The 57,671-nt window shown below is 74.8% G+C and carries 49 protein-coding genes (2 of these 49 cut by a window edge); 31 read left to right on the top strand and 18 right to left on the bottom strand.

Annotated elements, in window-relative coordinates:
• The 14 genes from OP18_RS20100 to OP18_RS20035 form a co-directional block, all read left to right on the top strand.
• On the top strand, positions 1-795 hold the 3' portion of the coding sequence (locus tag OP18_RS20100) for an NADH:flavin oxidoreductase (protein WP_245635457.1). Its footprint begins 363 nt before the window's first position; only the last 795 of its 1,158 coding nucleotides appear in the window; its start codon lies off the left edge, out of view; it ends in the stop codon at positions 793-795.
• Positions 796-806: 11 nt separating this feature from the next.
• Positions 807-2,039: an acyltransferase family protein gene (locus tag OP18_RS20095; RefSeq protein ID WP_033360470.1), complete on the top strand. Its 1,233-nt coding sequence runs from the start codon at positions 807-809 to the stop codon at positions 2,037-2,039.
• Positions 2,036-2,713 (top strand): HAD family hydrolase, encoded by a 678-nt coding sequence (locus tag OP18_RS20090; RefSeq protein WP_033360469.1) that lies wholly within the window; start codon positions 2,036-2,038, stop codon positions 2,711-2,713. Before OP18_RS20095 ends, OP18_RS20090 begins: the two co-directional genes overlap by 4 nt.
• Positions 2,714-2,887: 174 nt before the next feature.
• A complete protein-coding gene (locus OP18_RS20085) occupies positions 2,888-3,799 on the top strand; it encodes a ParB N-terminal domain-containing protein (RefSeq protein WP_052387013.1) in 912 nt (303 codons plus the stop codon).
• A 160-nt stretch (positions 3,800-3,959) separates the two neighbouring features.
• Positions 3,960-4,730 (top strand): AAA family ATPase, encoded by a 771-nt coding sequence (locus OP18_RS20080; RefSeq protein WP_063745546.1) that lies wholly within the window; start codon positions 3,960-3,962, stop codon positions 4,728-4,730.
• 1 nt (position 4,731) lies between these two features.
• Positions 4,732-5,820: a pyruvate dehydrogenase (acetyl-transferring) E1 component subunit alpha gene (pdhA, locus tag OP18_RS20075; RefSeq protein WP_033360468.1), complete on the top strand. Its 1,089-nt coding sequence runs from the start codon at positions 4,732-4,734 to the stop codon at positions 5,818-5,820.
• On the top strand, positions 5,817-6,830 hold the full coding sequence (locus tag OP18_RS20070) for an alpha-ketoacid dehydrogenase subunit beta (RefSeq protein ID WP_052387012.1): 1,014 nt from the start codon (positions 5,817-5,819) through the stop codon (positions 6,828-6,830). The genes pdhA and OP18_RS20070 overlap by 4 nt, the downstream gene beginning before the upstream one ends.
• Before the next feature lie 19 nt (positions 6,831-6,849).
• Entirely contained in the window at positions 6,850-8,142 is a 1,293-nt protein-coding gene (locus tag OP18_RS20065; RefSeq protein ID WP_033360467.1) for a dihydrolipoamide acetyltransferase family protein, read from the top strand.
• Between the two features lie 13 nt (positions 8,143-8,155).
• A complete protein-coding gene (locus OP18_RS20060) occupies positions 8,156-9,925 on the top strand; it encodes an acetolactate synthase large subunit (protein WP_033360466.1) in 1,770 nt (589 codons plus the stop codon).
• 24 nt (positions 9,926-9,949) lie between these two features.
• A complete protein-coding gene (gene ilvN / locus OP18_RS20055; RefSeq protein WP_081970920.1) occupies positions 9,950-10,486 on the top strand; it encodes an acetolactate synthase small subunit in 537 nt (178 codons plus the stop codon).
• A 4-nt stretch (positions 10,487-10,490) separates the two neighbouring features.
• The gene (locus tag OP18_RS20050; RefSeq protein WP_033360465.1) at positions 10,491-11,522 is read left to right on the top strand and encodes an AvrD family protein; all 1,032 of its coding nucleotides are present in this window, start codon (positions 10,491-10,493) and stop codon (positions 11,520-11,522) included.
• Positions 11,519-12,511 carry a beta-ketoacyl-ACP synthase III gene (locus OP18_RS20045; RefSeq protein WP_033360464.1) on the top strand — a complete coding sequence of 331 codons (993 nt, stop codon included), beginning with the start codon at positions 11,519-11,521 and terminating at the stop codon, positions 12,509-12,511. Before OP18_RS20050 ends, OP18_RS20045 begins: the two co-directional genes overlap by 4 nt.
• A gap of 30 nt (positions 12,512-12,541) precedes the next feature.
• Positions 12,542-12,766, top strand: a complete 225-nt coding sequence (locus OP18_RS20040) for a phosphopantetheine-binding protein (protein WP_033360463.1) — start codon at positions 12,542-12,544, stop codon at positions 12,764-12,766.
• 68 nt (positions 12,767-12,834) lie between these two features.
• Entirely contained in the window at positions 12,835-13,533 is a 699-nt protein-coding gene (locus OP18_RS20035; RefSeq protein ID WP_033360462.1) for a hypothetical protein, read from the top strand.
• Positions 13,534-13,681: 148 nt separating this feature from the next.
• Here OP18_RS20035 and OP18_RS20030 read toward each other — a convergent pair whose 3' ends face one another.
• Positions 13,682-16,513, bottom strand: coding sequence for a hypothetical protein (locus tag OP18_RS20030; protein ID WP_033360461.1), 2,832 nt, complete (start codon positions 16,511-16,513; stop codon positions 13,682-13,684).
• Positions 16,510-19,395: an FtsX-like permease family protein gene (locus OP18_RS20025; RefSeq protein ID WP_033360460.1), complete on the bottom strand. Its 2,886-nt coding sequence runs from the start codon at positions 19,393-19,395 to the stop codon at positions 16,510-16,512. The genes OP18_RS20030 and OP18_RS20025 overlap by 4 nt, the downstream gene beginning before the upstream one ends.
• A 103-nt stretch (positions 19,396-19,498) precedes the next feature.
• Between OP18_RS20025 and OP18_RS20020 the strand changes: the two genes are divergently transcribed.
• The 3 genes from OP18_RS20020 (at position 19,499) to OP18_RS20010 (ending at position 21,660) form a co-directional block, all read left to right on the top strand.
• Positions 19,499-20,107: a YdeI/OmpD-associated family protein gene (locus tag OP18_RS20020; protein WP_033360524.1), complete on the top strand. Its 609-nt coding sequence runs from the start codon at positions 19,499-19,501 to the stop codon at positions 20,105-20,107.
• Between the two features lie 277 nt (positions 20,108-20,384).
• Positions 20,385-21,134: an SDR family NAD(P)-dependent oxidoreductase gene (locus tag OP18_RS20015; RefSeq protein WP_033360459.1), complete on the top strand. Its 750-nt coding sequence runs from the start codon at positions 20,385-20,387 to the stop codon at positions 21,132-21,134.
• Positions 21,135-21,171: 37 nt separating this feature from the next.
• Entirely contained in the window at positions 21,172-21,660 is a 489-nt protein-coding gene (locus tag OP18_RS20010) for a MarR family winged helix-turn-helix transcriptional regulator (protein ID WP_033360458.1), read from the top strand.
• Here OP18_RS20010 and OP18_RS59685 read toward each other — a convergent pair.
• From OP18_RS59685 to OP18_RS19995, 4 genes are all read right to left on the bottom strand, one after another.
• Positions 21,618-21,842 (bottom strand): hypothetical protein, encoded by a 225-nt coding sequence (locus tag OP18_RS59685; RefSeq protein ID WP_033360457.1) that lies wholly within the window; start codon positions 21,840-21,842, stop codon positions 21,618-21,620. The genes OP18_RS20010 and OP18_RS59685 overlap by 43 nt on opposite strands.
• 56 nt (positions 21,843-21,898) lie before the next feature.
• Positions 21,899-22,312 carry a universal stress protein gene (locus OP18_RS20000; protein ID WP_052387010.1) on the bottom strand — a complete coding sequence of 138 codons (414 nt, stop codon included), beginning with the start codon at positions 22,310-22,312 and terminating at the stop codon, positions 21,899-21,901.
• A 90-nt stretch (positions 22,313-22,402) separates the two neighbouring features.
• Positions 22,403-22,564, bottom strand: coding sequence for a hypothetical protein (locus OP18_RS59115; RefSeq protein WP_169788960.1), 162 nt, complete (start codon positions 22,562-22,564; stop codon positions 22,403-22,405).
• A gap of 115 nt (positions 22,565-22,679) precedes the next feature.
• Positions 22,680-23,222: a hypothetical protein gene (locus OP18_RS19995; protein WP_033360456.1), complete on the bottom strand. Its 543-nt coding sequence runs from the start codon at positions 23,220-23,222 to the stop codon at positions 22,680-22,682.
• 202 nt (positions 23,223-23,424) lie between these two features.
• Here OP18_RS19995 and OP18_RS19990 point away from each other — a divergent pair, with 202 nt between their 5' ends.
• Positions 23,425-25,140 carry an NAD-dependent malic enzyme gene (locus OP18_RS19990; RefSeq protein ID WP_033360455.1) on the top strand — a complete coding sequence of 572 codons (1,716 nt, stop codon included), beginning with the start codon at positions 23,425-23,427 and terminating at the stop codon, positions 25,138-25,140.
• A gap of 5 nt (positions 25,141-25,145) precedes the next feature.
• Positions 25,146-26,600, top strand: a complete 1,455-nt coding sequence (gene fumC, locus OP18_RS19985) for a class II fumarate hydratase (protein ID WP_033360522.1) — start codon at positions 25,146-25,148, stop codon at positions 26,598-26,600.
• Positions 26,601-26,618: 18 nt separating this feature from the next.
• Here fumC and OP18_RS19980 read toward each other — a convergent pair whose 3' ends face one another.
• Positions 26,619-27,956 carry a type I glutamate--ammonia ligase gene (locus OP18_RS19980; protein WP_033360454.1) on the bottom strand — a complete coding sequence of 446 codons (1,338 nt, stop codon included), beginning with the start codon at positions 27,954-27,956 and terminating at the stop codon, positions 26,619-26,621.
• A gap of 330 nt (positions 27,957-28,286) precedes the next feature.
• Here OP18_RS19980 and OP18_RS19975 point away from each other — a divergent pair, with 330 nt between their 5' ends.
• Entirely contained in the window at positions 28,287-29,264 is a 978-nt protein-coding gene (locus tag OP18_RS19975) for a glycoside hydrolase family 5 protein (RefSeq protein ID WP_245635456.1), read from the top strand.
• A gap of 180 nt (positions 29,265-29,444) precedes the next feature.
• Positions 29,445-30,869, top strand: coding sequence for a glycosyltransferase family 2 protein (locus OP18_RS19970; RefSeq protein ID WP_052387008.1), 1,425 nt, complete (start codon positions 29,445-29,447; stop codon positions 30,867-30,869).
• Here the strand turns inward: OP18_RS19970 and OP18_RS19965 are convergent.
• Positions 30,850-31,575: a GNAT family N-acetyltransferase gene (locus tag OP18_RS19965; protein ID WP_033360453.1), complete on the bottom strand. Its 726-nt coding sequence runs from the start codon at positions 31,573-31,575 to the stop codon at positions 30,850-30,852. The genes OP18_RS19970 and OP18_RS19965 overlap by 20 nt on opposite strands.
• Before the next feature lie 200 nt (positions 31,576-31,775).
• Here OP18_RS19965 and OP18_RS19960 point away from each other — a divergent pair, with 200 nt between their 5' ends.
• Positions 31,776-32,393, top strand: a complete 618-nt coding sequence (locus OP18_RS19960) for a ThuA domain-containing protein (protein WP_211273602.1) — start codon at positions 31,776-31,778, stop codon at positions 32,391-32,393.
• On the top strand, positions 32,378-33,463 hold the full coding sequence (locus OP18_RS61895; RefSeq protein WP_033360451.1) for a Gfo/Idh/MocA family protein: 1,086 nt from the start codon (positions 32,378-32,380) through the stop codon (positions 33,461-33,463). The genes OP18_RS19960 and OP18_RS61895 overlap by 16 nt, the downstream gene beginning before the upstream one ends.
• Before the next feature lie 45 nt (positions 33,464-33,508).
• Here the strand turns inward: OP18_RS61895 and OP18_RS19950 are convergent, their stop codons facing one another.
• The gene (locus tag OP18_RS19950; protein ID WP_033360450.1) at positions 33,509-34,252 is read right to left on the bottom strand and encodes an SGNH/GDSL hydrolase family protein; all 744 of its coding nucleotides are present in this window, start codon (positions 34,250-34,252) and stop codon (positions 33,509-33,511) included.
• Positions 34,253-34,338: 86 nt separating this feature from the next.
• On the opposite strand from OP18_RS19950, the gene OP18_RS19945 reads away from it, so the two are divergent.
• Positions 34,339-35,043 carry a hypothetical protein gene (locus tag OP18_RS19945; protein WP_033360449.1) on the top strand — a complete coding sequence of 235 codons (705 nt, stop codon included), beginning with the start codon at positions 34,339-34,341 and terminating at the stop codon, positions 35,041-35,043.
• A 123-nt stretch (positions 35,044-35,166) separates the two neighbouring features.
• Here OP18_RS19945 and OP18_RS19940 read toward each other — a convergent pair whose 3' ends face one another.
• A complete protein-coding gene (locus tag OP18_RS19940) occupies positions 35,167-36,405 on the bottom strand; it encodes an MFS transporter (protein WP_052387007.1) in 1,239 nt (412 codons plus the stop codon).
• 100 nt (positions 36,406-36,505) lie between these two features.
• Here OP18_RS19940 and OP18_RS19935 point away from each other — a divergent pair, with 100 nt between their 5' ends.
• The gene (locus tag OP18_RS19935; RefSeq protein ID WP_156089645.1) at positions 36,506-37,477 is read left to right on the top strand and encodes a hypothetical protein; all 972 of its coding nucleotides are present in this window, start codon (positions 36,506-36,508) and stop codon (positions 37,475-37,477) included.
• An 8-nt stretch (positions 37,478-37,485) separates the two neighbouring features.
• Here the strand turns inward: OP18_RS19935 and OP18_RS51300 are convergent, their stop codons facing one another.
• On the bottom strand, positions 37,486-41,181 hold the full coding sequence (locus OP18_RS51300) for a CHAT domain-containing protein (RefSeq protein ID WP_043787719.1): 3,696 nt from the start codon (positions 41,179-41,181) through the stop codon (positions 37,486-37,488).
• A gap of 44 nt (positions 41,182-41,225) precedes the next feature.
• On the opposite strand from OP18_RS51300, the gene OP18_RS52755 reads away from it, so the two are divergent.
• Positions 41,226-41,996, top strand: a complete 771-nt coding sequence (locus OP18_RS52755; RefSeq protein WP_162189810.1) for an alpha/beta fold hydrolase — start codon at positions 41,226-41,228, stop codon at positions 41,994-41,996.
• An 11-nt stretch (positions 41,997-42,007) separates the two neighbouring features.
• Here OP18_RS52755 and OP18_RS19920 read toward each other — a convergent pair whose 3' ends face one another.
• Genes OP18_RS19920 through OP18_RS19895 form a run of 6 tightly spaced genes read right to left on the bottom strand, consistent with a single transcriptional unit; the run spans position 42,008 to position 48,463 of the window.
• Entirely contained in the window at positions 42,008-43,735 is a 1,728-nt protein-coding gene (locus OP18_RS19920; protein WP_033360447.1) for a hypothetical protein, read from the bottom strand.
• On the bottom strand, positions 43,725-44,285 hold the full coding sequence (locus OP18_RS19915; RefSeq protein WP_156089644.1) for an SET domain-containing protein-lysine N-methyltransferase: 561 nt from the start codon (positions 44,283-44,285) through the stop codon (positions 43,725-43,727). The genes OP18_RS19920 and OP18_RS19915 overlap by 11 nt, the downstream gene beginning before the upstream one ends.
• On the bottom strand, positions 44,285-45,538 hold the full coding sequence (locus OP18_RS19910) for a preATP grasp domain-containing protein (protein WP_156089643.1): 1,254 nt from the start codon (positions 45,536-45,538) through the stop codon (positions 44,285-44,287). The genes OP18_RS19915 and OP18_RS19910 overlap by 1 nt, the downstream gene beginning before the upstream one ends.
• Before the next feature lie 5 nt (positions 45,539-45,543).
• Positions 45,544-46,272 (bottom strand): class I SAM-dependent methyltransferase, encoded by a 729-nt coding sequence (locus OP18_RS19905; RefSeq protein WP_033360444.1) that lies wholly within the window; start codon positions 46,270-46,272, stop codon positions 45,544-45,546.
• Positions 46,269-47,387, bottom strand: a complete 1,119-nt coding sequence (locus OP18_RS58655) for a hypothetical protein (RefSeq protein ID WP_033360443.1) — start codon at positions 47,385-47,387, stop codon at positions 46,269-46,271. Before OP18_RS58655 ends, OP18_RS19905 begins: the two co-directional genes overlap by 4 nt.
• Positions 47,384-48,463 (bottom strand): lysine-2,3-aminomutase-like protein, encoded by a 1,080-nt coding sequence (locus OP18_RS19895; RefSeq protein ID WP_052387005.1) that lies wholly within the window; start codon positions 48,461-48,463, stop codon positions 47,384-47,386. Before OP18_RS19895 ends, OP18_RS58655 begins: the two co-directional genes overlap by 4 nt.
• Before the next feature lie 244 nt (positions 48,464-48,707).
• Between OP18_RS19895 and OP18_RS19890 the strand changes: the two genes are divergently transcribed.
• The 3 genes from OP18_RS19890 to OP18_RS19880 are packed head-to-tail and all read left to right on the top strand — an operon-like array spanning position 48,708 to position 53,765.
• Positions 48,708-51,338: a tetratricopeptide repeat protein gene (locus OP18_RS19890; RefSeq protein WP_033360442.1), complete on the top strand. Its 2,631-nt coding sequence runs from the start codon at positions 48,708-48,710 to the stop codon at positions 51,336-51,338.
• Positions 51,335-52,930, top strand: coding sequence for a hypothetical protein (locus tag OP18_RS19885; RefSeq protein WP_052387004.1), 1,596 nt, complete (start codon positions 51,335-51,337; stop codon positions 52,928-52,930). Before OP18_RS19890 ends, OP18_RS19885 begins: the two co-directional genes overlap by 4 nt.
• Before the next feature lie 7 nt (positions 52,931-52,937).
• Complete coding sequence (locus OP18_RS19880) at positions 52,938-53,765, top strand: hypothetical protein (RefSeq protein WP_052387003.1); 828 nt, start codon at positions 52,938-52,940, stop codon at positions 53,763-53,765.
• A gap of 12 nt (positions 53,766-53,777) precedes the next feature.
• On the opposite strand, the gene OP18_RS19875 is transcribed toward OP18_RS19880, so the two are convergent.
• Positions 53,778-54,695, bottom strand: coding sequence for a macrolide 2'-phosphotransferase (locus OP18_RS19875; protein WP_052387002.1), 918 nt, complete (start codon positions 54,693-54,695; stop codon positions 53,778-53,780).
• A gap of 137 nt (positions 54,696-54,832) precedes the next feature.
• Here OP18_RS19875 and OP18_RS19870 point away from each other — a divergent pair, with 137 nt between their 5' ends.
• Both OP18_RS19870 and OP18_RS19865 read left to right on the top strand, forming a co-directional pair.
• Positions 54,833-55,669: a PHP domain-containing protein gene (locus OP18_RS19870; RefSeq protein WP_245635455.1), complete on the top strand. Its 837-nt coding sequence runs from the start codon at positions 54,833-54,835 to the stop codon at positions 55,667-55,669.
• 97 nt (positions 55,670-55,766) lie between these two features.
• Positions 55,767-57,671, top strand: the 5' portion of a protein-coding gene (locus OP18_RS19865) for a CHAT domain-containing protein (RefSeq protein ID WP_033360440.1). The gene runs 1,020 nt beyond the window's last position; 1,905 of the gene's 2,925 nt are visible here — the first part of the coding sequence; it begins with the start codon at positions 55,767-55,769; the stop codon falls past the right edge of the window.

Here is a 57,671-nt window from a genome sequence, read left to right as displayed (position 1 = left end):
CTGTGGCACGTCGGCATCTACCGGGAGCCCGGCTTCGTGCCCGAGCCCCCGCTCACCGCGGTCGGCCCCTCGGGGCTCGACCTGGCCGGCGAGCCGTTCACCGAGCCGATGACCGACGCGCAGCTCGCCGTGGCGGTCGACGCCTACGTACGGGCCGCCGTGGACGCCCAGCGGATCGGCTTCGACGGCGTCGAGCTGCACGCCGCGCACGGCTTCCTGATCGACCAGTTCCTGTGGCCGGCCACGAACCGGCGCACCGACGCCTACGGCGGCCCGCCGGCCGCCCGGGCCCGCTTCGGGGCCGAGGTGGTCGCCGCGATCCGGCGCGCCACCGGCCCGGACTTCCCGATCATCCTGCGCTTCTCGCAGTGGAAGGTGACCGACTTCCAGGCGCGGATCGCGCAGGACCCGGACGAGCTGGCCGACCTGCTGGCACCGCTGACCGCCGCGGGCGTCGACGCCTACCACGTGTCGACGCGGCGCTTCTGGCTGCCCGCCTTCGACGGCTCGCGGCTCAGCCTGCCGGCGTGGACCAGGCGGGTCACCGGCCGGCCGGTGATCGCGGTCGGCTCGGTGGGGCTGGCCGACAGCGACTTCCAGGAGGCCTTCGAGGGCGCGGCGACGCGGCCCGCCTCCCTGGAGCGCGCCGTCGCCGCCGTCGAGGCAGGCGAGTTCGACCTGCTGGCCGTGGGCCGCGCGGTCCTGTCCGACCCGTACTGGGCGGCGAAGATCCGCGACGGCCGCACGGACGAGCTGCGCCCGTTCGACCCCGCATCGCTGGAGACGCTGACGTGAGAGGACCCCAGATGCCTGACGCCGAACCGACCACCGGGGCCGCGGTCGCCGCGGCCGAGCGCCGACCGGACCTGCCCGCCCTCACCGGCATGCGGATCTTCGGCGCGCTGGGCGTGTTCCTGCTGCACTCGCTGATGCTGGCCGATCCGCTGAAGCCGGCCGTGCCCATGAGCTTCTTCGCCGACCGGGACATCGCGGTGCCCGTCGCGCACCTCGTCGGCAAGGCCGGCTTCATCGGGGTGTCGTTCTTCTTCGTGCTCAGCGGCTTCGTGCTCGCCTGGTCGGCCCGGCCGGTGCTGGACCGCAGGGCGTTCATCCGGCGGCGGCTGACGAAGATCTTCCCGAACCACGTGGTGCTCTGGATCGTGACCGTGGTGCTGGTCCCCGCCGCCGTGATCGGGTTCTGGCGGCCGACCGCCAACCTGCTGCTGCTGCACGCCTGGGTCGACGATCCGAAGACCTTCATCAGCGTCAACTCCCCGAGCTGGTCGCTCTGCTGTGAGCTGCTGTTCTACGTGTGCTTCCCGTTCCTGATCGGACCGGTGCGGCGCATCGGCGAGTCGCGGCTGTGGGCGTGGGCCGGTGCCATGCTCGCCGGCACGGTCGGCATCGCGCTGATCAACTTCTTCCTGGTGCCCGACCACCCGCGCTCGTCGCTGCTGCCGATGGCGGTGCCGCAGCAGTGGTTCGGCTACATCTTCCCGCTGCCGCGGCTGTTCGAGTTCGTGCTCGGCATGCTGCTGGCCCGGCTCGTCATCGCCGGGCGCTGGCCGGCGATCAGGCTCTGGCACGCCGTGGCGCTGTCCGTCGCCGGCTACGTCTGGACGCTGTACACCCCGTCGCCGTTCGACTTCATCGTCGCCATGATCGTGCCCATCGCGGTGCTCATCCCGACCGCGGCCACGGCCGACCTGGCCGGCGGCGCCCGGTTCCTGCGCAGCCGGCCGATGGTCTGGCTGGGCAAGATCTCCTTCGCCTTCTACCTGTGCCAGGGCGTGGTGCTGTTCCAGGGCCGGCTGTGGCTGGGCGGGGACCGCACCTACAGCGCCCCGGTCGCCCTGGGGTTGTGGCTCACCCTGTTCGCGGCGACGCTGCTGGTCGGCTGGCTGCTGTTCATGGTGGTCGAGGAGCCCATGATGCAGCGCTTCAGCCGCCGGCGGGCCCGCCCGGCGGCGGTCGAGACGCCGCCGGCAGCGGCACCGGCCGCGGCGCCGGCGGTCACCGAGACGGCGGTGGCCGGGTGACGGAGCCCACCCGGCTCGTGTTCAGCGACGTCGACGAGACGTTGATCCGGGCCAAGAGCATGTTCGAGTTCCTGGCCTTCTACCTGGTGGAGCGGCTCGGGCCGGCCGGGCGTGAGCTGGCCGCGTCGGTCCGCCGCGACCTGCTCGCCCAGGCCGCCGCCGGGGTACCCCGGGCGGAGACCAACCGGGCGTACTACCGGGCGTGGACGGGCGCCGAGGTGCGCGACGTCGTGCTGGCCGGCCGGCGCTGGTTCGACGCCGGCCGGCGCCGCCCCGCCTTCTTCCACGCCGACGTGCTCGCCGCGCTGCGCGCCCACCGCGCGGCCGGCGCGCACCTGGTGCTGGTCTCCGGGGCGTTCGCACCCATCGTCGAGCCGATCGCCAGGAGCATCGGGGCGCGGCACGTGGAGGTGACCCGGCTGGAGGTGCGCGACGGGCGGTACACCGGCGAGCTGCTGGGCCCGCCGGTGATCGGCGAGGTCAAGGGCGAGCGGGTGCGGGCCCTGCTGCACGCCTATCCGGCGGTGCCGGCCGAGGACTGCTACGCCTACGGCGACCACATCTCCGACCTGCCGATGCTGGCCGAGGTCGGGCACCCGGTGATCGTCGGCGACGACCCGGCGCTGCCCGCGCGGCTGCCCGGCGCTCCCGTGCTGGCGGGCGCCATGACATAGATGGTTATAAATTGGATGCGTCGGGTAACGACGGTGACGGCATGTGGAGCGTCCACACACTGACACACAGAGACGGGGGTAGGGACCTTGTGGGCCGAAGGCTCGAGGCAGCCGGCAACGGCGGCAACGGCGGTCAGGTCTTCGCGGGAGGAGCAGCCGTACGAGCTCTCGCCGGTGCAGGCCGTGCCGGTCGCGCAGCTGCGCCGCGGTGACTCGCCCCGCACCGCGGGCGAGGTGGACGAACACGTCAGGGTGCTGGCCGACATCGGCGCGGTGCACGAGCCGATCATCGTGCACCGCGCCTCGATGCGGGTCATCGACGGGATGCACCGGCTGCGGGCGGCGATCCTGCGCGGCGAGCAGACCATCGCCGCGCGGTTCTTCGACGGCTGCGAGCGTGAGGCGTTCATCCTCGCGGTGCAGCAGAACACCGCCCACGGCTACCCGCTCAGCCGCAAGGACCGCACCACGGCGGCGATGCGCATCTTCGGCTCGCACCCGCAGTGGTCGGACCGCGCCATCGCCCGCGTCGTCGGGCTCTCGGCCGGCACCGTCGGCGCGCTGCGCAGGTCGATGGCCGCGCAGCTGCCGCCGATCGAGTCCCGGCTGGGCCATGACGGGCGGCTGCGGCCGGTCAGCCCGGCCACCGGCCGGCAACGCGCCGTCGAGCTGATCACCGAGAACCCCGACGCCTCGCTGCGGCGGATCGCCCGCGAGGCCGGCATCTCCCCGCGAACGGTGCGCGACGTCCGCGACCGGCTCACCCGCGGCGACGACCCCGTGGCGCCGAAACGACCGCGGGCGGACCCGGTCGCGCGCACCCGCAACGCCCGGTCCGGCGGCGGTGCCGGGGGAGACGGCCGGTGGCTGGACATGCTCAAGCGTGATCCCTCGCTGCGGCTCACCGAACGCGGCAGGCTGATGCTGCGCCTGCTGACCTCGGCCGCCGTGCTGGCGGGCGCCCGCGCTGACCTGCTGGACAACCTTCCGGCACACTGCCTCGACATTCTCGCCTCCGCCGCCCAGGAATGCGGCGAGACCTGGCTGCGCTTCTCCGCGGAATTACGGTCACGCCGCTCCGCCTGAGCATTTCGAAACCGCCGGGCAACCATTGTGAAATGGTTGTCCGGCGGTTTTTTCGTGGTCCGGGTCACGTCAAAAATGATGCCGGGAACGCCCTGTGCAGCGGCCCGCCTGGCTGCCAGGATCGGCTTGTCCAGGAATCGCCACGACGAAAGGAGTGTCGGTGACCGAAAAGATTCGTCTCGCCATTTCCGGCACCTACTCGACCGGGAAGAGCACGACCACCGAGGCGCTCTCCATCGCCACCGGAATTCCGCGGACGCACGCCATGACCTCACGCGAGATCCTCATGGAGATGGTCCCCGGCAAGACGGTGATGGAGCTCAACGCGATGGAGCTCGTCCTGCTCGCCATGCGCCGGTTCGAGGAGCGGGTGCACAACGAGGGCGTCGGCGTCGACTCGTTCATCTCCGACGGCGGCTGCGTGCACGAATGGGTCTACTTCGAGGCCCGGATGCGCATCGGGATCAACCCCGGCAACGCGTGGTGGCTCGGCGCCCTCAAGACCCTCGCCGGCCTGCCGGTCAAGCGGTTCTACCAGCAGTACACCGACATGCTCGGGGTGGTCACGAAGGCCCGTGCCCGGCGCGTGTACGACGCGTACGTCCACCTGCCGGTCGAGTTCGACATGGACCCGGACGGGCACCGGCCGGTGTCGGAGCCGTTCCGCCGCCTCTCCGAGCAGCTGCTGCTGGAGGCGTTGGAGGAGGTGGGGCTGCCGTACCACATCGTCGGCGGCACCGTCCGCGAACGGCTGGAGAAGATCATCAGCATCTTCGACTTCCCGGTGATCGTCCCGCTGGACGAGGCGATCGAGGAGGCCGAGCGGCGGGTCGCCTCGGCCATCGAGGTGCTCAAGTCCGACGCCCGCTACCACGAGGCCCAACGGCAGAAGTCGCTGCGGCGGCGTATCGCCTGGGCACTGCGGTACTGACATGGGTACGACCGAAGAACCGACCGTGCGCCTGCTCACCGCCGACGGGGAGCGGGTCGGGCACCCCGGGTACCAGGTGACCGCCGACGCCGAGCGGCTGCGCGGCCTGTACCGCGACATGGTCCTGGCCCGCCGCGTCGACGCCGAGGGGGTGCGGCTGCAGCGGCAGGGCGAGCTCGCGCTGTGGCCGTCGCTGCTCGGCCAGGAGGCGGCGCAGGTCGGCTCCGCCCGCGCGGTCCGCGACGGCGACCACGTCTTCCCCAGCTACCGCGACCACGCGGTGGCCCTCTGCCGGGGGCTGCCCCCGATGGACGTCTTCACGATGTACCGCGGCGTCCACCACGGCGGCTGGCACCCGGCCCGGCACGACTTCCACCTGTACACGCTCGTCATCGGCGCCCAGACGCTGCACGCCACCGGCTACGCGATGGGCATGGCCGCGGAGGGTGCCGGCGGCGCGGTCATCGTCTACTTCGGTGACGGCGCCACCAGCCAGGGCGACTTCAACGAGGCGCTCAACTTCGCCGCGGTGTACCAGGCACCGGTGGTGTTCTTCTGCCAGAACAACCAGTGGGCGATCTCCGCGCCGGTGCACCGGCAGACCCGCGCACCGATCCACCGGCGGGCGGACGGCTTCGGTCTGCCGGGCGTGCGGGTCGACGGCAACGACGTGCTGGCCTGCCTGGCGGTGACCGAGGCGGCGCTGGAGCGGGCCCGGCGCGGGCACGGGCCGACGCTGATCGAGGCCGAGACGTACCGGATGGGCGCCCACACCACGTCGGACGACCCGAGCCGGTACCGGACGAGCGCCGAGGAGGACCAGTGGCGCCGCCGCGACCCGATCGCCCGGCTGCGCACCCACCTGGAGCGGGAGGCGCACGCGGACGCCGGGTTCTTCGCGGCCGTCGACGCCGACGCCGAGCGGGCCGCCCTCGACATCCGCGCGGCGGTGCGGGGCATGCCCGACCCGCCGGTGGAGCACATGTTCTCCCACGTCTACGCCGACGCCCACCCCCTCGTCGAGGAGGAGCGGGCCTGGTTCGCCGACTACCAGTCGTCGTTCGCCGCAGCCGAAAGGACACCGGCATGACGCTCACGCTGCCCGAGGCGGCCGCGCCCGGCACCGTCACCCAGCTGCCGCTGGGCCGGGCGATCAACACGGCGCTGCGCGCCGCCATGACCGAGGACCCGAAGGTGATCCTGCTCGGCGAGGACATCGGCCGGCTCGGCGGGGTCTTCCGGGTGACCGACGGCCTGCAGCGCGAGTTCGGCGAGGAGCGGGTGCTGGACACGCCGCTGGCCGAGTCGGCGATCATCGGTACCGCGATCGGCCTGGCGCTGCGCGGTTTCCGGCCGGTGGCGGAGATCCAGTTCGACGGGTTCGTCTTCCCCGGCTACGACCAGATCGTCACCCAGCTGGCCAAGCTGCACCAGCGCTCGGCGGGCACCATCACGCTGCCGGTCGTCGTGCGCATCCCGTACGGCGGTGGCATCGGCGCCGTCGAGCACCACAGCGAGTCGCCGGAGGCACTGTTCGCGCACGTCGCCGGGGTGCGGGTGATGGCACCGGCGACCCCGGGCGACGCGCACTGGATGCTGCGCCAGGCGATCCGCGGCGCCGACCCGGTGATCTTCTTCGAGCCCAAGCGGCGGTACTACGAGACCGGTCCGGTGGACCCGGCCGGCCCCGACGTCGGGCCGTACTCGGCCCGGGTGGTCCGCCGGGGGCGGGACGTCACCGTCGCCGCGTACGGGCCGATGGTGCGCACCTGCCTGGAGGCGGCCGAGGTGGCCGGCCCGGCGGGCATCGACCTGGAGGTGCTCGACCTGCGGTCGATCTCACCGCTGGACTTCGACACCGTCGCCGACTCCGTCGGGCGGACCGGCCGGCTGGTCGTCGCGCACGAGGCACCGGTGTTCTTCGGCGCCGGCGCGGAGATCGCCGCCCGGATCACCGAGCGCTGCTTCCACCGCCTCCAGGCGCCGGTGCTGCGGGTCGGCGGCTTCCACACCCCCTACCCACCGGCCCGCCTGGAGCACGGTTACCTGCCGGACGCCGACCGGGTGCTCGACGCCGTCGAGCGCGCGCTGGCGTACTGACCGCCGAGGGAACGCGACCATGCCCGAACTGCGCCAGTTCCACCTGCCGGACCTCGGCGAAGGACTGCTGACCGCCGAGATCGTGCGCTGGCACGTCGCCGTCGGCGACCGCGTCACCGACGGCACGCCGGTGTGCGAGGTCGAGACCGTCAAGGCGACCGTCGAGCTGCCCATCCCGTTCGACGGCGTGATCCACGAGATCCGCGCCGCCGAAGGCGCCACCGTCGACGTCGGTACCCCGATCGTCGTGGTGGCCGTCGAATCCAGCGCCGTGCTGGTCGGCTACGGCGTCACCGCGCCGGCGGCCAGCCGGTGGGCGGCGCGGCGGGCGGCCGCGGGCGCGTCCCGGGGTCCGTCCGCCGCCAAGCCGCCGGTGCGCCGCCTCGCCAAGACCCTCGGCGTGGACCTGCACGCGGTGACCCCGACCGGACCCGGCGCCACCATCACCCGGACCGATGTCCAGTCCGCCTCGGCCCGGCCGGCCACGGTCCCGGCACAGCCGGCCCCCGCGCCGCCGGCCGGGCCGCCGGTCGCCGAGCAGCGGCCGGTTCCCGGGCAGCCGGTCGGGCCGCCGCCGGCCGGGCCACCGGTCACCGCACCGCCGGTCGCCGAGCAGCGGCCTGTCGCCGGGCCGCAGCCGGTGTCGGTGCAGCGGGCCATGGCGCGGGCGATGGTCGCCAGCGCCTTCACCGCCCCGCACGCCAGCGAGTCCATCACCGTCGACGTGACCCGCACCGTGAAGCTGGTCGACCGCCTGCGCGCCGACCCGGCCCTCGCCGGCCGCAAGGTCACGGCGCTGCTGCTGGTGGCCCGCGCGCTGCTCGGCGCCGTCGCCCGCAACCCCGGCATCAACGCGGTGTGGGACGCCGGACGCGAGCAGATCGTGCCCCGCGACCACGTCAACCTGGGCATCGCCGTGGCCGGCTCGCGCGGGCTGCTGGTGCCGAACGTCAAGGACGCGCACACGCTCACGCTGCCCGACCTCGCCGCGGCCCTCACCGACCTGACCGAACGGGCCCGGACGGGCACGACGACGCCCGCGGAGATGACCGGCGGCACCGTCACCATCACCAACATCGGCGCGCTCGGCGTCGACGACGGCACGCCGATCCTCAACCCGGGCGAGCCCGCGATCCTCGCGTTCGGCGCGATCCGCCGCCGGCCGTGGGAGCACAAGGGCCGGGTCCGGCTCCGGCAGGTGACCACGCTGACCCTCGCCTTCGACCACCGGGTGGTCGACGGCGCGCTCGGCGCCCGGGTGCTGACCACGATCGCGGCCGCCCTGGAGCGCCCCGAACGGCTCATCGTCTGAGAGGCGGACCACCATGACCCACGCCGAACCCATCACCGGCGCGCAGGCACTGGTCGCCGCGCTGGAGCGGGCCGGGGCCGACACCGTGTTCGGCATCCCCGGCGGCGCGATCCTGCCGGCGTACGACCCGCTGTACCAGTCGACCGCGATCCGGCACGTCCTGGTCCGGCACGAGCAGGGTGCCGGCCACGCGGCCACCGGGTACGCCCAGGCGACCGGCCGGGTCGGCGTGTGCATGGCGACGTCCGGGCCGGGCGCGACGAACCTCGTCACCCCGCTCGCCGACGCGTACCTGGACTCCGTGCCCGTCGTCGCGATCACCGGTCAGGTGCCGTCCGGGGTGCTGGGCACCGACGCGTTCCAGGAGGTCGACATCTGCGGCATGACGCTGCCGATCACCCGGCACAGCCTGCAGGTGAGCGACGCGGCCCAGATCGCCCCGGCCATCGCCACGGCGTTTCGCATCGCCACCGGCGGCCGTCCGGGCCCGGTGCTGGTCGACATCACCAAGGACGCGCTGCAGGGCACGACCGCGTTCGCCTGGCCGCCGCCGCCCGTGCCGCCCGGCGTGCGCCCGGTGCGGCCACCGGACGCGCGGGCGGTCCGGGCCGCGGCCCGGCTGCTGACCAGGGCCAGCCGGCCGGTGCTGTACGTCGGCGGCGGCGTGCTCAAGGCCCGTGCCGTGCAGCCGCTGCGGGAGCTCGCCGAGCTCACCGGCGCGCCGGTGACGACCACGCTGATGGCGCTCGGCGCCTTCCCCGGCAGCCACCCGCTGCACCTGGGCATGCCCGGCATGCACGGCTCGGTGCCCGCGGTCGCCGCGCTGCAACGCGCCGACCTCGTCATCGCGATCGGGGCCCGCTTCGACGACCGGGTCACCGGCCGCACCGACACGTTCGCCCCCGGCGCCACCGTCGTGCACATCGACATCGACCCGGCGGAGATCTCCAAGAACGTGCCCGCGCACATCGGTATCGTCGGCGACGCCCGCGAGGTGCTGACCCGCCTCGTGCCGGTGCTGCGGGCCGAGCACGCGGCCGGCCGGCGCGGCAACTACACGCGCTGGTGGCGGCAGATCGACGCCTGGCGGGCACGGTTCCCGCCCGGCTTCGACGAGACCGGCCCGGGGCTGGCCCCGCAGCGGGTGATCCGGCGCATCGGCGAGCTGGCGGCACCGGGCACCGTGTTCACCTCCGGGGTCGGCCAGCACCAGATGTGGGCCGCCCAGTTCCTGCCGCACGAACGGCCGTACACCTGGCTCAACTCCGGTGGCGCCGGCACGATGGGCTACGCGGTGCCGGCCGCGATGGGCGCCAAGGCGGGCCTGCCGGACGTGCCGGTGTGGGCGATCGACGGCGACGGCTGTTTCCAGATGACCGGCCAGGAGCTGGTGACCTGCGCGGTCAACCGGCTCCCGATCAAGGTCGCGGTGATCAACAACGGCACGCTCGGCATGGTCCGGCAGTGGCAGGACCTGTTCTACGACCGGCGCTTCTCGCACACCACGCTGCACCCCGGCGCCGGCGACGGCCCCGGCGGCCGGCTGCCCGACTTCGTCCGGCTCGCCGAGGCGATGGGCTGCCACGGGCTGCGCTGCACCTACCCGGAGGAGCTCGACGCGACCATCGAGAAGGCGATGGCCCTGGACGACGCACCCGTCGTCGTGGACTTCGTGGTCAACCAGGACGCCATGGTGTGGCCGATGGTGCCGGCCGGCACGTCCAACGACGACATCATGGCGGCCCGCGACGTACGCCCCGACTTCGGCGACGCCGGCGACTGACTCGGTACAGGAGTGGACAACGCTATGGAACACCGGACCCTTTCCGTATTCGTGGAGAACACGCCGTGGTCACTGACCCGGATCACGGCGCTGCTGTCCCGGCGCGGCTTCGCCGTGGACTCGCTGGCCGCCGGCCCGAGCGAACGGCCCGACGTGGCCCGCGTGACCGTCGTCGTGGACAGCGCGCGGCAGCCGATCACGCAGATCGCGGCGCAGCTGGACAACCTGTACGACGTCCGGGCCGCGGTGCCGCTGGACCCCGCGCTCGCGGTGCGCCGCGAGCTGATCCTGATGAAGGTCGCCGCCGAGGGCGAGACCGCCCACGCGCGCATCGGCGAGGTGCTGCGGCTCTTCCACGCCAGCACCGAGCAGGTCGGCGCCGCCGAGATCGTGGTGCAGGCCGTCGGGACGGCGTCGGAGCTGGCCTCGCTGCTGGCCCTGCTGGCCGAGTTCGGGGTGCGCGAGGTGGTCCGCTCGGGCGCCGTGGCGCTGGAGGGCTGCGCGCCGGTGCCCGAGCCGTTCGCCGTGGCCCGCGGCCGGCTCGAGCGGTCGGGGGTGTGAGCGCATGACGACGACGTCGCCCACCCGCTCGCCGGGCATCGACGACTACCTCGGCCCGGGCGCGCACCGGTTCTTCGGCGCCGGCTACAAGCGCGCCGAGCAGCGGCTCACCGACATCGCGGTCACCGCCGGCCCCGACGGCGCCGGCACGGTCGAGGCGTCGGCGGCGGTGTCCTACCCGGCCGACTGGTCCCGCAAGGGCTCCGTCGACCAGCTGCCGCACCTGAGCAGCATCGACGTGCTGCTGATCGCCGCCGAGACCGCCGAGGTGCACCTGACCCGGGCCCGCGGCCTCACCCCGGCGGACCGGGCCGCGCTGCGGCTGCGCCGGGTCCGGCTGCTGGCCGGCAGCAGCCCCGTCGAGGAGGAGCTCGCCGGCTTCGCGGTCCGCGCCCGCATCGCCGCGCCGACCCCGGTGCCCGGCGCCGGCGACCTCATGGTGTCGGTGGTGGACTGCCAGGTCGGCAAGCTGCGGGCCCGGGCCGAGGTGCTGCACCCGGCGGGCACGCCGGCCGCCGTCATCGCCCGCTACGCCGACGCGGACGCGGCACTGGGCCCCGCGCGGCGGCGCCCGTACGCGGCCGCGCACCGGGACAAGACGCAGCACGTCGAGGACGTCGCGCTGGACCTGCCGGCCCGGGCGGCCACCGCCCGGCTCGGGGTCACCTGGACGACACCGGACGAGCTGGAGCTGACCGGCCTGGACAGCGCGGCGCACCGCGGGGTGTCCGTCATCGACGCGTTCGTGGCCGCGATCCAGCTCGGCCAGGTGCTGCTGTACGAGCTCGACGGGGTACGGCGCGCGGACAGCCACACGCTGTGGATGCGCCAGACCACGCTCGAGACCGCCGACCCCGGCCGCCCGGCCACCGGGTCGGGCGTGCTGCGGGCCCGGCTCGCCGACGCGCAGCTGTTGACCGCGGGCGACGGCGCGCAGTGGCGCTCGGCCCGCATCGAGGCCGACTACGACCACCTGAGCATCGCGTGCGCGGTCGCGCACCAACTGCCCGGCCTTCAGGAAAGGACGACGACATGAGCCCGACGGCGGTCCTGACGGGCATCGGCGGTTACGTGCCGCCGCGCCGCGTCACCAACGAGGAACTCGCCCAGTCGCTGGGCACCAACGACGAGTGGATCCGCAGCCGCACCGGCATCCAGCAACGGCACTGGGCCGACGCCGGCACCGTGACCGGTGACCTCGCCGCCGAGGCGGGCGAGCGGGCCCTCAAATCCGCCGGGGTCCGCGACGTCGACCTCGTGGTGCTCGCCACCAGCACCGGCAACCAGCCGATGCCGGCCACCGCGCCCGAGGTTGCGGCGAACCTCGGCCTGGGTCAGGTCGCCGCCTACGACGTGTCGGCGGCGTGCGCCGGCTTCGTCTACGCGCTGACCGCCGCGGCCGGCGCCATCGCGATCGGCGCCGCGGAACGGGTGCTGGTCATCGGCGCCGACCTGTGGTCGACCCGGCTCGACCCGGCGGACCGCTCCACCGCCATCATCTTCGGTGACGGCGCCGGGGCGGCCGTCCTGCGGGCCGGCACCGCGGGGGAGGCGGGCTCGCTGCTGGGCTTCGACGCCGGCAGCGACGGCGACCGCCGCGCGCTCGCGGTCGTGCCCGGCGGCGGTTCACGGCAGCGTTCCCACCCGCACGCGCCGGAGCTGGCCAACGAGTACCTCACGATGCGGGGCCGGGACCTGTTCACCCAGGCGGTGGAGCACATGGCCGGGTCGTCCCAGCGGCTGCTGGGCCGGGTCGGCTGGACCGGCGCCGACGTCGACTGGTGCGTGGCGCACCAGGCCAATATCCGCATCCTGCACACCGTCGCGGACGTGCTGCGCATGCCGCGGGAGCGGATGCTCTCCAACGTCGACCACGTCGGCAACACCTCGGCCGCGTCCATCCCCCTGCTGCTGTCCGAGGCGACCGCAGACGGCCGCCTCGAGGCCGGCGACCGCGTCGTGCTGACCGCGTTCGGCGGCGGCCTGAGCTGGGCCTCGACGGCTCTGATCTGGCCCGACCTGTAGGAACTCCGTACTCCGGGAAGGAATCTCGCCATGCAGCTCACCGAGAAGATCACCACCTTCGTGGCGGAGCGCACCGCCGCCCCAGTCGCCGCGGACACGCCCTTCACCGACCTCGACCTGGACTCGCTGGTGCTGCTGGAACTGGCCACCCAGCTCAAGCGGGACCACGGGGTCAACCTCACCGAGGACGACCTGCTGGTGGCCGGCACGCCGGAGCGGGTCGCCGCGCTGGTCGGCGACCGGGCCCCGGTCTGACGGCGACTCTCGCGCCGGGCCCGGCACGGCGACCGCGGTGCCGGGCCCGCTCGCCGGGCTCTGCGACAATGCCGTACATCGATACCGATGTCCGGCGGTACGTGGCCGCCTACGCCGTCCTGCTCACCACGCTCGCCGCTGCCGGCGTGACGGCGGTCCTGCTCGCGCGGGCCGCCGCGCGGCTGACGGCGAGTGAGCGGGCCCGGCCGTGCGCCGCCGGCACGCCCCAGCGACGTGACTGCCTGGTGTCCGAGCCCGCCACGGTGGTGCAGAAGCGGCACTCCGGCGACCCGGAGACCTACCATCTCGAGACCGCGGCCGGTTCGGCCCACGTGGACGAGGACTTCTACGCGGCCGTGGCGGTCGGCGACGAGGTGGAGCTCGTCTCGTACGGCGGCAAGATCGTCCGGGTGACCCGGGCAGGGCGCGGCTCGGACACCGGCGCCTACACCGGTGCCGTGGACGGCTGGCTGATCTTCCTCGGCCTGGCGGTGACGATGACCACCGTCGCGGCCCTGCTGACCGTGGCGGTCCATCGGCGCCGGAGCTTCGAGGGCATGGTGCTGGTGTGGGCGGTGGTGCTGGCGCCGCTGTCCACGATGGTGTGCGGTTCCCTGATCGTGCCGCACCTGCGCGCCGCCGTGGGCACGTTCGGGGCCGCCGCGATCAGCTGCGCGGTCCTGGCCGCCGGCACCGCCGCGCTCGTCGTGTGGGCGGTCGACTTGGTGCATCCGCCGGTGTTCCGGCGCGGCTCGCACGCCGGTTGATCCGGGCGTGGGCGGCGTCCAGCGGATGCGGGCGTGGGCGGTGTTCAGGGGACGCGGGCGTGGGTGCTGTTCAGGGGACGCGGGCGTGGGTGCTGTTCAGCGGACGTGGGCGTGGGCGGTGCTCAGGGGACGTGGGCGTGGGCGGTGTTCAGCGGATGCGGGAGCGGGTCCCGGCCACCGCGGCGCCGGCGAGCGCCGCCGTCGCGGCGGCCAGGGACGCCAGGACGGGACCGGGCGGCGGGACGAACCGGGGATCGACGCCAGGCAGGTAACGGCCGACGGCGAACCACGCCCCGGCCGCCGCGGCCGACCCGGCCAGCACCGCCAGGGTCACCAGCGCGAGCATCGCCGCCCGCTCCACCCGCCGGGTGACGCGGGCCGGGGCGCCCTGCCGGCGCAGCGCGACGAGGTCGGTCCGGTCCGCGCCGGTCGAGGTCACCAGCAGGCAGGCCGCCCCGAGCAGGACGGCGGCGACGCCGGCGAGCAGCGAGAACCGCATCCCGAGGGCGCCGCCGGTACGGCTCAGCAGCGCCCGCTCGCCGGACACCGTACGCTCACCGGTGACGGTCAGCCCGCCGGTGGTCAGCTCGTCCACGATGGACGGTGGCGCCCCGGGCGCCAGCCAGATCTCCGCCCCCTGGATCACGCCGGAGTCGACGGCGAGGCGGTCGGCGTACTCGAGGTCGATCAGCATCCCCTGCCGGCCCAGGCGGGGCAGGGTGCGCGCGGCGGCCACGACGGCCGCCGGGACCGGGTTGTCGTCGAAGGTGTCCAGCAGGCCGTCCGGCGGCAGCGGGCCGGTCGACAGCACCGGGAGCCGGTCCGGGACGCCGGCGGGGCGCAGCAGGCCCGCGTCGCGGCGGGCGCTGGCCCGCAGGTCGAAGTGGACGCCGTCGGCGGCCGCCGTGACCGTCGCGTCCGGGGGAGTGCGCCAGTCCCGCGTCGGCGGTCCGTGCATGGTCAGGCTGACCGTCGGGCCGGCCGTGACGGGCAGCCCGACCTCGAGCCCGGCGAGCCGGCAGCCCGCGGCGCACGGGGCGGGGCGGGCGTACGTGTGCCGGCCGGGGGCGAGGTCGCCGAGCCGCACCTCGAAGCCCGCACCGCCGTCGAGCGGGGCCAGGTACGCGACGAGACCGGGCTTCAGCCCGTCCAGGCGGGTGGCGGTGAGGTCGAACGTGACCGTGTCGCCGCGCACGACGACGGCCGGCGCGGCCGGGATCGGCCGGACCGCCCGGACGAGGTCGGCCAGCGGCTGACCGGCGTACGACGCGCGCCACACCGCCGCCGGCAGCCGGGTGGTGTCCACCGCCAGCATGCCCTCCAGCGGCACGACGGCCATGGCGTGGTGGCCGTCCGGGTCGGCGGCCCGGGTGACGGTGAGCAGGCGCTGCCGGGTCGTCGGCGCGACGGTGAGCACCCGGTCGGCGCCGACCGCGACGTCCGCCCGGGTCCGCTGGGTGCCGGCGGCGACGGCGACGCCGGTCGTGGCGAAGCCGAGCAGCGCCACGGCGGCGACGAGGACGGTGAGCAGGCGGCGGCCGGACGGCTGGCGGGCCAGGCGCACCGCGGCCAGCGCGGCCACCAGGTGCCCGCGGCGCAGCGCCGACCCTGCGGCGCGGCCGGCGAGCAGGACCACCGCCCGGCCGGACAGCAGCGCGACGGCCAGCATCAGCAGGGCCGGGGCGAGCGGCGCCACGCCGTACACGGTGTCACCCGAGGTGTGGAAGTGCGCCACGGCGACGGCGCCGAGGAGCACGACGAGCACGTCGAAGGTCGCGGAGCGCCACCGCGCGCCCCGGCGGTCGACCCGCCGGAGCAGGTCGCTCAGCGGCGCGGAGATCGCCCGGACGGCGACGGCCGCGCCGGCGAGGACCGCGGCGGCGGTGAGCGCCACGCCGTACCCGAGGGCCGTGACCGACCCGAAGCCGGCGGCCAGCCCGCCGAGCACCCCGCCGGCGAGGATCGGGATCGCGGGCTCGGCGGCCGCCAGCCACCACCGGGCGGCGCGGTGCGCGCCGCGCAGCGCCACCACCCCGTGCTCGAACCTGCTGGCCCGCACGCCGGTCGCGACCGCGAAGAGGAGCACCGCGCAGCCGAGCAGGGCGACCGGCAGCGCCGCGAACGGCACCGGCGCGCGGGCGGCGGCCCGGTCGGCGTCGATCCGGTCGAGCAGGTCGCCGAGGCCGATCGAGGCCCGGCCCCCGCTGCCGGCGGTGTCGAGCTGTGCCAGCCAGGCCCGCAGCCGGGGCACGGTGGCGACGGTGATGGCGCCGGGCTGCGGGTAGGCGACGAACACCTGCAGCTCCGACGGGCGTTTGAAGCTGTCGAAGGTACGGCGGTCGACGAAGACCAGGTTCCCGGTCGAGGCGTCGGAGACGTTGCCGCCACCGGCCCAGTACGGCGACGGGACGGGCCGCACGATGCCGACGACCGTGAGCTGACCCGGCGCCCCGGCCGGCACGAACTGGCCGGTGGTCGAGTTGTAGGCGGAGGCGGCGAGGGACAGCGGGTCGCCGAGCCGGATGCCGAGCCGGCGCGCCGTGTCCTCGGTGAGCACCGCGTCGTCCCGGCCCATCAGGCACCTGCCCGAGACGACCTGCACGTGCTCGCAGACGTCCTGGCGGTACGCCAGCTGCCGGGTACCGTCCAGGAAGACCGCCGGCAGCTGCGCCGGCTGCGCCGTGAACGACGACGAGAACACCTGCGTGTAACCGGGCGCGTCCAGCAGCCGGGCGCCGGCCCGTTCGAAGCGCGGGTCCATGGTGCCGGTGTTGGGTTCGGGCTCCACGGTGGCCGCCACGAGCATGGTGCGCTCCTCGGGGCGGGCCAGCGCCACCTGGTCGGCGACGATGCCGTCCTCGGTGCGGGCCAGGTACACCGGCGCCAGCGCCACCCCGCCGGTGGCCAGCGCGGCGAGCAGGAACAGGGCCACCGCCTGGCGCCGGCGGGCCCAGAGCACGGCGAACGTCAGCGCGATCACCGGCGGCCCGCCACCCGGCCGGAGCCGAGCACCGCCACCGCGAAACAGGCGGTGGCGGCCGCGACCGCGACCAGCAGTGCGGGCACCGACACCGCCGGCTCGTGCACCGCCCACCCGTCGGTGAACGGCCGCACCGGTGAGCGCAGCAGCCACCGGGCGAGCGCGGCGGCGGCGAGCCCGACCACCAGCGCGACCGCGACCGGGGCGAGCGCCGACAGGCGACCCGCGGCCCGCAGCACCCGCGGCGGCACCCCCTGCCGGCGCAGGGCGTCGACCTGGGCCCGCCGCTCGCGCCGCTGCACGGCGGCCACGACCGCCAGCGCGCCGCCGGCCAGCAGCAGCGCGAGCGCCGCGGCGAGCAGGTGGAAGCGCAGCGCGGCGGCGGGGCCGAGGCGGGCCAGGCGGTCCGCGGCGGCCGTGACGGAGTCGCCGCCGATGACGGTGAGGCCGGCCGCGGCGAGCCGGTCCACCAGCCCGGGCGGTGCGCCGGCACCGAGCCACACCTGCTCGACGTCGCCGGGCTGGGCCGGCGCCGCGAGCCCGGCGGCGAGGCGTTCGCCGTACTCCAGGTCGAGCAGCACCACCCCGCCGGAGCGGGCCGGCAGCTCGCCGGCGGTCGCCGGCCGGATCGGCACCGTGACACCGCCGACGGCGAGCTCGACGATGCCGTTGCCGGCCTGCTCGCGGACCGCACCGGCGGACGCCAGGACCGGCAGCGGCAGCGGCGCGTCGACGGCGTAGACCCGCCGGTCGACGGGCTCGTCGCCGGCGGGGGCGAGGGTGGCCAGCCGCATCCCGCCTTCGCCGCGCAGCCGTTGCAGCCCCGGGGCCGTGTCGCCGGTCGCGGCGCGCCACCGGGCGGGGTCGGCGAGGACGGCCCCGCCCAGCACCGTGCGGTCACCGGCGCCGAGCCGGGTGAGGTCGAGGGTCGCGCCCGGCGCGCCGCGCACCTCCAGTGCCACCAGCCGGCAGCCGGCCCGGCAGGCCGGCGCGTCGGCGCGGTACTCGCCGCCGGCGCCGATCGCGCCGAAGTCGGCGTGCACGGTCGCGCCGGTGTCCGCGACGCTCAGCAGGAGGCTCAGCGCCACCGTGCCGTGGCCCGCCGCGTGCACCGTGAGCGTCTCGCCGCTCAGCTCGGTCGGGGCCGGGGCGGGCGGGCGCAGGCGTGCCACCGCGGCGCCGGGGTCGACCGCGGCGACCGCCCGCAGCCGCGGCGAGTCCACGGCGAGGACGCGGGGCCCGGGGCCGGACGCGCCCGACACGACGACCGCCATCGCGTGGCGGCCCTGCGGGTCGGCGGCGCGGACCGCGGACAGCAGCCGGGCCCGTGGCACCGTCGCGACGGTCAGCACCCGGTCGGCGCCGATCACGGCCCGGGCCCGGTGCACGCGGGCGGCGTCGGCGCGGGCCCAGTCCTGCGCGGCGACCCCGCACACGCAGACCGCGGCGGCCAGCACCGGCACGATCCGGTACGCCGAGTTGCGCCGGGCCAGGAACAGCGCGGTGAGCCCCGCGGTGAGCCGGCCGCGGGCCAGCGCCGCCCGGCCCGCGGCAACGGCCGGCGGGAGCAGCAGCCGGGTCAGCAGCACGGCACCGGCGACCGCGAACAGCACCGGGGCGAGCAGCTCCAGGCCGAACCCGTCGACCGGCGCCTCACCGGTGACCCACGACTGGTAGCCGGCCGCGGCCGCCAGGGCGAGCACGGTCAGGTCGAGGACCGCGCCGGCGAGCGCGGCCCGTCGCGGCGGTGCGAGCTGCAGCAGCCGCTGCAGCGGGGCCCGGGTCAGGCGCCGGTCGGCCGCGACGATGAGCAGCAGCGCGCCGGCACCGACCAGTGCCGCGACGCCGGCCGGGCCGGGCCCGGCGGCGTCGCCGGGCAGCAGGAGCGCGGCGGCCCCGCCGGCGGCGACGGCCCCGGCGAGCGCGGGGGCCGCGCTCTGGCCCGACGTGACGACGATGACCCGCCAGCGCCGCCCGCCGCGCAGCGCGACCCGGGCGGCGTCGCCGCGGCGGGCCTCCGCGGCGAACCAGGCGCTGACGGCGATCGCGAGCCACCCGATCGCGCCGAGCTGCACGGCGGCGAGCAGGATGCCGTGGTTGGCGGCGTACCGCTCCTCGGCGACGGCCCGGGCGAGCCCGTCGGTGCCGGAGCTGACCTCGAGGGCGCCGCCGCGGGTGAGCCGGGCGACGGCGGCGGCCACCGCACCGTCGTCGCCGTGGGTGAACTGCGTGGCCGGCAGGAGCAGGTCGTACGTCGCCACGGCCGGGGCGCCGGTCGAGGCGATGGTGTCCAGCGTGGTGAACGCGGCGTCGCCCTGCTGGCCGTGCCACCACCAGCCGAGCGGCTCCAGGGGCTCGAACGTGCCGACCACGACGAGCGCGGTGGGCTCGCGGTCGGCGCCGTTGTCGCGCACGAACCGGCTGCCGACGGTGGCCCCGAGGCGGCCCGCCAGCGCCGCGGGCAGCGCGATCTCGCCGGGCCCGGCCGGGCACGCGCCGGTGAGCCGGACGTTCGCGCACGCGTCGTCGCGGTAGCGCAGCTCGACCTGGACGCCGCCGGCCGGACCGGCCGCCAGCGCGCCCGGCAGCCGCACTCCCGCCACGGCCCGCTCCGCGGCCAGTCCCGCGGACGACTCGGCCGTGGCGCGGAAACGGGTCAGGGCCTGCCCCGGGTCGGCGCCGAGCGTGACGCTGCCCTGGACGCTCACCGTGCGCTGCGCCGGCGGGGTGGCCGCGATGAGCGCGTCGACGGCGGCCGCGGAGTCCCGGCGCGCGATCCAACCGGCCGCGGCGAGCCCGCCGACGGTGACGGCGACGAGCATCGCCATCACGACCGCGGAGGTCCGCCGGGCGCGGACGGCGCCCCATACGATCGCCAGCACGCCGACACCCTAGCCGGACCCCACCGCCGGTTGGGAACGCTCCCACGAGATGGACGCGGGCCCGCGGTCCGCGCCGCGCGCCGTGGGCGACTACGCTGCCGCCGTGGTGAGCGCTGAGCTGGACGAGCTGATCGTGGCGGACGCCGTGGCGCTGCGGGCCTGGCTGTCGGCCAACCACGCCGCGTCCGGCGGCGTGTGGCTGGCCCTGACCAGGAAGGGCGGCACGGTGACGACCCTGACCTGGCAGCAGGCGGTCGACGAGGCGCTGTGCTTCGGCTGGATCGACGGGCAGGCCCGCAAGGGCGACGCCGACGTCTCGTGGATCCGGTACACCCCGCGCACGCCGCGCAGCATCTGGTCGCAGCGCAACGTCAGCAACGTCGCGCGGCTGGAGGAGCGGGGTCTCATGCAGCCGGCGGGCCGGGCGGCGGTGGACGCGGCGAAGGCGGACGGCCGGTGGGCGGCCGCGTACGCGCCGCCGTCGGAGGCGGAGGTGCCGGCCGACCTCATCGCCGCGATCGCCGCCGACCCCGCGGCCCAGGCCATGTTCGACGTGCTCACCAAGGCCAACCGGTTCGCCCTCATCCACCGGCTCAACGCCGTCAAGCGGGCGCAGACGCGCGAGCGGAAGATCGGCGAGTTCGTCGCGATGCTGGCCCGGCACGAGACGATCCACCCGCAGAAGGCCAGGCCCGCCGCCCCGCTCTCCTGAGCGGCGCGCCCCGCGACGGGCGCCGCGCGCGGAGAGGCGTCGCCCGGCGGCCACGAGGATTCCCGGCCACGCGGGGTGCTCGGCTGCATACGGCGCGCGCCGTTCAGGCGGGCGCCCCCTCGACGCGGGCGGGTTTACCCACGGTGCCGGCGGGCAGGAATGCAGGCCGGCCACGCGGTCTCGTCGTGGGGTGTGTCGGCGCTCACGGACGGAATACGTGACATGTCACGTAAGTTGACGAGGGACGTAACCCGTTCAGGAACGAAGGAGCAGGGACATGAACCGACTGCAGGGCAGGACGGCACTGGTGACGGGCGGCACCTCGGGGATCGGGCTGGCGGTGGCGCGGCGCTTCGCCGAGGAGGGCGCGCACGTCTTCGTGACCGGTCGCAGGAGCGAGGCCGTCGACGAGGCGGTGACACTGATCGGCCCGTCCGCCACCGGCATCGCCGGCGACGTCGGCGATCCGGACGACCTCGACCGGCTCTTCGCCGCGATCGGACAGCGCGGCGCCGGCCTCGACGTGCTCATGGCCAACGCCGGCGGCGGCTCCTTCGCCGCGCTCGGGGCGATCACCGCCGAGGACTACCGCGCGACGTTCGACCGTAACGTCGGCGGCACGCTCTTCACCGTGCAGAAGGCGTTGCCGCTGCTCAATCCGGGTGCTTCGATCATCCTGACCGGCTCCACCGCCGCCTCCAACGGCACGCCCGCGTTCGGGCTCTACGCCGCGACCAAGGCGGCGATCCGGTCGTTCGGCCGCACCTGGGCCGCCGAGCTCGTCGACCGCGACATCCGGGTCAACACGCTCGTCCCGGGGCCGGTGCAGACGCCGGGACTGGCCGGGCTGGCCGGTGACACCGCGGGCGTCGAGCCGCTGTTCGCGTCGCTCGCCGCCGACGTGCCGCTCGGGCGGCTGGGCAGGCCGGAGGAGATCGCGGCCGCCGCGGTGTTCCTCGCCTCGGACGACAGCAGTTTCATGACCGGCGCGGAGCTGTTCGTCGACGGAGGTGCCGAGCAGATCTGAGTTTCGTGACAGTTCACGTAACTGGCACGATGGCCGGATGACCGCGAAACGTCCCGCCCGGGGCTGGCTCGACCGCGACGAGCAGCGCGCGTGGCTCGCCTACATCCGCCTGCAGCTGCGGCTCTCGTACGAGATCAACCGTCAGCTGCAGGCGGACCACGAGCTCTCGCAGTCCGACTACGACGTGCTCACCGCGCTGAGCGTCGCACCGGCGTCCTGCCTGACCGTGACCGCGCTGGCGACGCAGCTCGGCTGGGAGCGCAGCCGGCTGTCCCACCATGCCAGGCGGATGGCCCAGCGCGGCCTGGTCAGCCTCGACCCGGCGCTCGCCGACCGGCGGGTGACCGAGGTGTCCCTCACCACCGCCGGCCGGCACGCCCTCGAGGCGGCCGCGCCGGGCCACGTCGACCTGGTCCACGACCTGTTCTTCGACGGCCTTCCGGCGCACCTGCGGGCACCGTTCACCGAGGCCCTCGAGCACATCTACGACAACGTCCTGGCCCGCGGGACGCTGCCCCGTCCGTGACCGACCGTGCCGGGCGCCGCCGCGTAGTCGCGGGGCAGGCGCAGCCAGTCGCCGATCTCGTTGCTCAGTACGTGGCGGACGTACTCGTTGAGGAGGCCGCGGGTCACCCCCAGGTCGATCTGCGCGGTCAGCCCGAGCAGGTGCATGGCGACCTGCCACTGGTGCAGGAAGGCGGCGGTCACGGGGGCTCGACGCCGACGGACCACGCCGGCGTGCGCGCGATGCCGCCGGGCGGTGTTCACGGCGCCGTGAACGGGGATGCCGCGGTGCTCGCGGCGAGCTCGGGGCGGTCCGGCGAGACGGCCGGGTGCACCACCAGGACCGGCTGGTGGCCGTGGTGCAGCGCGGCCATCGCCACGCTGCCGAAGAGCATCTCCCGCACCGCCGACCGGCCGCGGGACCCGACGACCAGGACGGCCGCCCCGCCGCGCCGGGCGCATCCGGCCAGCGCCGCCGCCACCGACCGCCCGTGCAGGCCGTGGCGGGTGTGGTCGCCGGGCACCCACAGGCGCTCCGCGACGCGGTCACCGACCGGCAGCGGGCCGGCCGCCTCGTCGGCGGCCTCGCCCTCCTGCACCGTCGCCGCCAGCAGCGTCCGCGCCGCGGAGGCCGCCGGAGAGCCGTCGTACCCGAACAGGAGCCTGGTCGGCATGGTCGCCTCCCCGCTGGCTGGGCCCGCACGCTGCGCGGTCCGGGAGCTTCTTCCAGCGTGGCACGGCCGTCCCCGCGTGCCGGATCGCGGTCAGCGCATGCGCAGCCAGGAACGCAGGCGGGAGGTCGGGGTCCTGGGCGCGCAGGCGCACCGCTCGGACTGGGGCACCCCGGCGAGGACGGCGTCGACGTGGTTGCCGCATCCGGTGTAGGTGGCCTTGCCGCAGGTCTTACAGGTGGCGCGTTGACACATGGTTACTTCCGTCGCTGGTCAGGGATCGTTTCCGCAGGTTACCCGACCCGCCGTCCGGGCCGGCGGGTCACGCGCTCCTGTCGTGGACGCGCGTGACCGCCGCGGCCGGTGCGGGTCAGCCGACGATCCGGCCGGCGCCGCCGGCGCTCTGCTGCGCCTCGGCCAGGAAGGCCTTCATGTCGATGGTCTCCAGGCCGCGCCCGGCGACGACGACCTTCGTGCCGGCCACCAGCGACGGGTACAGCGACGCCTGCTTGTCCGCGTACGCCGCGGCGTGTTCCGGGGTCTTGAACTCCACGAAGAGGACCTGCTGGATACGGTTGGGCAGCAGCTCGTCGGTGGTCTTGTAGCAGTCGAACTGCTTGAAGAACACGCCGTCGGCCCTGAACTCGTCGTCCAGGCCGGTGGAGTTGTCGTCCCACTTGCCGATCGGGCAGTTCGGGTCCTTGGTCAGCCTGTCACTGGCCAGCTTGGCGACGGCGTCGTAGCTGAGGGTGCCGTCGCCACCCGCCGCGGCGGCGGTCGGCGCGGTCGTGGCCGTCGCGGCGGCACCGGTCCGGGCGGGCGCCGGCGCCGGGTCGTCGTCGCCGCCGCAGGCGGTCGTGGCCAGCACCGCCGCGGCGGCGGTGAACAACGCGAGCAGTCGTACGGTGCGCATTATGGTCGTTCCTTGACAGTCGGGTGTGGTGTCGCAGCTGCTCGAATGATCCTGGCGCCGCCGCCGGCGGACAGTCTCGAACCGGTCAGTGTCCCGTACGCGATCTTGCCGGTGAGCCCGCCACGGCGCCCCGGTGACGGAGTGAAGCGGCCGGCGCCGGGTAGTGCACCGCCGTCTCGACGACACACCGGGAGGCGGTCCGATGACGACGGCGACGCAGACGGCCGCGCGGCGGAAGTTCCGGTCCGAGGACGGGGCGTTCGTCACCACGGCACGCGGAGCGGAAGTGCTCGACACGCCGCTGCTCAACAAGGGCACGGCGTTCACCCGGGAGGAGCGGGCGGCGCTCGGCCTCGAGGGGCTGCTGCCGCCGGCCGTGCTGTCCCTGGAGGACCAGGTGCGGCGGGCGTACGAGCAGTACCACCGCCAGCCGACCGACCTGCACAAGAACACGTTCCTCACCATGCTGCAGGACAACGACGAGGTGCTGTTCTTCCGGATGCTCGCCGAGCACCTGGGCGAGATGATGCCCGTCGTCTACGACCCGACGGTGGGTGAGGCCATCAAGCGGTACAGCCACGAGTACCGCCGGCCCCGCGGGGTGTACCTGTCCATCGACGAACCGGAGCGGGTCGAGGCGGCACTCGCCGACACCGGGCTCGGCGCCGGCGACGTGGACCTCATCGTGGCCTCCGACGCCGAGGAGATCCTCGGCATCGGCGACTGGGGTGCCGGCGGGATCGACATCGCCGTCGGCAAGCTGGCCGTCTACACCGCGGCGGCGGGGATCGACCCCGCGCGGGTGATCCCGGTCGCGCTCGACGTCGGCACCGACAACGAGGAGCTGCTCAACGACCCGGACTATCTCGGCAACCGGCACTCCAGGGTGCGCGGCGCCCGCTACGACGCGTTCATCGACGCGTACGTACGGGCGGCGTCCAGACTGTTCCCGCACGCCCTGCTGCACTGGGAGGACTTCGGGCCCGGCAACGGCCGGCGGATCCTGCAGCGGTACCGCGACCAGGTGTGCACGTTCAACGACGACATGCAGGGCACCGGCGCGATCGTGCTCGCCGCGGCGCTCGGGGCCGTGCGCGGGGCCGGCACCCGCATGCGCGAGCAGCGCGTCGTCGTGTTCGGCGCCGGTACCGCCGGCGTGGGCATCGCCGACCAGCTCCGCGACGCGATGGTGCGCGACGGGGCGGAGCAGGCCGCCGCCACCCGGCAGATCTGGTGCCTCGACAAGCCGGGCCTGCTCACCGACGACATGGCCGACCTGCGCGACTACCAGACCCCGTACGCCCGCCCGGCCGCCGAGGTCGCCGGCTGGCGGCGCGACGGCGGGATCGGGCTGCCCGAGGTGGTCGCCCGGGTCCGGCCCACCATGCTGATCGGCACCTCGACGGTGCACGGCGCGTTCACCGAGGCGGTCGTGCGCGAGATGGCCGCGCACGTGAACCGGCCGGTCATCTTCCCGCTCTCCAACCCGACCGAGCGCATCGAGGCGATGCCGGAGCAGCTCATCACGTGGACCGGCGGGCGCGGGCTGGTCGCCACCGGGATCCCGGTGGCGCCGGTCACCTACGAGGGCGTCACGTACAGCATCGGGCAGGCGAACAACGCCCTGCTCTACCCGGGGCTCGGCCTCGGCGCCGTGGTGGCCCGGGCGAACCGGATCAGCGACGGCATGTTCGCCACGGCGGCCGAGGCCGTGGCGGGCCTCGTCGACGCCGGCACCCCCGGGGCGTCGCTGCTGCCGCAGGTGGACAACCTGCGCGCGGTGTCGGCGACGGTCGCCGTGGCGGTCGCCAAGCAGGCCGCCGCGGAGGGTCTCGCGCGGGTCGCGCTGACCGATCCGGTCCAGCAGGTGCAGGACGCGATGTGGCAGCCCGAGTACCGCCCGGTCAGGGCCGGGTGATCGCGATGCCGGCCCAACACCCGCCCGTCGTGCTGGACGTGCCGATCGGCATCCACGCCACCGGCACCCGCGAGGAGACCGACTCGCTCGGCACGGTCGCCGTCCCGGCCGACCGGTACTGGGGCGCGCAGACACAGCGCTCGCTGGTGCAATTCGCCATCGGTGAGGACCGCATGCCGAAGGCCGTGTACCACGCGTACGGCTACGTCAAGAAGGCCGCGGCCATCATCAACGCGGACGCCGGCCGGATGCCGCGGTGGAAGGCCGAGCTCATCTCGCGGGTCGCCGACGAGGTGATCGCCGGCCGGCTCGACAGCGAGTTCCCGCTGTACGTGTGGCAGACCGGCTCCGGGACCCAGTCGAACATGAACGTCAACGAGGTGATCGCCAACCGGGCGATCCAGCTCGTCGACGGGCGGCTCGGGTCCAAGACCCCGGTGCACCCCAACGACGACGTCAACATGGGCCAGTCGTCCAACGACACGTTCCCGACGGCCATGCACATCGCGGCGGTCACCGCGATCGAGGACCACCTGCTGCCCGCACTGGTCCGGCTGCACGACACGGCCACGCGCAAGAGCGGGGAATGGGCGCACGTCGTCAAGATCGGCCGGACCCATCTGGAGGACGCCACCCCGCTCACCGTCGGCCAGGAGTGGTCCGGCTATGCCGCCCAGCTCGAGGACGCCACCGAGCACCTCACCGTCACCGCCGAAGGGCTGTACCGCCTCGCCATGGGCGGCACCGCCGTCGGCACCGGTCTCAACGCCCCGCCGGGCTTCGCCGCGCAAAGCGCCGAGGTGATCGCCCAGCTGACCGGCCGGCCGTTCGTGACGGCACCGAACAAGTTCGCCGCGCAGGGCTCCCTGGACGTGCTCGTCCGGGTCTCGGCCGCGCTGCGCGGCGTCGCCACGGCACTGTTCAAGTTCGCCAACGACCTGCGGTGGCTCGGGTCCGGGCCGCGCGCGGGGCTGCACGAGCTGATCCTGCCGGCCAACGAGCCCGGCTCCTCGATCATGCCCGGCAAGGTCAACCCGACCCAGGCCGAGGCGATGCTCATGGTCTGCGTGCAGGTGCTCGGCGCCGACACCGCGGTCGCCGTCGCCGGCAACGAGGGCAACTTCGAGCTCAACGCATTCCGACCGGTGGTCATCAGCAACGTCCTGCACTCCGTGCGCATCCTCGGCGACGCCGTCGAGCACTTCCGCGAGTTCCTCGTCGAGGGTGTCCGGCTCGACCGGGACCGGCTGCGGCAGGACGTCGAACGCTCGGTCATGATGGTCACCGCGCTGTCGCCGATCATCGGCTACGACCAGGCGTCGCAGATCGCGCACCTGGCCATCGACGAGAACCTGACACTCAGGGAGGCGGCGCTGCGCCGCGGTGTCAGCGACGAGCTGTACGAGCGGATCGTCGTGCCGGAGGACCTGACCCACGCCGGGGTCGCCGAGGCACGGTAGGCCGGGCCGGCGCGCCGGTCAGTACCTCCAGCGGGTCGCCTCGACGACCTCCTGCGGGGTCGCGCCGGCGAACCGGTCGGCTTCGGCGAGCCGGACCGCGCAGTACGCCTCCAGCAGCGGCCGCCCGAGCAGCCCGCACAGCAGGTCGTCGGCGCGCAGCGCGGCGACGGCGGCCGCGGCGGTCTCCGGCAGCCGGTCCGGGCGGCGGTCCTCGGGCAGCAGCGCCGGGTCACCCGGCACCTCGGGCGGCAGCCGCAGGTCCTGCCCGCACGAGGCGGCGACGATCTCGGTCACCGCCGCGGCCACGAGGTACGGGTTGGCGGCGCCGTCGCAGCACTTGATCTCCACGTTGGCGACCCGGTCGCGTTCGCCGGGGCTGCCGGTGACCAGCCGCAGCGCCGCCTCGCGGTTCTCGTGCCCCCAGCACCGGAACGGCGCGGCCCAGCGCTGCGGCGCCAGCCTGAGCCGGCTGGCGACGCCGGGGGAGGCGAGCGCGGCGAGCGCCGGCAGCCGCCGCAGCAGCCCGGCCACGGCCGCCTCACCCGCCGGTCGCAGCCCGTACGGCCGGTCGCCGCCGCTGAACATCGGCTGCCCGTCGCGGCTGGCCGAGACGTGCAGGTGGTGGCCGTTGCCGACCTGGCCGGCGCTGACGACGGGGGCGAACGACACCCGCAGGCCGTGCCGCTGGGCCACGGCCCGGACGGTCTGGCGGACCAGCACCGTGCGGTCCGCGGCGAGCAGCGGGTCGGCGGCGGCGACGGACACCTCGAACTGGCCCGGCGAGTACTCCGGATGGATCTGCTCGACCGGCACGTCCTGCGCCTCGAGGGCCTGGAACAGCTCGTCGAGGTACGCCGCCACCTCCACGACCCGGGTCATCCCGTAGGCGGGTCCGGTCGCGGCCGGTTCACCGCCGGCGGTCGCGAGGGACCACTCGACCTCGAACGCCATCCGCGGCTCGACGCCGGCCGCGGCGGCGCGGGCGGCGGCGGTGCGCGCGACGGTCCGCTGGCAGCACGGCCACGGCGCGCCGTCCTGGGTCCGCCGGTCGACCGGCGCCCAGGCCCAGTGCGGCTGCGCGGCCAGCACGCTGACCCGGTCCAGGTCCGGGAACAGCCGCAGGTCCCCGGCCGGCCCGCCGACGTGCTCGCTGGTGGTGACGGAGTCGTCGACGAGGAACACGTCGAACACCGGCGACATGCCGACCCCCCAGCGGGCCGCGTGCGCGAGCCGGCGGACCGGCACCGCCTTCACCCGGGTCACGCCGGCGTTGTCGACCCAGGTGAGGGCGACCGCGTGCACGTCGCGGGACGCCAGCTCGGCGGCGATCCGGTCGGCCAGTGCGACGTCATCCATCGGGGCGTCCCCTCCTGATCGTCCGGGGCGGCCGTCCTCCTACCCGCGGCGGCGTGCCTGTACCGCCGGTCGACGGCCGGGTCGCAACCCCTTTGACGTGCGGCGATGCGCTGCGGGATGGCTTTGCGGGTGATCTCGTGGCCCGTACACTCGGCGGCACGTCGCCGGGTCCGGGACCGTCCTTGGTGTCCCGGGTGGCCGGCCGCCTCCTGCCCGAACCACCCCGCCACGTGGGCGCCTGCCGCGTGGCGTGGAGTCGCTCGTACCTTCGCCGGTCGGCGACCGACGCCTAGGGAGATCATGAGAACAGCAGCCGTTACCGTGGCAGCGGTGTGCGCCGCACTCATCGCGTTCATGTTCGCCGCCGAGCACCCGTCCCGGTCGTCGCGGCCGCTGCCGCCGTCCACCGGTCTGCATGTCAGTGGCGGCACCGTCGTGGAGGGCAACGGCAGCAGGTTCGTGATGCGGGGCGTCAGTCATTCGTACGCCTGGCACAAGGACCAGAACCAGGCGTTCGCCGACGTCAAACGGCTGGGTGCCAACACGGTGCGGGTCGTGCTGACCAACGGCACCGGGGCCGGCGAGGTGGCCGACGTCATCGCCCGGTGCAGGACGAACCGGCTGATCTGTGTCCTGGAGTACCACGACACCACCGGCCACGGGGAGCAGCGTGACGCCGTCACCCTGGACGCGGCCGCGGACTACTGGACCGGGCTGCGCGACGTGCTGGCCGGCCAGGAGGACTACGTGGTGGTCAACCTCGGCAACGAGCCCTACGGCAACGGCGACACCTCCGGCTGGGCCGGCGCGACGAAGGCGGCGGTCAGGAAGCTGCGCGACGCCGGCCTGCGGCACCTGATCATGGTCGACGGGCCGAACTGGGGGCAGGACTGGTCGGGCGTCATGCGGGGCAACGCCGCGTCGGTGCTCGACAGCGACCCGCGGCACAACGTCGTGTTCTCCGTCCACATGTACGGCGTGTACGGCACCGCCTCGAAGGTCACCGACTACTTCGACGCCTTCCGCGACGCCGGGCTGCCACTCGTCGTCGGTGAGTTCGGCTGGAAGCACACCGACGGCGACGTCGACGAGGACACCATCATGCGCGAGGCGCGGTCCCGCGGCATCGGCTACCTCGGCTGGTCGTGGAGCGGCAACAGCGGCGGCGTCGAGTACCTCGACCTGGCCACCGGCTTCGACCCCGACCGGTTGACCGAGTGGGGCCGGCAGCTCTTCGACGGCCCCGACGGCATCCGGGCCACCTCGAAGGAGGCCACCGTCTACCGCGACCGGCCGGCGGTCGCGTAGCGCGGCGGGGTCCCGCTACGCCGGTACTACTCCGAAAGTAGGACCCACTTCCGCACCGCCACGCGGGCCACCCCCGCGCCCCCTCGGGTAGTAGCCCGTCGCCCCGGCGTCGACGAGCAGGCAGGGGAGGCGGACGTGAGCACGACGAAACCTGCGCCTCTGAAACGGGTGACACGTGCGGTGCCCGACCCCGGTCGGGCACCGCACCCCGGGCTCGCCCGCTGGCAGCCGGGCTACTGGCCACTGGTGCTGTCCTACCTCGTCGTCGTCGCGAGCGACTTCTGGTTCGTCCACCCGCTCACCACGGACGTGCTCAGCTGGCCGCTGACCGTGCTGTGGACGTGGCCCATCATCACCACGATCACCGGCATCGCCGGCATCCGGCGGACCCGCCGGGCGCTGCGCGAGTCGGCGGCCCGCTGGTCCGGGCGCGGCCCGGCGAGCACCACGGACCAGCTGATCGTCGTCGTGCCGACCATCGGGCGGCACGACACCTACCCCGCGCTCAAACGCTCGGTACTGTCCTACCTCGCCCACCTGCCGCCGTGCTTCCCGCGGCTGCGCATCGACATCGTCATCGACGAGGGCTGCGAGGCGGCTGGCCGGATCGCCGCGCTGGCCGCGCGCAGCGAGCTGATCCGGCTCGTCGTCGTCCCGCAGCGGTACCGCACGGCCAACGGCACCCGGTTCAAGGCCCGGGTCACCAACTACGCGCACGAGCTGCGCATCCACGAGCACGAGCACCGCGACGACGTGTGGGTCCTGCACATGGACGACGACACCGGCGTCGGCCCCGACACCGCCGTCACCATGGCCCGGTTCATCGAGGAGCAGGCCCACGCCGGCCACCGCGCCAAGCACCTGGCGCAGGGCGTCCTGACCTACCCGCGCGAGTACGCCGTCAACGCGCTCACCTGGCTCGCGGACTCGGTCCGCCCGGCCGAGGACGTGGGGCGCTTCTCCGCCTGGACCGGCAGCGGCACACCGCGCGCGGGCGTGCACGGCGAGCTGCTGCTGGTCCGCGCCTCGATCGAGGCGACCATCGGCTGGGACTTCGGCCCGCGCAGCATCGTCGAGGACGCCGAGTTCGCGCTGATCTTCAGCGCCCGCTACAAGGGCCGCAGCGCATGGTTCGGCGGGCGCTGCTACGGCGCGTCGCCGGCCAGCCTCCGCGACTTCGTGCGCCAGCGGGAACGCTGGTCGTGGGGCCTGACGGGCCTGGTGTTCAACCGGTCGCTGCAACTGCGCAACCGGCTGCTGCTCGCGTACTCGGTGATGTCGTGGGTCGTCGGTCCGATCACCAACGTCGCGGTCGTCATGCTGGTCAGCCTCGCCGTCGCCGAACGCAACACGTCACCGGTGGCGCTGTTCATCATCCCGCTGTGGGCGCTGAACATGGCCTACACGATCTGGATGTACTGGGAGGGCCTGCGGCTCAACGCCGCCGTGTCCCGCGACGGCCGGCGCCGGTGGTGGGAGCCGCCGGTGGTCATCCTGCTGATCCCGGTCTTCGGGATGATGGAGAGCGTCCCCGGACTGCGCGGCTTCGTGAAGTTCGCCCGCCGCACCGAGAACAGGTTCACCGTCATCCGCAAACCGACCTGAGGCGGACGCTCAGCTGCGCACCCAGCTCGCGGAAGCCCAGCGCGCGGGCCACCCGGCGGGACGCCTCGGGCCGGGCCCGCCACTGGGGCAGCAGGCCGCGGCGCAGCGCGTCGGTGACGGCCGCGGTGGCGACGGCCCGCGCGAGACCCCGTCCCCGTGCGGCCGGCGCGGTCAGCACACCGATATGGGCGGTGCCGCCGGGCCAGACCCCGTAGCCCGCCGCCGCGACGACACCCGCCGCGCCGCGCAGCACGAACGCCGGTGACGTGATCTCGGCCAGACCCGACTCGCCGGCGTCGCCGGCCGGCACGCGGGCCAGCAGCGCCGCCAGGTCGGCGTGGTCCGCGGGGACCGGCTCGACGGCGGTGGCGCCGGCCGGGCGGAAGCCGGCCGCCTCGCAGTAGGCCAGCGTCGCCGGCCCCAGCGTCCCGGCGACCGGCAGCACGTCCCGCAGCGCGGCCGGGTCGGTCGCGGCGGTCACGGGCAGATCGTGGAGGGCGCGCCGCACGGTGTCGGCGGCGCCGCCGCCGGGGGCGGTGGCGATGACGGCGCCGCCCAGGGCGACGATCCCCACCCAACCCGGCGGGCACAGCGACGACTGCGGGGAGGCGACCACCTCGACGGCCGCGTCGCGGAAGACGACCGGTGCCCCGGCCAGGGCCGCCCACCGCCGCCGGGCGCGGTGCAGCAGGGCGTCGTCGGTCACGGTCGCATGATGGCAACCCGCCGCCGTGCGCGCCACCGGGAAACCGGGACCGGCGCGGTCATCACGTCGAACGCCCGTCGTTCAGTTCGGCGGTGCGCGGCCGGCACCGGGCTACCGGCCATCAGTGCCGGCCCGGCGGCGGGGTTGCCGGCGGCGGGGCCGCTGCCGCAGTATCACCCCGTGCACATGTGGTGGATCTCGTGAGCGTCGTCGTCGTGGTGCGTGGCGGTTGGGAGGGCCACCGGCCCGTCGAGGCCACCGACCGGTATGTGAGCAGGCTGCGCGGCCTCGGTCACGAGGTCGTCACGTCGGAGTCCCTGGACACCTACCTCGACGCCGGCCTGATGGGCCGCGCCGACCTCGTCGTGCACTGCTGGACGATGGGCACGGCGACCGAGGCGCAGGTCGACGGGCTCGCCGCCGCGGTGCGGGCCGGCACCGGGCTCGCCGGTTGGCACGGCGGGATCGTCGACTCGTTCCGCGGCTCGCCGGACTACCAGCGCGTCACCGGCGGGCAGTTCGTGCACCACCCGGCCGACTTCGTCACCTACGAGGTGACCCCGGTCGGCACCCACCCGGTGGTGGCCGGCATCGCGCCGTTCACCGTGCACACCGAGCGCTACCAGGTGCACGTCGACCCCGCGATCGAGGTCCACGCCGTGACCGTCGTGGACGCCGTGGCCGTCCCGGTCGTGTGGACCACCCGCTACGGCGCCGGCCGGGTCTTCGTCACCACCGTCGGCCACGAGCTCAAGGACCTCGAGGTCGCCGAGCACGACGAGATCATCATGCGGGGGCTGGCGTGGGCGAGCCGCTGACCGTCGGCATCGTCGGCGCCGGCAAGATCAGCCGGCAGTACGCCGCCACCCTGACCCGCCTGCCCGGCGTCCGCCTGACCCGGGTCGCCGACCTCGCCGACGGCCGGGCGCAGGCCCTGGCCGCGGACTACGCCGGCGTCCGGGCCGTGCCCGTCACCGAGCTGCTGACCGGCGACGACGTCGACCTGGTGGTGAACCTCACCGTGCCGCAGGCGCACGCGGACGTGGCGCTGGCCGCCCTCGCCGCCGGCCGGCACGTCTACGGCGAGAAGCCCCTCGCCGCGTCCACCGCCGAGGCCCGCACCGTGCTGGCCGCCGCGGCGGCCGCCGGCCGCACCGTCGGTTGCGCGCCCGACACCGTCCTCGGCACCGGCGTCCAGACCGCCCGCGCCGCCCTGGACGCCGGCGAGATCGGCGCGCCGGTCGCCGCGACCGCGTTCATGGTCACCCCGGGCCACGAACGCTGGCACCCCGACCCGGAGTTCTACTACCAGCCGGGCGGCGGTCCGCTGCTGGACATGGGCCCGTACTACGTCACCGCGCTCGTCACCCTGCTCGGCCCGGTCCGCCGCGTCACCGGCCTGGCCTCGACCCCGCGACCGACCCGCACGATCGGCGACGGGCCCCGCGCCGGCACGGTCTTCCCGGTGCACGTGCCCACCCACCAGACGGGCGTGCTGGAACACGCCGGCGGTGCGCTGACCACGCTGATGATGAGCTTCGACGTGTGGGCCGGCCGGCTGCCGCACATCGAGGTGTACGGCACGGCCGGCACCCTCAGCGTCCCCGACCCGAACCACTTCGACGGCCCGGTGGACCTGTGCACCGACGCCGGCGGCGCGCACTGGACGCGGCTGCCGCAGCGGGCCGGCTACCGCGACGGGGGCCGCGGCATCGGCGTCGCCGACCTCGCCGACGCCCTGCGCGCCGGCGCCCCGCCCCGGGCGAGCGCGGAGCTCGCGTACCACGTGCTGGACGTCATCGAGTGCCTGCACACGGCCGCCGTCACCGGCGCCGCGGTGCCGGTGACCAGCACGTGCACGGTCCCGGCGCCGGTGCCGCTGACCTGAGGCGTCGCCCGGGCCCTCGGGCCGGGCGACGCCGTGCCGGCCGCCTCAGGACACGGTGGTCCAGGCCGGGTACTTCGCGGCGCGGCCGTCGCCGGACGAGCGGCCGCGGACCCGGCGCAGCACCCACGGCAGGACGTGCTGGCGGTAGTACTGCGCCTGGACGAGCAGCCCGCGCGACACGGCCGCCCCCTCGTCGAGCCGGTGCTCGGCGTCGGCGACCTCCAGGGCGGCCAGCACGAGCCCGGCGACCCGCCGGTGGCCGGCGGCGTTGAGGTGCAGCCGGTCCGCCGACCAGTACCCGGGCCGGCGCAGCTCCACGTCGCCGAAGCAGTCGACGAACAGCACGCCGCGGCGGGTCGTCAGCTCCCGCACCGCCTCCGTGAGCTGCTCGGCACGGCGGCGCAGCACGCGCCCGAGCGGCAGGTGGTCCGACGGGTCGGCGCCGCTGAGCACCATGAGGCGCACCCCGGCCGCCTCGCAGCGGTCGACCGCCCCTTCGATGAGCCGCACGAGGCGCGACAGGTCCGCGCCCCGGCGCATCATGTCGTTCCCGCCGCCGTTGAGCGAGAGCAGCGTCGGCGGCGGCGACAACGCCAGCGCGGCGTCCAACTGCGCGGTCACGATCGGCTCGAGCAGCCGCCCCCGGATCGCCAGGTTCGCGTACTGCCACCGCGGGTCCGCGGCGCCCAGCGCGGCCGCGACCAGGTCGGCCCACCCACGCGGGGTGCCGTCCGCCCGCTCGTCGCCCATGCCCTCACTGAAACTGTCGCCGATCGCCACGTACCGCATGAACCCGACGATACTGAGTCGATCACCGCCGGTCGCGGCGGCGTCCGGTCGTGACCAACTGGATTCGATGCTGGACGATATATGGCATGGACCAGGTGTTCAGTGTCAGCGGCTTCCAGATCGGCGCGGCCGTCGCGTTCGCCGTCGCGAACCTCGCCCTCGCGGTCAGCTGGTGGCGCTCCACCAGCCCGGCCCGGCAGGCGTTGCGCGACGGCCGGCGGCCGGGTGGCTTCTACCGGGCGGTGCTGCTGGCCTACGCGAGCGACCGCGACGACGTGGCGGTGACCGCACGGGCCGCCCTGCACCGCGCCCGGGCCGGCGACGACCAGCACCCGCTCACCAGGCTCGCCCGGCGCATCGGCCAGTTCGACGACCTCGTCGGCGACCCCGACTTCCGGCAGGCCCACGACGCCGAGGCGAAGCGCCTGCCACCGGGCGCCCCGGCACAGCTCGCCGAGATGTCGTCGGAGTGGTTCACCGTCCCGGCGGTCTTCCTCTGCGGCCTGGCCGTGCAGTTCTGGATGGCGATCGTACTGCCGGACCTGCTGCCCCGCCCCGAGGGCGCCGGCAGCGCCGTGGCGGCGGCGGGCACGACGATGTGGGGCGCGGCCGGCTGGCTGGCGCTGTTCGCCGGCGCGGCCGCCGGGCAGACCTGGCTGTGGCGGCGGGCGCACCGCCGGTGGGTGCGCCGGCTGCGGGCCAGGGCCGCCGCCGTCGTGCGCCGCGGGCTCGGCGGGGACCACGAGGCGTTCCGGCTGGCCCTGCTGGAGCCGGACGTCACCACCCGCTGAGCCGCCGGCCGCAGCCGGTGGACCACGGTGTACGTCCTGGTGTCCACGCCCGGCGGGCGGGCCCCGGTGCAGCCCGCCCGTTGCGGGTCCCGTATTGCCTCACGGCGTACGGTCGACATTGCCTCACGGCGTACGGTCGACGTGCCGGTAGGCCACGAAGGCCGGCAGTCTGGCCGCGATCAGGCCGGCTCCCACCACCGCCGCCAGCCCTCCCGTGATCGCGCTGAGCTGCGGTGTCGATGCGGCCGCGACCAGGCCGGCGCGGAAGTTGCCCACCTGTGGCAACGCCGCCCCGACCACGTATTCGGCGGCGCCGGCGCGGCCACGCATCGCGTCCGGCGTGGCGAGTTGGACGATCGTGGTCCGGAAGACCACGCAGAGCATGTCGGCGGCACCGGCGACGGCGAGCAGCGCCAGCGACGCGGCCAGCCCGTGCACGGCACCGAACCCGGCGACGGCCAAGCCCCAGACCGCGCCGGTGATGAGCATGGCCCGGCCGGGGCGGGCCACGCCGCCGACCGGACCGGACAGCGCCGAACCGAGCACCCCGCCGACCGCGACCGCGGCGCTGAGCAGGCCCAGTGTGTGGGGTGACCCGCCGAACCGATCGGCGTTGACGGCCGGGAACAAGGAGACCGGCATGGCGAGCACGGTGGCGCTCAGGTCGGCGAGCATGGCGCCGCGCAGCGCCGGGTCGCGCACGACGAACGCCACACCCTCGAAGGCCGCGGCCAGGCTGCGCCGGGACACTGTGCCGTCCGGCCGCATCGGCGGCAGCCGGAACACGCCGTACAGGGCGGCGCCGTAACTGATCGCGTCGACGAGATAGCAGACCTTCAGACCCGCCGCCGCGGCCACGACACCCGCGAGCGCCGGCCCGGCGATCATGGCGGAGTAGCCGGACAGCATCGTCAGGGCGGCTCCGGCGGGCACCAGCTCACGCCGCAGCAGGCGCGGCATGAACGTGCGCCGGGCCGGCGCGTTGACCGCATTGATAGCGCCGCCCACCGCGGCCAGCAGGTACAGCGGCCACAACGCGGTGTTGCCGGCGAGGGCCTGCGCGGCGTACCCGGCCGACACCATGGCCAGCACCGTGCTGGTGACCAGCACGAGCCGGCGGCGGTCCACCGAGTCGACCAGCACGCCGCTGGCGAGCCCGACGGTGATCGCGGGGACGGCGGTGACGATGCCGACCGCGCCCACCGCCGCGGACGACCCGGAGATCTGGAACACCTGCAGCGCCACCGCGAAGGTGGTCATCTGCCCGCCGATCGAGGAGAGCGCTGAGCTCACCCAGAGCCGGCGGTACTCGGGCGACTCACGCAGCGGCCGGATGTCCGCCAGCAGCCGGTGCCCTCTCACGCCGGACCCCGCCGAGCTGGTCCGCGCGGCAGGAGCCGCACCGCCGAGGAGGCCACGACGGGCAGTCTAATTAGAGGAGCGTGGCCGTACGATGCGGGGCGTGCGCAGGTGGGACTTCGGCGCCCTGCGGACGGTCGCGGTCGGTGGGGTCGCCGCCGTCGCGGGCATGTTCAGCACCGTGGAGCAGTCCACCGTCTGCACGCTGCACGAGGCGGACACGGGCCGGCTGCTCGGCGGGTGGCCGATGCCGTACGACTGGAGCTTCTCCCACCCGGACGCGCACCTGTCGACGGTCGTGGCGCACGGCGAGGCGTACTCGATCGTCCGCGGCCGGGGCTCCGACTACACCGTCCACCGGCTCACCCTCGACGGCCCGGTCCTGACCGGCCGGTTCGAACCGGACGGCGACGGCGTCCACACCGTGGCGCCGGGCGTGGTGTCCGGCCGGCCGGCGGTGCTCAGCAGCGACTGGCGCCGCGTCCACTACCACCACCTGAGGACCGGCGCGCGGCTGCGGCCGCCGTGGACCGCGCCGGACGGCTGGCAGGTGGAGGAGCTCGTCGCGGTCGGCGGCCGCACGTACGCGTGGCTGGAGCCCCGCGACGACACGCCGCGGACCGACTGGCGCTGCTGGCTGTGGGACGCGGTCACCGGCCGGCCGGTCGCCCCGCCGGTGTTCGTGCGCGGGTACCGCTGGGGGCCGTGGCCCCTCGGCCGGCGCCCCGCGCTGCTGGTCAAGGCCGACTGGCAGGACTACCGCGTCCTGGACCTGGCCCTGGGCCGGCCGGTGGGCCCGGCGCTGCCGCGGCCGGCCGCGGACCTGACCGCGCCCGCGGCCGGCGTCCTGCACGGCCGTGCGGTGCTGGCCGCGGCGGCCGGGACCGCGCTCACCGTGTGGGACCTGCTCAGCGGCGCGGCCCGGCACGTCGTCACGCTGCCGGAGCCGCCGCTCGCGGTCGCGGTCGCCGCCGACCGGCTGTACGTCGCCGACCCCGCGGGCGGGATCGGCGCACACCCCGTGCCGCTGCGGTCGGTGCACCCGCTGGCCGGCCGCGCACCGCAGCACGGGTGAGGCGCCGTTCAGCTCGGTGACGCGTCGCCGCTGTGGAGGTATCCGGCCCACAGCGACGGGCTCGCAGGGTACCGCGAGCGCAACACCGACACCGCGCTGTGCAGCGCCCGCGCCGGATCCGCCTCCTGGTCGAGCGCCGCGTACACGACCTGAGCCACGTCGTAGGAGACCGCGTCGTCGACGAGCCAGAGGCTGCCGATGACGCACCGGAACCCGGCCAGGTGGAAGGCGGCCACGACATGCAGCGCCTCGTCGAGGAACCGGGCCGAGGTCACCGCGGTGGTGCACGCGGAGAGGAACGCCAGCTTCCGGTCGGCCGCCGGTCCGGCGATGACGTCCCGTACGAACAACGGACCGTCGGCGAGCAGCAGCGCGCTTGCCGACGGGTCGTCGATGTCCGTGCGCGCGTGACAGGCGAAGTGGGCCTGGCGGGCCCGGTCGAGCCGGTCGGCGACGGCACCGCGGGTGGCTGCGGCGTCCAGGAGCGGACCGGTCCGGTCCCGGAGGTGGTTGCTCACCAGGCGCGCCTCGTCGTGGGCCCGTGGCAGTGGGGACAGTCCGGGAGTCGACGCCATCCCGACGACGAGCGGATCGCCGTCGGGGTCGGCCGCCGGCGTCCGCGACGGGTCGAGTCCGCGGAGGGTGACCAGATACGAGGAGACGGCCAGATCCAGCATGCTGCGTGCCGGGCCGGCCGTCGAGTAGTGGCCCGCGGCGTGCAACGGCAGCAGGCTCAGCGCGCCGGTCGGCAGCCACCGGAGTCGGGGCAGGGGGCCGGTCCCGGCCGCCGGAAGCGCCAGCGCGTCGAGCACCGGCGCCGCGACCGCGTCCCACAGCCAGCCGAGGACGTCGATGACGGTGTCGTTGGTCGTCCAGGTGTTCGCGGCGGTCGCCGCCAGCAGGGCCGCGGCGCGGTCCTCCACCTCGTGGTGGTCGAGGTCCGGCAGCGGGACGACGACGATGTCGTCCGGACGGATCAGCAGCGCGTCGCAGCGGTGCTGCGAGACGTTGACGATCACGATCGGACCGGCGACGGCGTACCCGCGCACGTCCGCGATGTCGGGCGGGCGGAGAAACCCGCGGTGCTGCGTGATGCCGCGGATGGCGGCGACGACCGCACGGAACTCGGTCGCCGCCCGGCGGCGCCACGCCGCCGGATCGGTCATGGCGTGCAGGTCGGTGTCGGACTCGCTGCTCGGCCGGGTGTCGGCGTTCAGGACGGCGCGGAGCCGCTCGAATGCCGCCGCCAGGTCCGGGTGGGTCTCGTGGAGCTGCCGGACGTCGGCCCTGCTGTCCAGGGACTGGCCGATCAGGATCGCGCGGGCCTGCTCCAGGAGGAGGACGGCGCGGTCGGGGTCGCCCAGGTGCAGGGCCACGGCCGCCGCGTCGCTGCCGAGGCCGTTGAGCTGGGCCAGTTGGTGCTGCCTGCTGTCCCAACCGCCCGTCCGGTCGCTGATGAGCGGCAGCAGGGCGATGGCGTCCGCGTAGGCCGAGTCCGCGGCGTGCCAGTCCGCGGTCCGCGCGCCGAGACGTCCCTGCCGGACCGCCGCGACGGCCCTGACCAGCGGTGTGGTCGTCTCATGGCGCGCGCAGGCGGCGAACGCCTCGACCGCGCCGAGGCGGTCCTCTTCGGCGCCGTGCAGGGAGTGTCTGCTGTCGAGCGCCGTGCCGAGGTTGAACTGCACGCCGCCGGGATCGGCGGACCCCGGGGGAGCCGCCGCCGCCTCCCGGGCGAGCCGCACCGCCTCGTCGAGGTGCCCCGCGTCGCCGGTCAGCGCGCCGACCGCGAGGAGCGCGGGGACCAGGTTCGACAGGTACCCGGGCCGATTCGGATGATCGAGCGGGGTCGCGGTGATCGCGGCGACCGAGGCGAGGACGGACGTCTCCAGATCCGGCGGGGAGTTGTACGCCTCGTACCGCCGCAACAGCATGAGGCCCAGGTCGGCGAGGTACAGCGGTCGCGAGGGGTGGTCGGGCGGGGTGCCGCGTTCCGCGGCCGTTGCGGCGTCGACGGCGTCGTCGATGTCGACGCGCTGCCGGCTCACCTCGAACCGGCGCAGCAGCGCGGCACTGAGGTTCGCCAACCGCTGGGGGCGGCGTGCGTCGGCGTCGTGGGTGGCGGCGACCGCCTGCCGCGCGACGGCGATCGCCTCGTGCAGGTCGGCCAGGTCGCGGGTGCGTTCGTAGCGGGCCCGCAGCGCGTTGGCGATGTTCCCCAGCAACCGCGGGCGCAGCCGGTGGCCGGGCGCCGTGTCCGCGACCGCGGCGCGGCCGAGCGTGATCGCCTCGTCGACGTCGCGCAGGTCGCCTTCCTGGGTGAAGCTCCGCAACAGCGCGAGCGCGAGCGTGGAACGCCGGCGGGGCAGGTGCTGGTCGTCCCCCGGGGTCTGGTCGACGGCCTGGCGGGCGGTCTGGACCGCGCGGTGCGCGTCGTCCGGGTCGCCCACCCGTTCGAACCTGGTCCGGTAGGCCGCGCTGAGGTTCGCGAGATGGCGGGCCTGCGCGCGTGGATCGTGCGCCGCGGCCCGGACGGCGGCCGTGCCGGCGGTGATCGCGTCGTCGAGGTCGGTCAGCGCCCCGCTGCGTTCGTGCCGGGCCCGCAGCGCCGCGGCCAGCCCGGACTGCACGGCCGTGAGCTGCCCCGGGGCCGTCGCGACGTCGAGCGCTGCCCGCCGCAGCTCGATCGCCTCGTCGAGGCGGCCGAGGTCGCCGGTGCGTTCGAACAGCGTCTGCAGGCCGGAGGCGAGGTTCGTGAGCGCGGCGACCCTGGCGGGCGGGTCCGCCGGCGTCGCCAGCGCCGCGCGTCCCTGCTCGATCGCCTCGGTGAGATCGTCGAGGTCGCCGCTGGCGTCGAAGCGGCTCCGCAGCATTCCGGCGAGGTTCGTCGCGGCCCCGCCGGCGTGGTGCCGGCCCGGCGTCCCGGCGGCCGCCGCGGCCCGCGCGGCGTCGATCGCGCCGTCGATGTCCGCCGGGTCGCCGAAGCGTTCGTAGCGCGCGAACAGTGCCGTGCTGAGCTCGCTGTGCAGCGCCACGAACGAGGTGTCGAGGTGGTCCACTCCCTCGGCGGCGGCCCGGGCGAAGGCCACCGCGTCGTCGAGGTCGGCCTCGTCGCCGGTGTGGCCGTACCGCAGCCGGCACAGCGCCGACGCCGCGACCAGCGCCGGCCGGTGACCGGGGTCGAGTGCGACGGCCGATCTGGCGTGGTTGAGTCCCTCCTCGCAGGTGGCGGCGTCGTGGGTGCGTTCGGCGAGGGCGCGCAGCAGCGCGGCCAGGGTGGTCTGGATCGCGGCCCGCTGCGGGTGCCGCGGATCGCAGGCCGTGAGCCCGGCCCGTGCATGCCCGACGGCGGCCTCGAGGGTGTCGACCGCGCCGGACCGTTCGTAGCTGAGCCGCAGCGTCATCGCCAGATTGGCGTGCAGTGCGCCGCGGTCACGGTCATCCGCCGCCATGAGCCGCAGCGCCTCGGTGAGCGCCGCGATCGCCTCCAGCAGGGCGTCATGGTCGCTCACCGCCAGGTACCGCATCCGCAGCAGCACCGCCAGGTTCGACAGGTAGGCACCCCGGTCCGGATCCGCCTCGCCGCACTCCGCCAGTACCTGCCGGGCGACGCGGACGGCGTGCGCGAGCTCGGCACGGTCACCGCTCGCCTCGAACCGGCGCATGAGCAACATGCTGTAGGTCGACAACGCCGTCAGCCGGGCCATGCTCGCACCGTAACAGCGGCGCGGCAGCGCTTATGATGCTGCCCGTGCGCGGTGCCGTCGCGCTGGACGGCGGGTCCCTGGCCTACCGTTCGGTGGGATCAGGACCGTGGGTGGTCTTCATCCACGGCTTCACGCTGGACCAGCGGATGTGGTTTCCGCAGGTCCGGCGGTTCCGGCAGGCGTGCACGGTGCTGACCTACGACTGCCGTGGCTTCGGCAGGTCCACGACGCCGGTCGGGCCGTACAACCACGCCGACGATCTGCGCTCGCTGCTGTCGGCGCTCGGTGCCCCGGCGGTACATCTGGTGGGCCTGTCGATGGGCGGCCGGATCGCGCTGAGCTACGCGCTTCGCTGGCCGCGGGCGGTGCGCTCCCTGGCGCTCATCGGCACCGATGTGGGCGGCTACCGCCACCGGATCGACTGGGACGTCCAGGCCGGCCCTGACTCCCTCGATGCCGCACGGCGTCGATGGCTGCACCACGACCTGTTCCGGACCACCCGCGGGCACCGGACCGCCTGGGACCGCGTGACCAGGATGGTCGGCGACTACTCGGGCTGGCACTGGTTGCACGACGACGTGCGCCGGCCGGTGGACACCGGCACGTGGGACCGCCTCGACGAGATCGGCACACCGACGACCGTCATCGTCGGCCGCGACGACCTGCCGGACTTCCACCGGATCGCCGCGGCGCTGGAGCGACGGATGCCGCTCGCCCGGAAGGTCGTGGTGCGCGGCGCCGGGCACCTGGTCAACCTCGAAGCGCCCGGGGCCTGCAACGCACTGCTCGACGCCCACCTGGCCGCGCACGCCTGAACGGTGCCGGCCTACCGGTGCCGACGCTCGTACCAGCCCCCGTCGAACGCGGTGATGGCCGGCACCCGATGTCCCTGGTCCACCGCCGCCGCGACGGTGCGCCACATGGCGTCGACGAGTCCGGTGTAGCGCACGGCGGTCCACAGGTCCGCACGGACGAACGGCTCGCCGGCCATCCGCACGGCGCGGATGTCGAAGCAACCGCGGTAGTCGTTGCCACGGACCCGCAGCGGGCTACGCCACAGCGACGCCCCGGGCGCCCGGACCGAGAACCGTACCCTTGCCGCGACGTGGCCGCCGTGCCACAGGTCGCTGTGCTCGGCCAGGTCCGGCAGCGCCGGCGGGAAGAAGTAGTGCCGCTGCCGCGGGATCTCCGGCCGGTCGAAGTCGCCGGGCGCGAAATGCCAGCGGTTGTACTGCATCCGCTGGGCGACCAGCCACAGCATCCTGCCGAGCTCGGAGCCGGCCGGCCGGCGAAGCTCCGGATGCGGCACCACGCAGCAGAAGAAGTCCGGTTTCCGCAGCTCCAGCACGCCCGCGGCGCGGCTGGCACCGCCGGGCGCCAGCCGGGCGAGGTCCCTGACCGCGCTCGACATCGCGTAGTCGGCGCCGAGGTCGACGACGGCGGCCCGGACGATGACCTCGAGCAGCTCGGGCATCAGCCGTTCGCAGTCCGCGGGCGGCAAGGTGAGGATCGCGGCGGTGGCCGCGCGCACCGTACGCTCGCCCGGCAGCGACGCGTCGACGTCGAGCCCGAGGTGCCGTGCCGCCCAACGCCCGACCGCCGGCGGGGTCGTGGCGTGGCTGCGGTCCCGGTGCGGCAGTTCGACGACCCGCTCCTCCTTGGCGAAGACCGGGCCGCCGATGCGCCGGAACCGGATCGAGTCCGACCGGTTCACCGCGTCGGCCAGCTCACCGACCTGCTGCGCCAACCTGAACGGGCACCGTGACGGCAGGTCGTCGGGCGGGTCGAGGCCGAGGGCTTTGGCGTACCGCAACCAGGTGGTGACCAGCCAGCCGCGCAGACCGGTCGCGCTGAGCTGCCGGCCGTTGAACTCCTCGAAGCGGATGGCCCGTCCCGCGGCGAACAGCACCTGCGCGGCGCAGACGAAGAGCCGCTCAGGAGCCGTCCAGGCGTCCGGCGCACGGGTGCCGAGACGGTGCAGCACACCGTCGCGCAGCAGGGTGTTCGTGCCGGCGTCCGAGCGCGAGAAGACGTCCTCCCCGACATAGACCAGCACCGTCTCGACCCGCTCGACCCAGTCCGCGACCTGCTCGACCCTGGCGGTCAGCTCGCCCGCCCGGTGCCACCGCCGCAGCAGCCGGTCAAGGTGGCGCTGCTCCGCACGCTCGTGCAGCACCCAGTCGGCCACCGCCTCGTCGACGCGATCGAGGAGGGCACGGGGCAACGGCAGGCGCCCGATGACCTCGGTGCCGGCCGGGGGCCGGTCGAGCAGCTGCAGCCGGCCCTGCGCCGACAGGGCGACGAACACACCGCCGGTGTCGCGCCGGGACGGGTCCGTGATCCGCAGTGCCTCCTCACCCGTCACCAGGCGCAGGACGCTACGGGCACGGGCGGTGAGGGCACCCGCGGCGGTGTCGAACGGCAGCCGCCCGTCGAGCGTCAGCAGCCGGATCAGGGTGACGTACGCGGGCTCGTCGCGAACCGCCCCGGACCGCAGGCCGGCGACGAGTTCGGCCGCCTTGAGCCCGGGCGGGCCGCCGCCGCTAGCCGACATGGCCGGGCCTCCAGCCCGTGACGCCGTGAATGTCGCCGCCGAGGACGGTCGTCTCCTGCGGGACCGACGCCGCCGCGGCGATCGCCGGCACCAGCCGGGCCGACCAGGACTCGGTCAGCTCCGGCGGCGGTTCCCCGACGGTGGCGGAGACGGTGCCGGTGCATCGCGCGGTGCCGCACAGGCAGGCGAACGTCCACGGGTCCTCGTAGCGGAACGCCCGGTAGTCGCAGGTCACCTCCTCACCGCGGGCGATGTCCCGGACCGCGATCCCGACGGACAGCCCCACGTCCAGGACGGCCGCGTCGCACGAGTGGTTGAGCAGATGCGCGCCGCGGCACGGGGCGATGAGGCCACCGTCGGCGCGCCGGTAACCGTACTCCGCCAGCCAGCTCAGCACGTCCGGCGGGGTGGCCGCCTGCTGCCCGATCGGCAGGACGGTGCACCGCGGGCACGGCCACCACACAGCCGTGCCGACCGGCACGTCCCGCAGCGCGATGATGCCTGCCCCGTGCAGACGGCTGAACCCGGGGTGAAGCGCGGAGTGCAGCATCACTCGAGGCCCAGGACGTCGGCGAGGATGCGCTCCGCCTCGGCGACGGCCGTGTCGCTGCCGCCGACGACGAAGTACCGCCACTTGCCGTCCACGGCGAGGGTGTCGACGGTGAGCAGGGCACGCGCCGGCGCGGTGGCGTCGTCGAGGCCGGCGCGCCGCACGGCCGTGACCGCGGCGGCGAAGTCCATGCCCGTGGCGCCCGCCCGCACGTCGGCGCGCCAGTGGGCGGTCGTGCCCGCCGGCGTGAGGCGGCTCGCGAGCTGGTGAAGGTACGTGCCACCGGTCCGGCGGACGTTGGCCTCCGTCACCACGTACGCGCTGCCGACGACACCGCCGTCGACGTCGAAGTACCCGCGGAAGCCGGCGGTGTGCAGCCAGGCACCGATGCGGGCGGCGGCGTCGGCGAGCCGCGGCAGCACCGGCGAGGCGGCGGCCGGTGTCACCATGCCGGTCCAGGCGTTGTTCCGGGTGCGCTGGTCGCAGGTGTAGAAGTCGTGCACGCCGCTGTCGTCGACGAACAGCTCGACGCTCGGCATCGACTCGAACGCGAGGAACTCCTCGTAGACCCACCCGCAGCGGCGCGCCGGCGCCTCGGCGACGGACCGGGCGATCCGCTGTTCGATGACAGCACGGCCGTCGCCGGCTTCGCACACGAAGGTGCCGTGGCCGTTCGAGGACCGGTTGACCTTGACGATGACGTTCGGGTGGTCGCGGAGGAACCCCACCACGTCGCGGGTCAGGTCGGCGGCCGTGGCCGAGAACCCGCCGTCGGCCACCGGCAGCCCGAGGCCCGCCGCCACCGCGCGGAAACCGGCCTTCGTGTTCATCACCTGGACGGCCTCCACGGTCCTCGGCCCCGGTCGGCGGTGGTACGGGTGGACGCTCAGGCCGGCCCGGTCCGCGAGGTCCAGCGCCGGCGGGTCCAGGACGAACGGCACGAGCACCGCACGTGACCCCACCCGGGTCAGTGCGTCCCGTTCCGCGACGACGTCCGCCGGATGGACGGGCATGACCTCCCGCGGGGCGATCAGATCGACGCTGTCCGGCGGGGTCCGGGTCACTCCGGCCACGTAGTCGCGGAACGCGCCGCTGCACGGTGCCAGGGTCACCACGCAGTCGCCTGGCTCGGCGAGCCACAGCTTGCGCGGGGTGACCGCGGCCATGGCACGGGCGTACCCGGGCGGCGGCTGCTCGATCATGACGGTGTTGACGAGATTGGCCAGGTACACGCGCGCGCTGCCGGCAGACATCCGCCTCACCCCGCCGTGCCACGGGTGGCCGCGAGCACCGCGTGCCCGGCCGCCGCCCAGCAGACGTCGACGCCCTCGAAACCCGCGGCGGCGAGCCAGCCGAGCTGGGCGCTCACGGGTGCCGGCTGGTCGACCGGGTCCGGGTAGCGGAACGTGTTCCATTGACTGTCGTGGAACGCGTCCGCCGCCTCGCGGCCGGCGGGCGCCGTCGCGGCCTGCTCCTCGACGAGGTGGTCCCACTGCTCCGCGGCCACCCGCCGGGTCACCTCCGCGGCCGGTTCGATCAGGTCGCACTGCACGTAGATCCCCCCTGGACGGAGCATTTCGAGGACCGAGCCGAACAGGTGCCGTTTGGCGTCGTCGTCGAGGTGATGGACGGCGAGCGACGTCACCACCGCGCCGTACCGCCCGGTCCGCCAGTGCTGATCACGGAGGTCGGCGTGCACGAACCGCACGTGCGCGGGCACGTCCGCGAGGCGCCGCCGCGCCGCCGCGAGCATCGTGCCCGCCGCGTCCACGGCGGTGACCGCGATGTCCGGCCGCTGCCGGATGATCGTCTCGGTCAGCGCGCCGTCGCCGCAGCCGAGCTCGAGCACGCTCGGGTGCGGCAGGTCGCGCAGCAGTGCGCAGACGATCCGGAACTGTTCGGCGCGGCGTGGCACGAACACGTCGGCGTACCGCAGAAACGCCGCGGTGTCGGACTCGTCCCAGGCCGGCGTCGTGTTCGTGTTCACCGTTCCCCCTTTGCTTCGAGCGCGCCCTGCAGGCACAGCCAACCGGCGAGCCCGGCGGCCTCCTCCGGCACGGTCAGTTCGGCCCGCTCCCACCGTTCGGCGAGCCAGTCGACGGGTGTCCGCGGCGGCAGCCGCCGTACCGCGCCGAGCGTCGCCACGAACAGCTCGCCTGGAGCGGGCCGGACCCAGAGGATCGGCACGGCGAGCCCGCGCCGGACGGTGCGCACCGGACCCGGGCGGCGGTGGACGGCGGCGGGCCGCATGCCGAGGGCGGACAGCCGCCCGAGGAGCGCGGCGAGCGGCATCGCGCCGGCACCGACGTGGCGCCGGTAGTCGTCCAGGAACGACGCCGGCACGGCGCCGTCGAGGCGGTCACCCCAGACGGGAAGCGACGGTTCCGCGCCGAGCCCGTGCTGGTACATCGCGATGTTCAGCGCGGCGGAGGGCCCGTGGGTCTCGGCCACGTGCCAGGTGCCGGCGACCCACGCGAAACCCTGTCCCGGCCCACCGGTCAACGACCGGCCCGCGGCCAGCGCGACGGCCGGGTTCAGCGTCGGCAGGTACTCCTCCCGGGTACCGGCGCCGGCCGCGACGTCGCCGCGTCGCAGGACGCCGGGCGGCATCCAGTCGTCGCCGGTCCACAGGTGCATGGTCTTGGCGCCCGCGAGCACCAGGTGCACGTTCGAGCACGCCTCCCGGTGCACCCCGCCCGGGGTCCGCTGGTAGTCGCCGGCGAAGACCTCGGTCTCGACAGGACCACTGCCCAGGCCGCCGGACATCAGGTGCGGCGTGAGCGCCTCGACCATCGCCTCGAACAGGGGTCGATGCCATGCCTGGACGTCACGGGCATAGCAGAACGTCGGACCCGGAAGCGCCAGGAACCGCTCCACGCCGGACCGGCCCGTGGCTCCCGGCTGCGCCGGGTCCGGCCGCAGGACACGCGACGAGGCCGGCCGGCCGCCCTGGAACACCTTGACCGACCCGGTGCCGTCGCCGGCGGCGGTCGCCGCTACGGCCTGCCAGGCGACCGCGGTGGTGAGTGCCGGGACGTCCCACCGGACGGCGGAGCAGGCCGCGCCGGGGTCCAGCAGCGTGATCGCGGGTACCTGGCTCATGTGCCGGCCCCGGCCGGCGCGGTCGTGGCCATGACATGCCGGGGTGCGTAGCGGTGGACGGTGCCGTCAGGGGCGGTGACCAGATACCCGTCGGCGTCCCGGGCCAGCTGGCTCGCCGCGATCGGCACCTTGCCGTGCCCGCCCGGCAGGTCCAGCACGTACGTCGGCTGGCACAGACCCGAGACGGGCCCGCGCAACTGGCGGACGAGCTCCTGGCCGGCCGCGATCGTCGTGCGGAAGTGCCCGGTGCCCGGAGCGAGGTCGGCCTGGTGCAGGTAGTACGGCTTGACCCGCAGCCGGACCAGCGCCCGGAACAGCTCCTCGAGCACCCCGGCACTGTCGTTGACGCCTTTGAGCAACACCGTCTGGCTCAGCAGGGGGATGCCCCCGCGGGACAGGCGGCGCAGCGCGTCGGCGGCGTCCGGCCCGAGCTCCTGGCGGTGATTGCAGTGCACGACGATCCACACGGGTGTGTCGGCGCTCAACGCGTCGACCAGGTCGTCGGTGATCCGCTCCGGCGCCACGACCGGGACGCGGGTGTGCACCCGCACCACCCCGACGTGCTCGATCCCGGCGAGCGTGGTGACGATGGCGCGAAGCCGGTCGGGCGACAGGATCAACGGGTCGCCGCCGGTCAGGATGACCTCCCAGATCTCCGGGTGCGCGCGGACGTACGCGTACGCGCCCTGCAGGTCCGTGTCGCTCAGCAACCCCTGACCGGGGCCGACCGCCTCGCGGCGGAAGCAGAAACGGCAGTAGACGGGACACACGTGCAGCGGCTTGAGCAGCACCCGGTCACGGTAGCGGTGGGTGATGCCCGGCACCGGCGTGAACGCGGCGTCGCCGATCGGGTCGGTGAGCTCGTCGTCGGCGGTGTCGAGCTCCTCGGCGCGGGGCACGAACTGCAGCGCCACCGGGTCGTCGGGGCCACCGGCGATGCGCTGCCGCATGGTCGGGGTGAGGCTGATCGCGTACCGCTGCGCGACTGCTTCGACGGCGGTCACCGCGTCCGTCGTGACCAGTCCGGCGTCGGCGAGCGCACCGGCCGTGCGGATCGTGCGGGGTCGTTCGGTCATACCAGTCCTCCTGTCGGCGCACGTCGATGCAAACACCGGTGCTACCAGGCGGGAAGGGACCCCGTTCGAAGCCGGACAACCTCGTACGGCGATGATCACACAGCGTTGTTACGGTGGAGCGGACCTGCTTCGGAGGGCCGCCATTGACTGAGGACAGCGCACCGCCGCCCGCGCGGACACCACCGGATCCTGCCGGTCACGCGCCCGCGAACCGCGACCCGGCCGGCCATCGTGGTTCGCCGTCATGGTGAGGTCGGCGACGCCGGGCGGACGCGAGCCGACCGACGGCCCCGATCCGCGCCGAATCGTCACCCGGCACGGCTTCGGCGCCGAGCTCACCATCGCGCGCCAGCGCAGCGGACTCAGCGTGCGCCGCGTCGCCAACGCACTCGGGCTGCCGCCGAGCACGGTCGGCGGGTACTTCGCCGGCGCGCACCTGCCGGCCCTGCAGCCGCCCGACCTCGTCGGCCGCCTGGTACGCACCCTCGGCATCACCGATCCCGCCGAGATCGAGGCGTGGCAGGCCGCGTACTGGCGCCTGCGCACCGGTGGTGAGCAGGCGGACGAGTCACCGTCCACCACCGCGCACACCACACCGCCGGTCGCCGTGTCGATCCTGCCGCCGCTGCGGCGACTTCTGGTCGAGCCGCGCGTGCGTGGCCGGGACGACATCGTGCGGACCCTCGACGCCACCGTGACCTCGTCCACCCATCTGGCCGGCGGGCCACACGTGCATGTGCTGCAGGGCATCGGCGGCAGCGGCAAGAGCATGATCGCGCTCACCCTCGCGCAACGCGCCGTCGACGCGGGCGTGCGTACCTTCTGGATACCGGCCGACGACGCCTCCACCACCTTCGCGGCGATGCACGCCCTCGCCGTGGAGCTGGGGATCTCCGCCGAGCGGCTGCGCGGCGGCAGCCTGCCGGACCTCGTCTGGGAACACCTCGACGCGCTCGACCGGCCCTGGCTGCTCGTGTTCGACAACGCGGACGACCCGTCGAGGTCGCTCGGCCTTCCCGGACAGCATCTCACCGACGGGACCGGCTGGCTGCGGCCGGCGCGCACGAGCATGGGCACCGTCGTGGTGACCACCCGGGACGGCCTGGCCACCACGTGGCACGACCCGCCGCCACAGTGGATCTCCTTCCACCGGGTCACCGGCCTGACCCGCGCCGACGGCGCCGACGTGCTCGTCGAGCTCGGCGGGCACCCGGCCGGCACCCCCGGCGAGGCGGCGGACCTCGCCGAGCGGCTCGGTGGCCTGCCGCTGGCGCTGATGCTCGCCGGCCGGTACCTCGCCGAAGCGGGCAGGATGCCGGCCCGGCTCGCCACCCCGGACCTGCCCCGGACGTTCCCGGCCTACGTCGCGGCGCTCGACCACGGCGCCGGCGTGGGCATGCTGGCCGCGGCGACCGCCGGCGGGCGATCCGACCAGCACATGGTCGACCGGACCTGGGCGCTGTCCTTGGCGCTGCTCATCGACCGTGGCTTCACGTACGGGCGGCCCATGCTGTACCTGCTGGCGTGCCTCGGCGCGGGGCCGGTGCCGTTCACGCGGATCCTGAAGCCCGACATCCTGGTCCGGTCACCGCTGTTCGCCGGTATGCCGGCGCTGGGCACCTGGGACACGCTCCGCGCGCTGCAGGGCCTCGGCCTGATCACCCTGGCCGACGGCGAGGCCGAGCCGTCGCTGACGCTGCACCTGCTGGTCCGCGACACCGTCCGGGCCGACCCGCGGCTGCGCCGGGAGCTCGGGCGGTACCTGCAGCTCACCACCGCGGTCCTGTCTCCGGCGGCCGAGGACGACCCGAAGTCCCCGACCTCCTGGGTGCGGTGGCGGCTGCTGGCGGATCACTGCACGGCGCAGCTGGACCTGCTCGACGTCGGACCGGTCGACGACGCGCTCGTCCTGTCGGTGGTCGGCCTCGCCGCCCGTGCGGCGCACTTCCTGCGGGCCGCCGGCCACCTGAACGAGGCGGCCGCGGCGTTCGTCCGGGCGCTCGAGGTGGCCCACAGCCGGCTCGGGCCCGACGCACCGGACACGTTGGCGCTGGAACACGGCCTCGCCAGGGTCCTGTACGACCAGGGCGACCTGGCCGGCGCCGAAGCGCGGTACCGCTCGGTCCTGGCCGCCCGGATCGACACGCTCGGCCCGGAGCATCCGGACACGCTGATGACGCAGCACTACCTGGCCCGGACGCTGCGCCAGCGAGGTGCGCTCGACGACGCCGACGCCCTGCTCACCCGTACGGTCGAGGCAAGGATGCGGTTGCTCGGCGGCCGGCACCCGGACACGCTGACCAGCTTGCACGGGGAAGCCGACCTGCTGCGCGCGCGAGGGCGACTGGTCGAGGCACGCGACCGCTACCGGGATGTGCTGGAGGGCAGGCGTTCCGTGCTCGGCGGCCTGCATCCGGCGACCCTGGTCACCCACCAGTACCTCGCCGAGGTCCAGCACCGACTCGACGATCTCGACGCCGCCGGCAGGGAGCTGGCCTGGTTGTGGAAGACCAACCAGGAGGTCCGTGGCCTGCACCACCCGCGGACCCTCGCCGTGGGCCAGGCACTGGTCGACTGCCTGCACGACAGCGGCGACCTCGAGGAGGCCGCGTCGCTGGGGCAGACCGTCGTGGCGGCCCGCCGCCGCCAGCTGGGTGAGCTGCACCCGGCGACCCTGGCCAGCCGGCACCGGCTCGGGCTCATCCTGCTCGACCAGGGCCGTGTCCCGGTCGCGCAGCGTGAGCTGCTCGCCGTGCTCGCCGACCGCCAACACGCCCTCGGCGTCGACCATCCGCACACCAGGGCCACCCGCGACGCAGTGCTCGCGCTGCACCAGCGCACCGTCCCGCAGCCCACGCCCAAGGAGCCCACATGAGTGACCACCTCGACGACAACCTGCGGCGGGGCCTCGAGCCTGACGTGGCGGCGACCCTGGCCGCATGGGCCGAGCTCCACGATCGCTTCTACGAGCTGCAGCACTGGCTGGTCAACGGTCGCAGCCGCGCACCGGTGGCCGTGGTGAGCGAGACCGACGAAGGGACCGCCGAGACCCGGCTGCTCGTGCTCAAGGTGCTGCAGGCCGAGGACGGGCGGCTGCACGAGCTGGAGTACAAGCGGCACCGGGCGGCGGTACGGGAGGCGAAGGAGTTCGCCGGCCGGCACCTCACCACGTTCCAGCACGAGGCGGTCGCGGCGGGCGTCGGCCGCTGGATCACGTTCCAGAGCATCGCCGGCAAGGACTTGCCGAGCACCGAGGTGCTCACCGTGCTCCTGCGGCGGATGCTCCGCATCACCATCGACCCCGAGCCGGTCGGCACCGCCGGGGTGAGCTGCACCCCGGAGGAATTCGCGGACGCCTGCCGCGCCATCGTCCACGGTGTGCTGCACGACTGGGCCGGCCGCCCGTACATCGCCCCGCCCCCGGCCAACGCATGGACGGTCCGCGAGTTCCTGCGGGCGCACATCGGCGACCAGCTGGCGCCCGACGGCCGGCTGCACGAGCTGGCCCGCCGGCACCAGGGCGACCACGTGCGGGTCGCCGGCGAAGCCGAACCGTTGCCCTCCCCGTTCGCGCTGGCGAAGGGGGAGTACTTCGCCGACGCGGTCACGGTGCCGGCGATCGTCGGCCGCACCCACGGCGACCTGCACTCCGACAATGCCCTCGTCAAGGTCAGGCCGTTCGACACCACGGCGTTCTTCCTCATCGACACGGCGCTGTACGAGCAGCAGGGTCCGGTGACCCGCGACCCGGTGCACTTCGTGCTCTACATCATCGCCCGGGCATTCGAGACGCTGTCCACGTCGCAGTGCGACGCCCTCATCGACCTGCTGCTCGACCCCGACGACGGGCCGCATCAGCTCGTCCCCGGCTGGCTCGACCTGGTCGTCCGCGCGGTGCACGACGAAGCGGTCGGCTGGGTGCACCCGACCGGTCTTGAGCCCAAGTGGCGGCTGCAGACGCTGCTGTCGATCGTCGGTTGCGCCATGCTCTTCCTGGGCCGCACCTCGACCCCGGAGGCGGCCAAGCCATGGTTCCTGCGGCTCGCTGCCCGGGCCGCCGCGCAGTTCGAGCGGGCACACCCGAACGCGAGCAGGCGCTCCGCGCACCCGGCGCCCGTCGCCGAGCGCACCGGCCCCGACACGACCGGCTGGCTGTGCCGGCACTACACCGGCCTGAGAACGGCGGCGGGCGACGCGCACCGCGACACGGTGGAGCAGTTCCGGACCGACGCTCTCGGCGGCGTGGACCGCACCGAGGAGCTGCGGGAGTTCGTCCGCGGGCTCGGCGGTCCGCAGTTCGACCCCAGGTTCGGCACGTCGGGCACGGAGGGGGAGTTCCAGGCCGACGTGTACCGCTGCCCGCTGCGGTTGTGCCGGCGGCTGGAGCGGCGGTCGCCGGGCGGACCGGAGCCGCGGTGCAACCTCACCCGGACCGAGCCGTCCACCATGATTCCCGAGACCCGGTGACCCGCGGATGCTGATCGACGAGCCGGTCCAGCTGGGGCGGTGGAGACGGTTCGCCGAGCCCGCGGTGGTGCTGTGGATCGCCGCGGCCACCGGCGCCGGGTGGTGGGGACGGGTCGACCTCGACCTGGGCCGTGGCACGGCGCAGCAGCACGCCGCCGACCGGGTCGTGGCGTTGCTCGTGGCGCTGCCGCTGGTGGGCGCGGCCGGCGTCATCGCCGTGGACGTCCTCGCCGGGGTCGTCCGCCAGGTCTGGCTCGGCCGGGCGGTGCCGTGGCCGCTGTCGCGGCTGCTGCGGCGGTCGCGCCTGCATCGCTGGCAGACGGCGGACACGGGGGTGCAGGCCGCCACCGATGGCGACAGGCGGCGACGGCTCGCCGGCCGCCGTGCGCGGATCGCGCTCGCCGAGCCCCGGTCGCCGACCTGGACGGGCGATCGGATGACGGCGCTGGAGAGCCGCGTCCGCAACACCTACGGGCTCGACCTGCCGTCGGCGTGGCCGAGGCTGTGGCTGGTGCTGCCGGACGCCGTCCGGGCCGAGCTGCGGCACGCCGCCGGACTGTGGCACGCGGCGGCCAGGTGGATCGCCTGGGCCGTGCTGTACGCGGTCCTGGCGCTCACCTGGTGGCCGCTGGCGATCCTGTCGGCGCTGACCCTGATCGCGGCGGTACGGGCGGGTCGCGGGGCGACGGCCCTGATCACCGACCTGATGGAGGCCGCCGTCGACCTCCACGGCCCTGCCCTGGCGGCGCAGCTCGGCTGCGCGGACGGCGCCGGCCCGGACCTGACCCCCGACACCGGCACAAGGATCAACCGGGTCACCCGCAAGGCCGTGTGAGCGGCCGCGCCGTCATCCCGCGGTCGGCACGCCCAGCACCGCTCGCGCCTTGTCGACGTAGCGCTGCTGGCCGGCCTCGGCCCCGAGCACCGCGAGCGCGAGCGGCGCGAACGCGATCGCCTCCACCACATGGCCGCGCAGCCCTGGCCACGACGGGCCGCCACTTCCGACGTAGGCACCGATGAGCTCGTCCAGCACGTGAGCGGGGAACTTCCGGGCCGCCTCCACGAACTCCTGCCCCGGATCGCCGACCTCCGCGTCCGTCCAGTCGAGCACGGCCAGCAACGTCCCGTCCTCGCCGACCAGCGTGTGGCCCGGATGGAGGTCACCGTGGATCAGCACCACCCGCGGCGACCACAACGCGTCGTCGTCCAGCCAGCGCCGCCCCCGCTCCAGCCAGGTCGCGTGCATGCCCAGCTCGGCGGCGCCGAAGGCGAGATGACCGGCGAACCGCGCGCGGATCGTGTCCGGTGCACGCACCGGGATGCCCGTCCCGGCCGCCGCGTGCGTGTCCGTGGCGTGCAACCGCGCCATGCACTGGCCGAGGGCGAGCAGGTAGTGCCGCGGCGGACGCTGCCGGTCGATGCGCCACCGCAGCTCGAACGTCACCGGATCCTCGGCCGCGGCCGGCTCGCCGGGCAGCCGCGGGTACGCGATGAAGGTCTCGTCCGCGTACCGCCAGTCCGGGATCGCGACCGGGAACCGCCCGCGCAGCAGCTCGAGGAGACGCTGCTCGGCCCGCACCGTCGCACCGGCACCCGGCCGGCGCGGTGCCCGCAGGATCCATGGCCGGCCGTCATCGCCGTCGACGTGGACCACCACGAAGTCCCAGCCGGTGTCGTCGACCCGCGCCGTCTCCGGACGCACCCGCAGACCGTGGCGTCCGGCGAGGTCGAGAAGGTGGGTGAGCAGGTCCTCGGCAGCTGACATGGTCAGCGATGATAGGTGCGGCCGCGAGGGCCGGGCAATGACGCAACGCCGCCGCGGGCGTCCGGACACAGGTCCGGACAACGCCGTACAGACGGCGTCGTTGCCGGTGCGAACGGGCCACCGCGACCATGCTTGGTGTGTTACCTGCTGACAACCACGTGCATTCCGAATGGTCCTGGGACGCTCTCGGCGGATCGATGATGCGCTCGTGCGCGGCCGCCGCGGCCCTCGGCCTGCGCGCGATCGCCTTCACCGAGCATGCCGACTTCACCCGTTGGACCATCCCGCCGCAAGGGGTCGCCACCATGCCCGCCGAGTTCCAGGCGATGATCGGCGACGACGGCCGGTTCTACGCCCCGGCGTTCGACCACGCGGGCTACGCCGAGAGCATCGAGCGGTGCCGGGCCGCGTTCCCCGGCCTGCGCATCCGGTCCGGCGTGGAGCTCGGTGAGCCGCACTGGCACGCCGACGCGGCCCGGGACCTGCTCGCCCGGTACCCGTTCGACCGGGTCGTCGGCTCCGTGCACTCCCTGGCCGACCGCGGAGTGTTCGCCGTCGTCGACCGGCTCTACGGCACGACCGAGCCGCACGACGTCGTCCGGCGGTACCTCACCGAGGTGCTCCGCATGGTCCAGGACACCGGTGCGTTCGCGATCCTCGGCCACGTCGACTATCCGCTGCGGGCCTGGCCGCAGTCGGCGGGAACGATGGCTGTGGCAGCATTCGAGGAGGAGCTCCGCGCCGTCCTGACCGCCCTCGCCGGCACCGGACGGATCTTCGAGCTCAACACCCGCCTCGCCGAACCGTTCACACTCCTGCGCTGGTGGCGGGACAGCGGCGGCCGATGGCTGTCGTTCGGCAGCGACGCACACGGCCCGGCCGAGGTCGCCCACAACTTCGCCGTGGCCAAGGCCATGGCCGAAGCCGCCGGGTTCCGCCCCGTCGACGACCAGGAACTGTGGGGCTTGGCGTGAGCGAAGGACTCGAAGGCGACCGGTCGCCTGTGCGACCGTTGCACCGCGACGCCACCGCACCGTTGACCGGCACGCCCCACCGGCGGGAAGGCAGTGTATGAACACCGGCGACCCACTCATGGCGCTCGACGAGCTGCTGGACCGCTTCAGCACCGGCCAGGCGGGCGGGGAGATCCTCGGCTCGGCGGAGGCGACGGCCCACGCCGACAGCCTGGCGCCGCGCGCCGGCGAGCTCGAGGTCGCGTACAGCCTGGCGCTGCTGCACCACTACCGGGTCATCGCCGAACTGCCGGCCGACCACGGCCGAGACGACGCGATGCTGGCGTTGCGGCACTTCGCGACGGTCTTCCGCCAAGCACCCGATCTGGTGCCCGACGGTGTCCGCGACGTGGTCAGCCAGGTGAGCGCCGTGACCCAGCAGGACGTGGGTGAGTGGCACCAGCGGGCGCAACGGCTGCTCCGGGACGAGCGCAGGTTCGCGCAGCCGGACCTGTACCTCGACGCGCGGCTGCTGCTCCAGCTCGTCCTGGAGCGGCTCACCGGCGACCCGGCCAGACGTCTCGTCTGCCTGACGCAGCTGGCCATGGCCAACATCGGATGGTTCGAGGCCACCGGCGACCTCGACGCGCTGGACGGTGCGATCGACGCCGCCCGGGACTGTGTGACCACGACGCCGGCCGGCGATCCGCGGTTGCCCGGGCGGCGGTCCAACCTCGCGTCGGCGCTGGCGACACGCTTCGATCACACCGGCACGGTCGACGACCTGGACGCCGCCGTCGACCTGCTCTGGTTGGCGGTCGAGGAGTCGGATCCGCGGGAACGCCCCGGGCATCTGGCCAACCTCGCCGGCGCGCTGTTCCTGCGCTCGCTGCACCGCGGCGACGCGCACAGCCTCACCGCCGCGGTCGACGCCGCCTGGGCCGCTGTCGACAGTGCCGCAGCGGGCGACCCGGACCGACACAAGCTCCTGGCGGCGTTGGCCAGGGCCGCACGGACCCGATTCCAGCGCTACGGCGCCCTCGCCGACGCCGACACCGCGGTCGAGGCACTGCGGGAGGCGGCGGCCGCGGTCGACCCGGCCCACCCCGACCATGCCGGTCACCAGTCGGCGCTGAGCACCGCACTGCGCGTCAGGGCCGGCGGCGTCGACCGCGGTGCCGCCGCCGCGGATCTGGACAGCGCCGTGGCCGCGGCGCGGGCCGCCACGGCGAGCGCCGGCGGCGGCGCCGGCCGGCGCGCCAGGCACCTGTCGAACCTCGCCGCGGCGCTGTCCGCGCGGTCCAGGGCACGTGACGACCCCGCGGACCTCGACGCCGCGGTCCGGGCCGGCGAGGAGGCCGCGGCGCTGGTCGATCCCGCCGAGCCGGGATCCGCCGCCATCCTGGCGAACCTGGGCCTCGTCCACCGCCGCCGGGCCGCGTCCGGCGGCGTCGCGGACCTGCGCGCCGCCGCCGACGCGTACGCCCGGTCCGGCCAGGTGACCACAGCGCCGGCGCTGGTCAGGACGTTGAGCCTGACCGATGCCGGCGAGTGCTACGCCGAGGCCGGCGAATGGCCGGCCGCGTTGCACCAGTTCCGGCTGGCGATCGACGCGCTCGGCGGCGTCATCGACGTCCGGCTGCACCGCGACGACCGGCAACGTCACCTGTCGCAGCTGACCGGCCTCGGCTCCGAGGCGGCGGCCGCGGCGCTGGAGTCGGGGGCGGCGCCGGCGGAGGCGCTCGCGCTCGTCGAAGCCGGCCGCGGCCTGCTGTATGCGCAGACCCTGACCAACCGGGCGGATCTCGCCCGCCTGCATGCGCTGCGCCCCGATCTCGCCGGCTCACTGACCACGCTGCTGCGCCTGCTCGGCGGCCTCGACGAGCAGGCCCGGGCGGAGCCCGATCCCCGCCTGTTCCACCAGCGTGAGCGCGAGCGCGACCGGCTGCTCGACGTGGTCCGCGCGTTGCCCGGCTTCGCCGACTTCCTGGAGATCCGCCCGGCGTCCCGACCGTCCCTGCCC

It is taken from the genome of Dactylosporangium aurantiacum, assembly GCF_000716715.1.
GTDB lineage: Bacteria > Actinomycetota > Actinomycetes > Mycobacteriales > Micromonosporaceae > Dactylosporangium > Dactylosporangium aurantiacum.
This window is presented reverse-complemented; position numbering and strand designations above follow the sequence as displayed.

Bases quoted from the DNA above. Each gene is read 5' to 3' on its own strand.
- OP18_RS20095 (WP_033360470.1), top strand. From the start codon at position 807: ATGCCTGACGCCGAACCGACCACCGGGGCCGCGGTCGCCGCGGCCGAG.
- pdhA (WP_033360468.1), top strand. From the start codon at position 4,732: ATGGGTACGACCGAAGAACCGACCGTGCGCCTGCTCACCGCCGACGGG.
- OP18_RS20070 (WP_052387012.1), top strand. From the start codon at position 5,817: ATGACGCTCACGCTGCCCGAGGCGGCCGCGCCCGGCACCGTCACCCAG.
- OP18_RS20065 (WP_033360467.1), top strand. From the start codon at position 6,850: ATGCCCGAACTGCGCCAGTTCCACCTGCCGGACCTCGGCGAAGGACTG.
- OP18_RS20060 (WP_033360466.1), top strand. From the start codon at position 8,156: ATGACCCACGCCGAACCCATCACCGGCGCGCAGGCACTGGTCGCCGCG.
- ilvN (WP_081970920.1), top strand. From the start codon at position 9,950: ATGGAACACCGGACCCTTTCCGTATTCGTGGAGAACACGCCGTGGTCA.
- OP18_RS20050 (WP_033360465.1), top strand. From the start codon at position 10,491: ATGACGACGACGTCGCCCACCCGCTCGCCGGGCATCGACGACTACCTC.
- OP18_RS20045 (WP_033360464.1), top strand. From the start codon at position 11,519: ATGAGCCCGACGGCGGTCCTGACGGGCATCGGCGGTTACGTGCCGCCG.
- OP18_RS20040 (WP_033360463.1), top strand. From the start codon at position 12,542: ATGCAGCTCACCGAGAAGATCACCACCTTCGTGGCGGAGCGCACCGCC.
- OP18_RS20035 (WP_033360462.1), top strand. From the start codon at position 12,835: ATGCCGTACATCGATACCGATGTCCGGCGGTACGTGGCCGCCTACGCC.
- OP18_RS20015 (WP_033360459.1), top strand. From the start codon at position 20,385: ATGAACCGACTGCAGGGCAGGACGGCACTGGTGACGGGCGGCACCTCG.
- OP18_RS20010 (WP_033360458.1), top strand. From the start codon at position 21,172: ATGACCGCGAAACGTCCCGCCCGGGGCTGGCTCGACCGCGACGAGCAG.
- OP18_RS20000 (WP_052387010.1), bottom strand. From the start codon at position 22,312: ATGCCGACCAGGCTCCTGTTCGGGTACGACGGCTCTCCGGCGGCCTCC.
- OP18_RS59115 (WP_169788960.1), bottom strand. From the start codon at position 22,564: ATGTGTCAACGCGCCACCTGTAAGACCTGCGGCAAGGCCACCTACACC.
- OP18_RS19995 (WP_033360456.1), bottom strand. From the start codon at position 23,222: ATGCGCACCGTACGACTGCTCGCGTTGTTCACCGCCGCCGCGGCGGTG.
- OP18_RS19990 (WP_033360455.1), top strand. From the start codon at position 23,425: ATGACGACGGCGACGCAGACGGCCGCGCGGCGGAAGTTCCGGTCCGAG.
- fumC (WP_033360522.1), top strand. From the start codon at position 25,146: ATGCCGGCCCAACACCCGCCCGTCGTGCTGGACGTGCCGATCGGCATC.
- OP18_RS19980 (WP_033360454.1), bottom strand. From the start codon at position 27,956: ATGGATGACGTCGCACTGGCCGACCGGATCGCCGCCGAGCTGGCGTCC.
- OP18_RS19950 (WP_033360450.1), bottom strand. From the start codon at position 34,252: ATGCGGTACGTGGCGATCGGCGACAGTTTCAGTGAGGGCATGGGCGAC.
- OP18_RS19945 (WP_033360449.1), top strand. From the start codon at position 34,339: ATGGACCAGGTGTTCAGTGTCAGCGGCTTCCAGATCGGCGCGGCCGTC.
- OP18_RS51300 (WP_043787719.1), bottom strand. From the start codon at position 41,181: ATGGCCCGGCTGACGGCGTTGTCGACCTACAGCATGTTGCTCATGCGC.
- OP18_RS19920 (WP_033360447.1), bottom strand. From the start codon at position 43,735: ATGTCGGCTAGCGGCGGCGGCCCGCCCGGGCTCAAGGCGGCCGAACTC.
- OP18_RS19915 (WP_156089644.1), bottom strand. From the start codon at position 44,285: ATGCTGCACTCCGCGCTTCACCCCGGGTTCAGCCGTCTGCACGGGGCA.
- OP18_RS19910 (WP_156089643.1), bottom strand. From the start codon at position 45,538: ATGTCTGCCGGCAGCGCGCGCGTGTACCTGGCCAATCTCGTCAACACC.
- OP18_RS58655 (WP_033360443.1), bottom strand. From the start codon at position 47,387: ATGAGCCAGGTACCCGCGATCACGCTGCTGGACCCCGGCGCGGCCTGC.
- OP18_RS19895 (WP_052387005.1), bottom strand. From the start codon at position 48,463: ATGACCGAACGACCCCGCACGATCCGCACGGCCGGTGCGCTCGCCGAC.
- OP18_RS19890 (WP_033360442.1), top strand. From the start codon at position 48,708: ATGGTGAGGTCGGCGACGCCGGGCGGACGCGAGCCGACCGACGGCCCC.
- OP18_RS19885 (WP_052387004.1), top strand. From the start codon at position 51,335: ATGAGTGACCACCTCGACGACAACCTGCGGCGGGGCCTCGAGCCTGAC.
- OP18_RS19880 (WP_052387003.1), top strand. From the start codon at position 52,938: ATGCTGATCGACGAGCCGGTCCAGCTGGGGCGGTGGAGACGGTTCGCC.
- OP18_RS19875 (WP_052387002.1), bottom strand. From the start codon at position 54,695: ATGTCAGCTGCCGAGGACCTGCTCACCCACCTTCTCGACCTCGCCGGA.